Source organism: Pseudomonas sp. P1.31 (assembly GCF_001269815.1).
Lineage (GTDB): Bacteria > Pseudomonadota > Gammaproteobacteria > Pseudomonadales > Pseudomonadaceae > Aquipseudomonas > Aquipseudomonas rustica.
This window is the reverse complement of record NZ_LHVN01000003.1, coordinates 170543-228213: the sequence shown is the minus strand read 5'-3', so window position 1 is coordinate 228213 and position 57671 is coordinate 170543. Positions and strand designations below refer to the sequence as shown.

Below are 57671 nucleotides of genomic sequence, written 5' to 3'. Positions count from 1 at the left end.
GAATTGGTGGATGTTGTACACCGGCCTGATCTCCTACGGATTGATCGGCCTGATGTTTGCCATTGAATGGCTGATACGACAACGGGTAAGAGGCCGTACATGAACTGGATAAAACTTGAGCAGTTGCTGCTCAAGGCCCTGCCGGGGCGGGCGATTTGCGCTGCGCCGGCACTCGATCACGCGCAACTGTGCGAACAGGCGCTGAGCGTTGCCGCCGGCCTGCAAGCGCAGGGCGTGAAGCGCCTCGCCGTGCACCTGGAAGACGCCGCCGATCTCGCCATCGCCCTGCTCGGAGCGTGGCGCGCCGGCGTCAGCGTGTTGTTGCCATCGGATCTGCAACCGCAAACTCGCCAGCGCTGGTCGAGCGAAGTCGATCTGTGGCTGACCGATCACGCCGAAGACGCGCACCTGACTGACTTTCAGCAGCGGGCATTGCCCGCTGGGGCGCTGGATCTCGATCAATGTCAGCTGAGCCTGTGCACCTCCGGCTCCAGCGGCGAACCCAAGCGCATCGACAAAACCCTGCGCCAACTGGCCAACGAGGTCGAAGCGCTGGAGCAACTGTGGGGCGCGGATCTTGCTGAAGCCTGCATCGTCGGCAGCGTCGCTACTCAACACATCTATGGTTTGCTGTTTCGCGTGTTGTGGCCGCTGTGCGCCGGGCGCCCGTTTGTGCGCAAGCAACTGGCCTTCCCGGAAGACATGCAGCGCGCCAGCCGCGAACATCCGACCTTCGCCTGGGTCGCGAGCCCGGCGCTGCTCAAACGCATGGGCGACAACCTTGATTGGCCTGCATTGAGCGCGGTGCGGCGGGTATTTTCCTCGGGTGGCGCGTTGCCGCTTGAGGCTGCGCAAAGTCTGCAACAACGCTTGCAGCAATGGCCGACGGAAATCCTCGGCAGCTCGGAAACCGGCGGCATTGCCTGGCGTCAGGGTGAACAACTGTGGCAACCGTTCGCCGGTGTCCAATTGAGCCAGGACAGCGAGGGCGCGCTGTTGATCGCTTCGCCTTATCTGCCAGGCGGCCATGTTGAACACACCGCCGACGCGGCGCGCATTGCTGCCGATGGTCGTTTCGAGTTGTTGGGACGGCTGGATCGCATCGTCAAACTCGAAGAAAAACGTATTTCTTTGCCGATGCTGGAACAGGCCTTGGTCGCTCACGACTGGGTTGCCGAAGCGCGGCTTGGCGTGGTGCAGGAAAACCGCGCGTCCCTTGGCGCCCTGCTGGTGCTCAGCGATTCGGGGTTGTTTGCGTTGCGTGAACATGGCCGCCGCAGTCTCACCGAAACTTTGCGCCAGCATTTGCGCCAACACTGTGAAGCTCTGGCCCTGCCACGACGCTGGCGGTTGGTGCGGCAATTGCCGCTGAACAGCCAGGGCAAACTGCCCCAGGCCGAGGTTGAAGCACTGTTGATGGCGCCGCGTCCGAAAGCGCCGGAAGTGCTGTCGCAGGTCGAGACTGAGGGTGAATGGAGTTTGCAACTGAGCGTGCCGGCGGATCTGGCTTATTTCAGTGGTCACTTCCCCAAGGCACCGGTGTTGCCGGGCGTGGTGCAGGTGGAATGGGCGCTGAATCTTGGGCGGCAGTTGCTGAGTCTGAGCGGGCCGTTTGCCGGGATGGAAGTGCTGAAGTTCCAGCAACTGGTGCGGCCGGGGGATGAAATTCAGCTGCACCTGCGTTTTGATCCGGAGCGCAGCAAGGTGTATTTCGCTTATCGCAATGACACGGCGACGTGCTCCAGTGGGCGCATCCTGCTAGGAACTGCCAATGCATAACCTGTGGCGAGGGAGCTTGCTCCCGCTGGGCTGCGAAGCAGCCCCAAAAATTGTTGGCAGCCAATCGAAGGCGAGCGCTGCGCACTCGAGCGGGAGCAAGCTCCCTCGCCACAAAGGGGATGTGATTCATGCATAACCCTTGCGCCGTGATCCCGGTTTATAACCACGAATCTGCGATAGGCACCGTGGTCGATGCTCTGCTTGCGCAAGATCTGCCATGCATTCTGGTCGACGACGCCAGCAAGCCCTCCTGCGCAAAAGTCCTCGATGCTCTGGCCGAACGCGACAACGTGCATCTGGTGCGCCTGACCGCCAACCAAGGCAAGGGCGGTGCGGTGATGACCGGTCTGCGTGAAGCCGCGCTGCTGGGTTTCACCCATGCCTTGCAGGTCGACGCCGACGGCCAGCACGACTTACACGACGTTGCCCGCTTCGTTGAAGAATCCCGCGCACATCCCAACGCCATGATCTGCGGCTATCCGCTGTTCGACGACAGCGTGCCCAAGGGCCGGTTGTACGCGCGCTACCTGACCCACGTCATGGTGTGGATCAATACGCTGTCGCTGCAAATCCGCGACTCGATGTGCGGCTTTCGCGTCTATCCGCTGACCCCGACGCTGGCGGTGATCGACTCAAGAAAAGTCGGCAAACGCATGGATTTCGACTCGGATATTCTCGTCCGCCTGGCGTGGCGGAATCAGCCGATGCGCTGGCTGCAAACCAGCGTGCATTACCCGCTCGACGGCGTGTCGCACTTCCGCCTGTTCCACGACAACGCGCTGATTTCGAGCATGCACACACGGCTGTTCTTCGGCATGTTGCTGCGTTTCCCGGTGATCCTCTGGCGACGGTGGCGCGCATGACCGGCGAAACCGACAAGAAGCACTGGGCCGACCGCGAAGAACGCGGCAGCTTCCTGCTGATGAAATTCACCGCGTTCGCCGCCAAAGTCCTCGGTCGACGCCTGCTCAGCCCGTTGCTCTACGGCATCGTTTTGTACTTTTTCCTGTTCGGTCGCACCGCGCGGCGCAGTGCCTGGCAATTCCAGCAACGTCTGGCCGAGTGGAGCCAGCGCGATGACTTGCGCCCAAGCCACTGGCGCGTGTTCAGTCAGTTCATGGCGTTCGCCGACTCCATGCTCGACAAACTCGACGTGTGGAACGGCAAGCTCAGCATTGAACAGATCGAAATCATCGACCCGGCCCTGCTGCGTAATCAGTTGCGCGGCACACGCGGGCAACTGCTGGTCGGCGCGCATCTGGGCAATCTCGAAGTCTGCCGCGCACTGGCGGAGATCGGCGAAAAGGTCACCATGAACGTGCTGGTGCACACCAAGCACGCCGAGCAATTCAACCGTTTGCTGGGCGAGGCTGGAGCGACCAATCTGCGCCTGATTCAGGTCAGCGAACTCGACCCGGTGATCATGCTGCAACTGCACGAACGTCTTGAGCGCGGCGAGTGGCTGGCGATTGCCGGCGACCGCGTGCCGCTGCACGGAGGGCGCAGTGTGACCGTGGATTTTCTCGGTCACCCGGCGCCGTTTCCGCAAGGCCCGTGGCTGCTGGCCGGCCTGCTGAAATGCCCGGTCAATCTGCTGATGTGCCTGAAACAAGCGGACGGTCACTATCGCCTGACCCTCGAACCGTTCGCCGACGCGGTAACCTGGAAGCGCAGCGAGCGCGAGCAGGTCATTCATCAGTGGGCCACCCGCTATGCCCAGCGCCTGAGTCACTATTGCCTCGAAGCACCGCGCCAATGGTTCAACTTTTACCCTTTCTGGAAGACCGATGACGACGCCAACCCATGAGCCGGTAACCTTCGGCGAACGCCCTTTGCGCATCGAAGACGTGCTGGCCCTGGCCAATCGTCAGGCGCCCGTGCAGTTGCAGAGCGACCCTGAGTATCGCGAGCGCATCGCCAAAGGCGCGCGATTCCTCGATTCGCTGCTGGACAAGGAAGGCGTGATCTACGGCGTGACCACCGGTTACGGCGATTCCTGCGTGGTCGCGGTGCCGCTGCATCACGTCGAAGCGTTGCCGCGTCATCTCTACACGTTCCACGGTTGCGGCCTCGGCAAACTGCTCGACGCGCAAGCAACCCGCGCGGTGTTGGCGGCGCGTTTGCAGTCGTTGTGTCACGGCGTTTCCGGGGTGCGCGTGGAACTGCTCGAGCGTCTGCACGCGTTTCTCGAATACGACATTTTGCCGCTGATTCCTGAAGAAGGTTCGGTCGGCGCCAGCGGCGATCTGACGCCGCTGTCCTACGTTGCCGCGACACTTTCCGGCGAGCGTGAAGTGATGTTCCGTGGCGAGCGCCGTCAGGCCGCCGATGTGCATCGCGAACTCGGCTGGACACCTTTGGTGCTGCGCCCGAAAGAAGCCTTGGCGCTGATGAACGGCACCGCCGTGATGACCGGCCTCGCCTGCCTCGCCTTCGCCCGCGCCGATTATCTGCTGCAACTGGCCACACGGATCACCGCGCTCAACGTCGTCGCGCTGCAAGGCAATCCGGAGCATTTCGACGAACGTCTGTTCGCCGCCAAACCGCATCCGGGACAAATGCAGGTTGCCGCGTGGCTGCGCAAGGATCTGGCGATCGACGCACCGACGGCGCCACTGCATCGCTTGCAGGATCGCTACTCGCTGCGCTGCGCCCCGCACGTGCTCGGCGTGTTGGCCGACAGCCTGAACTGGCTGCGTTCGTTCATTGAAATCGAACTGAACAGCGCTAACGACAACCCGATCATCGACGCCGAAGCCGAGCGCGTTTTGCACGGCGGGCACTTCTACGGCGGCCACATCGCGTTCGCCATGGACAGCCTGAAAAACCTCGTGGCCAACGTCGCCGATCTGCTCGACCGGCAACTCGCCTTGTTGGTCGACGAACGTTACAACCACGGTTTGCCGAGCAACCTGTCCGGCGCCCCGGCAGATCGGGCGATGATCAACCACGGCTTCAAAGCCGTGCAGATCGGCACCAGCGCCTGGACCGCCGAAGCGCTGAAAAACACCATGCCGGCCAGCGTGTTCTCACGTTCCACTGAGTGCCATAACCAAGACAAAGTGAGCATGGGCACCATCGCCGCCCGCGATGCGATTCGCGTGCTGGAGCTGACCGAACAAGTCGCCGCCGCGACTCTGCTCGCCGCCAATCAAGGTGTATGGCTGCGCGGTCAGGCCGAAGACGCACGACCGCTGCCACCGTCGTTGGCGGCAATGCACGAAGAGTTGGCCAAAGACTTCCCGCCGGTCATTGAAGACCGCGCACTGGAAGGCGAACTGCGCCTGTGCCTGCAACGCATCGCCGCTCAACACTGGAGGCTGCATGCGTAGCGCCGGAGTGCTTCACGCCGACACTGAAATCCTTGTGCCGTTTTTTGACGTCGACACCATGCACGTGGTTTGGCACGGGCATTACGTCAAGTATCTGGAAGTCGCGCGTTGTGCGCTGCTGGACAAAATCGGCCATAACTACACGCACATGGTCGAGTCCGGTTTCGCCTGGCCGATCATCGACCTGCAACTGCGCTACGTCCGTGGCGCGGTGTTTGGTCAGCGCCTGAATGTGCGCGCCAGTCTGGTCGAGTGGGAAAACCGTCTGAAGATCAATTACCTGATCACCGACCTGCACAGCGGCGAACGCCTGACCCGCGCCAGCTCGGTGCAGGTCGCCGTCGAAGTCAGCAGCCGCGAAATGCAGCTGGCTTCACCGAAAGTCTTCACCGACGCCGTGGAAAGGATGCTGCGATGAATGTTTTTGTGAAAAGCCTGAGCGTAGTGGCGCTGCTGACCATGTCAGCGCTGGCCAACGCCTTCGACCTGCAACAACTCAGCGAACAACTGGCGAAACCGGACGTGATCCACGGCCAGTTCATTCAGGAAAAACACCTGCGCGCCCTGCCGCAACCGCTGCTCAGCAAGGGCAGTTTTGTGCTGGCGAAGAATCACGGCCTGCTCTGGCTACTGAAAACCCCGCTGCAGCAGGACTACCGCATCACCGCCAACGGCATCGCCCGCCGCGACGATAATGGCTGGCAAATGCTGCCAAACAAGAGCGCCGGCGCCGATCAGAACCGGCTGTTTCTCGCGGTGCTGCAAGGTGACAGCAGCGGCCTGCAACGGGATTTCGAACTGGCCCTGAGCGGCGATGCGCAGCAGTGGAAACTGTCACTGACCCCGCGTTCGCTGCTGCTCAAGCAAGTGTTCAAACAAATCAATATCGACGGTGGCGCCTTGGTGCAAACCATCGAACTGCTGGAAACCCAGGGCGACAGCACCGTGCTGCGCATGCAGGACAGCAGCGCCGCCCAACCGCTGAGCGACACGGAGCAACATGACTTTGCCGAGTGAACGCAGGCTGCCCTGGCTGTTTCTGATGCTGCTGCTCGCTGTTGTTGCGCTGGCCGGTTGGCAGTGGCGCGACGGTGCGCCGCTGTCGGCGAACCTGATGGAGCTGGTGCCCGGCACTAACCCGGACGCCCTCGAACTGCGCGCCGAACAGCGTATGCAGGAACCGTTGAATCGCGAAATGCTGGTGCTGGTCGGCCACGCCGATCGCCAGCAAGCGGTCAACATGGCGCAGAAGCTCGGCGAGCAATGGCAGGCCAGCGGTCTGTTCGAGAAAGTGCAGTGGAACCTGCAAGCGGATCTGCCGGCGCTGCGCACGCAGTTGTTGCAAGGACGCCTGGCGATGCTCTCGGCGGACGATCAGCAACTGCTCACCGAACATCCCGATGTGTTTATTCATCAGCGAGTGCAGGCGCTGTTCGATCCGTTCAGCGGTTTCAGCCTGGTGCCGAGTCCGGACGATTGGCTGGGCCTGACCGGGCGTATCCAGAACAGCCAGCCGCAACACGGTTCGGTGCAACTCGACATCGGCAGCGGCGCGTTGATTGCCGATGCCGACGGCAAGAGCTGGGTGCTGCTGCGCGCGCGCACCACTGGCGATGCGTTTGACATGAACCTGCCGCTGAAAGTCGCGGATCTGCTGCAGCACAGCCGTGAACAAGCGGCGACAAATGACGTGCAATTGCTGGCCGCCAGCGGTCTGCTTTACGCGGCCAACGGTCAGCAGCAAGCGACGCGCGAAATGACCTGGGTAGGCGGCGGTGCAACGGTCGGCATTCTGCTGTTGCTGCTGCTGGCGTTTCGGCGCTGGCGTGTGCTGCTGGCATTTGTGCCGGTGTTGATCGGCATGCTTTTCGGTGCCGTCGCGTGCGTGGCGCTGTTCGGTCATATGCATGTGATGACGCTGGTGCTCGGCTCCAGTCTGATCGGCGTGGCGGTGGATTATCCGCTGCACTACCTGTCGAAGAGCTGGAGTCTGAAGCCGTGGCGCAGTTGGCCAGCCTTGCGCCTGACCTTGTCCGGGCTGACCTTGAGCCTGATCACCAGCGCCATCGGTTATCTGGCGCTGGCGTGGACACCGTTCCCGGCGCTGACGCAAATCGCCGTGTTCTCTGCGGCCGGGTTGCTCGGTGCTTATCTGTCAGCGGTGTGCCTGCTGCCGGCGCTGCTCAACAACCTCGAATTGCGTCCAGCGCAGTGGCCGCTGACGCTCGCTGAGCGCTTGATCACACTGCGTGAAAAACTCCTCGAACGCGTGCGCACGCCAGTGCTGTTGGCGCTGTTGATCGCCTTCTGTGTTGGCGGTCTGGTGCAGCTGCAAAGCAAGAACGACATACGCCAATGGGTTGGCGCGCCGCAGCGTCTGACCGATGAGGCGCAGACCATCGCGCGCATCACCGGTTATCAGCCGACCAGCCAGTTTTTCCTCGTACGCGCCGCCAATCAGCAGCAATTGCTCGAGCGTCAGGCAGCGCTGAGCGAGCGTCTCGAGCAACTGGTCAACCTCGACAAGCTGCAAGGCTATCTGGCCCTCGATCAACTGGTCAGCCCGCCGAGCGAGCAGGAAAAAGTCCGCCAGGCGCTGAACCAACTGCCGCAATACTGGCAGCCGCTGCTCGACCTCGGCGTGCCGCTCGCTGCGCTGCAAAGCGAGCTGCAACAGCTGCAAACCGTGCCAGCGGAAGATATCGACACCGCCCTTGCCGGCCCGCTCGGCGAACCTTATCGCACGCTCTGGCTCGGCCCGACCGAAGACGGCGTGGCGGCGATGACCAGCCTGCAAGGCCTGAACAATCCGGCGCTGTTGCGCGTGCAGGCGCTGGATCTGCCGGGGGTGCAACTGGTCGATCGCCTCGGTGAATTGAACGACGTTTTCGCCGCCACGCAGATCAGCGCCGCGGAGCTGAAACTCGCCTCCTGCGCATTGATCGTGCTGGTGCTAATGCTGCCGTTCGGCCTCGGCGGTGCGCTGCGCATCGTTGCCCTGCCCTTGCTCGCGGCGCTGTGCAGTCTGGCCAGTCTTGGCTGGCTTGGTCAGCCGCTGACCCTGTTCAGCCTGTTCGGCCTGCTGCTGGTGACGGCGATCAGCGTCGACTACGCGATCCTTATGCGTGAACAGGTTGGCGGCGCCGCGGTGAGCCTGCTCGGCACCTTGCTGGCGGCGCTGACGACGTGGCTGTCGTTCGGTTTGCTCGCGGTCTCCAGCACCCCGGCGGTGAGCAATTTCGGTTTGTCGGTCAGCCTTGGGCTGGCCTTCAGTTTCATGCTCGCACCGTGGGCCGGGCGTCACGCCCACACGGCAACGGTCGCGGAGTCGGCAGCGTGATGGTCGCCGGCTTTTGGCTGCTGGCCTTGGCGCTGTTCGCCGTCGCGACCCGTGTCGGTCGATATTTCGGCCTGATCCCGATTGTCAGCCAGTTGCTGCTGGCGAGCTTCGGCCTGCCGCTGCTGATGTACTTCTGGATCGAACCGGGCTGGCAATTGAGCGGTGCGGAACTGATCGCGCCGGAGTGGCTGAAAAACCTCTACAGCCTGAGTTTTGCCTTGCTGCTCGGGCATATCCTCAGCGATGTGATCGATCTGAAACTCGATCGCCAGAGCGTGAAAATCGCCCTGCCGAGTTTCCTCGTGCCATTCGTCTGCGGGCTGGCAGCGGCTTACTGGCTGCTGCCGGCGCAACCGTGGCTCAACTCGCTGGCGATCGGCCTGGTGTTCGCAATTACTGCGATTCCGGTGCTGTACCTGTACTTGCGCCACATCGATTACCCGCCCGCCGCCACCCGGCGTCTGGTGCAAACCGCGATCCTCATCGATCTGACTTGCTGGACGCTGTTCGGCCTCGCCCAAGGCAGTCTGCATCTGAGCAGTCTGTTACTACCGCTGGCGCTCGCTGGTGTGCCGTTGGTGCTGCGCCTGTTCGGCGTGCGCCGACCGTTGACCTACAGCCTCGGTTTCTTCGCCCTGCTGGTGATGGCCGAGCATTACAAACTCAACGCGCTGATTTTCGGCATCGGTTATTTGCTGTGCATGGCCGCGCTGGAAATCCCGTTGGTGCTGCCGTTGCCGGCGCGCTGGATGAACCGTTTGCAGACGTGGATCGCGATCCCGCTGATCCTCACCTTTGGCATTGTGCAGATCGACGTGCACAGCGCCCTCGCCAGCCTCGGCCCGCTGCAATGGGCGGCGCTGCTGCTGTTGCCGATTGCCAGTAAACTGCTCGGCAACTGGCTCGGCCTCGGCTGGGCCGGCGCCTCGTTTGAAGGCGCCAGCCGCTGGCGTGAAAGCGTACTGCTGAACATTCGCGGCCTGAGCGAGATCGTCTTTCTCAATTTGCTCTTGCAACAACAGCTCATCACCCCGGCGCTGTACTTCGCGCTGATGCTGATGGGCCTGATGGCGACGCTGCTGCCGGCGCTGATCGGCCTGCACCGTGCACCGCTGGACATCAAAAACCACCTGCCCCGGAGTTCACGTGCCAATCGTTGAAATGGAATCCCGTCAGGTCGTGATCATCGGCGCCGGCCCGTCCGGCGCCATCGCTGCTGCCCTGCTCAAACGCCAGGGCCACGATGTGCTGGTGATCGAACGCCAGCACTTTCCGCGCTTCTCCATCGGCGAAAGCCTGCTGTGCCACTGCCTCGATTTTGTCGAAGAGGCCGGCATGCTGGACGCAGTGAATGCCGCTGGATTCCAGCGTAAAACCGGCGCTGCTTTCGCCTGGGGCGAGCGCTACAGCGCTTTCGACTTTGGCGACACCTTTACCAACGGCAAGCCCACCACGTTCCAGGTGCAGCGCGCCGACTTCGACAAGTTGCTGGCCGACCAAGCCGCGCTGCAAGGTGTGGAAATCCGTTACGGCGATGCCATCGTCAGCGTCGATTTTGACCGGCCGAAACCGCAACTCGACGTGCGTCGCGAGGACGGCCGTGAATACCGCGTCGAAGCGGATTTCGTCCTAGATGCCAGCGGCTACGGCCGTGTGCTGTCGCGACTGCTGGATCTGGAAGCACCGTCGAATTTTCCGGTGCGCCAAGCGGTGTTTACCCACGTCGAAGATCACATCGACAACCCGGCCTTCGACCGCGAAAAAATCCTCGTCACCACCCATCCCGAACATCGCGATGTGTGGTTCTGGACGATCCCGTTCAGCAACGGCCGCTGCTCGGTGGGTGTGGTCGCGGCCGAAGCACACTTCAAGGGCCGTGACAGCGATCTCGACGCCTGCCTGCGCAGCTTCATCGCTGAGACCCCAAGCCTTGCCGGCGTGCTGAACAATGCGGTGTGGGACACCCCGGCGCGCACCCTCGGCGGCTACGCGGCGAATGTGAAAACCCTGCACGGGCCGGGTTTTGCCTTGCTCGGCAATGCCGCCGAATTTCTCGACCCGGTGTTCTCATCCGGCGTGACCATCGCCATGCGTTCGGCGAGCATGGCCGCAGCCGTGCTGCACCGTCAGTTGCAAGGCGAGGCGGTCGACTGGCAACGCGAGTTCGCCGAACCGCTGAAACGCGGCGTCGACACGTTCCGCTGCTACGTCGAGGGCTGGTACGCCGGCACCTTTCAGGACGTGATTTTTTATGAAGACAGCCAGGCCGACATCCGCCGCATGATCAGCTCGATCCTCGCCGGTTACGCCTGGGACGAACGCAACCCGTTCGTCAGCGAAGCCCGCCGCCGCTTGAAGATGATTTCCGAACTCTGTGCAAAGGACGCCACATGAATTACTTGAGCGACAGCTACGTCGAGGAAACCCGCTTCGGTTTCTGGTTCCTGCGCAGCCACACCTGGCAGCACCATGTGTTGCGCGTGGCGATCAATGATTTGCGCGGACTGTTCAGCGAAGCGCTGCCGGAGCATCCGGTGCTGCTCGACGCCGGTTGCGGTCAGGGCAAGTCGTTCGGCCACCTGCGCCAGACCTTCGCGCCGCAGCGTTTGATCGGTGTTGACGCCGATCCGCACAGCCTGGAGTTGAGCGGCGAAGAGGCGGCGCGTCTGGGCCTCGATGTTGAGCTGATCGGCAGCGACTGCGCGACGCTGAATGTGCCGGACGCGAGTGTTGATCTGCTGTTCTGCCATCAGACGTTCCATCATCTGGTTGAACAGGAAAAAGCGCTGGCCGAGTTTTATCGCGTGTTGAAACCGGGCGGTTATCTGCTATTTGCCGAATCGACCGAGGCTTACATTGATACGTGGGTGATTCGCTGGTTGTTCCGCCATCCGATGCATGTGCAGAAGAGTGCGGCGCAGTATTTAGAGATGATTCGCGGGCAAGGGTTTGAGTTTGCCGAGCGCAATGTGTCGTACCCGTATTTGTGGTGGAGCCGGTCGAAGGATTTTGGCTTGCTGGAGCGGTTTGGGGTGCGCAAACCGAAACCGTTTGGGCAGCGAGAGGAAACGCTGGTGAACTGTGTCGCGCGTAAGCCATTGGCAGAGGCTTCCTGATGCTACCAATAACCTGTGGGAGCGAGCTTGCTCGCGAAGGCGATGTGTCAGTCACCAGAACTGTTGAATGTGAGACCGCATTCGCGAGCAAGCTCGCTCCCACAGTGACCGCAGCGCTGCGACTGGTGATGATCGGCGTTGTATTGCTGTTAAGTGCCTGCGCCAGCCAGGCGCCGCTGCCGGCGGGCAACCCGACGTTGCCGCTGCCGTTGCAACTGCACATCGAACGCCAACAAGCCGAGCAACGCCAGGACTGGCTGCTGGTGATCCAGCGCGAAGGCCCCGGTATTCGCTGGTCGATGATGGATCCGCTGGGTATTCCTCAGGCGCGTCAGCAATTGATCGACGGTCGCTGGCAGGCCGATGGTCTGCTGCCGCCGAACCCGGAGGCCCGCGAGCTGTTCGCCGCGCTATTGTTCGCCCTGACCCCGTCCGCCGAGCTGTTGCGCAATTACCCTTCTGCCCAACAGCAGACCGGGCAACGTTCCCTGCCTGCGCGCTGGGACATCCGTTATTCACAACCGTTGAGCTTCGAATTGAACCTGCCCCAAGGCCCGCACTATCGCGTTTCTCCGCTCGGTGAATCGACGCCATGACCGCTTACCTGAATGCCCTCGGCGTGATTTGCGCGCTGGGTCGCGACAAGGCCGAAGTCGCGCGCAACCTGTTCGCCGGCGACTGCTCGGGCATGCGCCGCGAATCCGGCTGGGTGGCGGAGCGTGAATTGCCGGTGGCCGCCGTACACGGTGAACTGGCGCCGATCCCGCCAGCACTCGCCGATCAAAGCAGCCGCAACAATCAGTTGTTGCTGGAAGCGGCACTGCAGATTCGCGATGACATCGATCAAGCGATCCAGACCTACGGCCGCGACCGCATCGGTGTGGTGCTCGGCACCAGCACCTCGGGCATCGACGAGGCCAGCCGTGGCCTGGCGCACTACATTCGTGAGCAGCAGTTCCCGGCCGAATACGATTACCGTCAGCAGGAACTCGGCGCGCCAGCAAATTTTCTCGCCGACTGGCTGCAACTGAGCGGCCCGGCTTACGTGATTTCCACCGCTTGCACCTCCAGTGCCCGCGCCTTGATGAGCGCCCAGCGTCTGCTTGATCTGGGCTTGTGCGACGCGGTGTTGTGCGGCGGCGTCGACAGTTTGTGCAAGCTGACGTTGAACGGTTTTTCGTCGCTGGAAGCGGTGTCGGACGAACGCTGCAATCCGTTTTCGGCCAACCGCAACGGCATCAACATCGGCGAAGCGGCGGTGTTGTTCGTCATGAGCAAACAGGCTCACGACGGCCCGTCGATCGCCCTGCTCGGCGCCGGCGCCAGCTCGGACGCGTACCATATTTCCGCGCCGGAGCCGAGCGGTCGCGGCGCCCTGCAAGCGATGCGCAAAGCCCTGAGCCGCGCGCATTTGCAAACCTCGCAAATCAGCTATCTGAACCTGCACGGCACCGCCACCCAACACAACGACGCCATGGAAAGTCTGGCCGTCGCCACGCTTTTTCCCGAAGGCGTCGCCTGTTCGTCGACCAAACCGATGACCGGCCACACCCTCGGCGCAGCCGGTGCGCTGGAAGCGGCGTTTTGCTGGCTGAGCCTGAGCGCCGACAACCCTGATCACGCGTTGCCGCCGCACGTCTGGGACGATCATGCCGATCCCGCGCTGCCAGCGCTGAAGTGGGTGACCGCCCGCGAACGCCTGACGTCCATTGCTCCCCGCTACCTGATGAGCAACTCGTTTGCCTTCGGCGGCAACAACGTCAGCCTGATTCTCGGAGACGCCCCATGACCGACTGGCCGCTCGCCGAACTGCTGCCCCATGCCGGCGATATGATTCTGATCGACAGCATCGAGCGCTTCGACGATGAACAGATTTTTACCCGCCTGACGGTCAAGTCCGAAGGCCTGTTCAACCTGCCCGACGGCAGCCTGCCGGCGTGGGTCGGCGTCGAACTGATGGCGCAAAGCGTCGCCGCGTTTGCCGGTTGCCACGCGCGACAAAAAGGTAATCCGGTGGAGCTGGGTTTTCTGCTCGGCACACGCAAATTCGAGTGCAATGTCGAAGCGTTTCCTGCCGGCACCGAGCTGACTATTCATGGCCTGCGCTCGCTGGAAGACGACAACGGCATGGGCGTCTTCGAATGCCACATCCACGGCGACGGCATTCATGCCAGCGCCCGGCTCAACGTGTTTCGCCCGCCCGAAGCCACTCAATATCTGCAACAGACAAAGGAGTCGAACGATGACTGAATCCGTACTGGTCACCGGCTCCAGCCGTGGCATCGGCCGCGCCATTGCCTTGCGCCTCGCGCAGGCCGGGCACGACATCGTCTTGCATTGCCGCAGCGGCGTGATCGAGGCGCAAGGCGTTCAGGCTGAAATCGAAGCGCTGGGGCGTAAGGCGCGCATCCTGCAATTCGACGTCGCCGACCGCGAAACCTGCAAAGCCATTCTCGAAGCCGACGTCGAAACCCACGGCGCCTATTACGGCGTGGTGCTGAATGCCGGGCTGACCCGCGACGGCGCGTTCCCGGCGCTGAGCGATGATGATTGGGACGTGGTGCTGCGCACCAACCTCGACGGTTTCTACAATGTTCTGCACCCGGTGATGATGCCGATGATCCGCCGCCGCGCCGCCGGTCGCATTGTCTGCATCACCTCGGTGTCGGGGCTGATCGGCAACCGTGGCCAGGTCAATTACAGTGCCTCCAAGGCTGGCGTGATCGGCGCTGCAAAGGCGTTGGCGATCGAGCTGGGCAAGCGCAAAATCACCGTTAACTGTGTCGCGCCGGGCCTGATCGATACGGCGATGCTCGACGAAAACGTGCCGCTGGAAGAACTGATGAAAATGATCCCCGCGCAACGCATGGGCACCCCGGAAGAGGTGGCCAGTGCGGTGAATTTCCTGATGTCGGCGGAAGCCTCGTACATCACCCGCCAGGTCTTGGCGGTCAACGGAGGCTTGTGCTGATGAAGCGCGTCGTCGTCACCGGCATGGCCGGCATCACTTCGCTGGGCAGCGACTGGCAGACCATCGCCGGTAATTTCGCGGCCAACCGCAGCGGCATTCGCCGGATGGACGAGTGGGATCGCTTCAGCGAACTCAACACGCGTCTGGCCGGGCCAATCGATGATTTCGTCGTGCCGGCGCACTGGACGCGCAAGCAGCTGCGCAGCATGGGCCGGGTTTCGCGACTGGCGGTCGGCGCGGCGGAAAAAGCCTTGGCCGATGCTGGCTTGCTCGGCGACGCAATCATCAAGGACGGCCGGATGGGCGTCGCTTGCGGCTCGTCGACCGGCAGCACCGACGAGATCAAAGCGTTCGGCAACATGCTGCTCAACTCGGTGGCCGAGGGGCTCAATGCCAACTCTTACGTGCGGATGATGCCGCACACCACCGCCGCGAATATCAGCATCTTCTTCGGCCTCACCGGGCGCCTGATCCCGACGTCCAGCGCCTGCACCAGCGGCAGTCAGGGCATCGGTTATGCCTACGAGGCGATCAAGTTCGGACGCCTGCCGCTGATGCTCGCCGGCGGTGCCGAAGAACTTTGCCCGACCGAAGCGATGGTCTTCGACGCGCTCTACGCCACCAGCCTGAAAAACGATGCACCGCAGACCAGTCCGCGCCCGTATGACAAGGGCCGCGACGGTCTGGTGATCGGTGAGGGCGGCGGCATGCTGGTGCTTGAGGAACTGGAACACGCCCTCGCACGCGGTGCGCACATCCACGCCGAGATCGTCGGTTTCGGCAGCAACGCCGACGGCCAGCACACCACCCGCCCCGAGCAAGTGACCATGCGCCGCGCCATGGAGCTGGCGCTGGAAGACGCCGGGCTGACGCCGGACGCCATCGGTTATGTAAATGGTCACGGTACCGCTACAGAACAGGGCGATATTGCCGAAACACTGGCGACCAGCAGTTTGTTCGGCGAACGCATGCCGATCAGCTCGCAGAAAAGTTTCCTCGGTCACACGCTGGGGGCCTGCGGGGCGCTGGAGTCGTGGTTCAGCATCGAAATGCTCAACCGCGATCAGTACGTGCACACGCTCAACCTCGACGAGGTCGATCCGCACTGCGGCAAGCTCGATTACCTGCGCGGCGAATTCCGCCAGATGCACCACGAGTTCGTGATGAACAACAATTTCGCTTTTGGTGGCGTCAACACCTCGTTGATTTTCCGCCGCTGGCACTGACCGCAACACGTTTGGAGTAGAAGGAATGACTCAGTTTCACCGCATCGCCGCACTGCTGGCCCTGGCCTTTGTGCTCGGCGGTTGCACCAGCAAACCGGTGTACAACGCTAAAGAAGAGTTTTCGCCGAACCTCGGTTTCACTCAGCAACAGATGAGCCGCGCCATCGTCACCGCGCTGAACGATCGTCAATGGGTGGTGCAATCGGTGCGCCCGGGCATGATCAAAGCGGCGATCACCGTACGCGGTCGCCATCACGCCGAAGTCGATATCCCGTTTACCCCGACCTCGTTCGAAATCGACTACCGCAGCAGCTACGGCCTCGACGCCAAGGAAGGCAAGATCCACGGCAACTACAACCGCTGGGTCAACCGGCTGCGCGACAACGTGCTCAAAGAGCTGTCGATCAACCCGGACATCGAAGCGGTCAACAACCTTGGCATCATCAAACAAGGCGCTGACGAACCGACTTACCTGAGCTTCCGTGAAGGCGTCAAACGCGCCACCGACGCCGGCCTGCTCGACGGCAGCGTGAAGTTCTACCTGGCCGGCGAAACCCTGCCCAAGCAAGTGCGAAAACTCGACACCGTGAGCAGCAGCCGCAAAACCAACGGCTCAAACAAATCCGACGAAGACGCCTGCTTCTGGGCCCTGCAATCGGCACTGGCCACCCTGCAGAACGCCGCGAAAAAAGCCGACGCCAATGCGGTGATCAACATCGCCAGCGTGGATCAGCGGGATCTGTACAAAGACACCGAGAAGTTTCAGTGCCGTGCGGGGATAGTGGTGTCGAGCGTGGCGTTGAGGGGTGACCTTGCTCACGTCGACTAGCTGACTGAGTGACTGAATGGCTGAATGAATGCAGTCCTGTGGCGAGGGGATTTAGCGAAACGTCGCACCGTCCCGATGGGTCGCGTAGCGGCCCCAAAACCTGAGAACTCGGAGCATCAGACGTACCGAGTTCTCTGGTTTTACGACGGCTGCGCCGCCGGACGGGGATAAATCCCCTCGCCACAGGGGACTGGGTGCATTGGGAATTTCGTGTCATTGCGAATTACGGATATCGTAAAAGCGTCTAAAAAACTGTTAGTTCTTACAGGTTTCAAGTTGTACCACCAGGCGGACGATGCTGGAGCAGCATACTTCGTCCACAACTTGGTGATCATCATGACAACTTATACTGACGAACAACTTTTAAAGCTGACTCCAGAACAAGCTAAGGCTCTTACTCCTGAGCAAATCACACGGCGAGATCAACTACGTGCTGAATACGCGTTCACGGCTGCTAACCGAGGCAGTCCTATTGATAGGTAACCCCCTGATCCGACAATAATCGCAGTTCTCTTTCCTAGTCAAAGAGGATAATCATGCAACTGAACGCCATGATCGCCGCCGCACTATTCACATGGCGACCTCGCTGGCGTTGATTGATGTATCCGTAGAAACGACAAAGGGCGTCTTTCGGCGCCCTTCCACAAACAGGTTGGCTTGTCATGGCCTGTTACCTGTCTGGCTCTGCGATGGCTGGATACCCAGGATCCTCAGAGTCTCACAAGCCCCTTGCGGGAAATACTGACTGAACCGTTCAAGTTTGAACCCCGACCAGCAATGCACACAAGATATCTGATTCCGAAACTGTTGAAGGCAACGCACTGACATCGTGTAGTCCGAAATCGATATCGAGTATTACTCGACTGTGGCGAGGGCGCTTGCTCCCGCTCGGCTGCGCAGCAGTCGCAAAACCTGCTGACGCGGACTAACTGAAGAACCGCGAGCGCAGGATTCAGGGCCACTTCGTACCCCAGCGGGAGCAAGCTCCCTCGCCACAGGGGGCACAGCGCTCCTTCAGCATCTACACTCGTTCTCGCAGGCCGATACATCGCGCCTGCCAGAACGGCGGGCCCGGTTGATCGAGCACTCGCGGTTCTCTTTCATCGTCAAGGAGATGACCATGCAAGTGAAAGCCATGATCGCCGCCGCGCTTTTCGGCCTGCTGCCCAGCGCCAGCCATGCCACCAACCTCATGTACATGCCGTTCGAAACCGTGCTTTCGGATGCGATTCGCGCCGGGCGGCTGGATGGCAGTGTGAAGTTTTATCTGGTCGGTAATGGGCCGCAGGGCACTCAGCAGTTGCTGCGCCGGGGTGTGGTCAGTGATTTGAGCACCAACGGTTTCAACAAGAGTGATCATGATTCCTGCGAGTGGGTGTTGCAGTCGAATCTGATCAAGCTGCAGGCCGATGCCAAGCGGGTCGGGGCGAACGCGGTGACCAATATCGTCAGTTATTACGACCAGCATGTGCGCAAGGATTTGAATACTTATGAGTGTCGGGCGGGGATTTTTGTGACACGGGTGGCGTTGAAGGGGGATTTGGTGCGGTTGCCTTAACGGCAAGATCAAAAGATCGCAGCCTGCGGCAGCTCCTACAGGGCTGCGATCTTTTAAGCGGACTCAACCTTACGCGTCAGCAGTTCAACAAACGCTTTGGCCATCGGCGACTTCTGATCCTTGCGCTGCACCAGCCACACCGCCGTCACCGCTTCCGGGTCGAGCAACGGCCGATAGACCACACCGTCAATGCGCATGCGCTGGTACGACGCTGGCATCACCGACACGCCCAACCCCGCCGCCACCAGGCCAATGATGGTCATCGCCTCCCCCGCCTCTTGCGCAAAGTGCGGGCTGAACCCCGCGTCACGCGCCAGGCTCAATAACTGCGCATATAGACCACTGCCGTAACTGCGCGGAAAGAACACGAATGGCTCGTGCGCCAATGCGGCCAAAAACAAACCCTCCTCCGAGCCCTGCGCCAGTGGATGCTTTGAACTGAGCACCGCGACCAATGGTTCGCGCATCAACTCGACCACGCTCAGCGAATCCGGCAATCCGAGCGGGCGCATGATGCCGACTTCAATCGACTCATCGACCAACGCATCGGCAACCATCGTGCTGCTCATCTCGCGCAGGTTCAGGTGCACTGCCGGAAAACGCTGACGAAAGGAAAAAATCGCCTGCGGAATCGTCGAGTTGAACGGTGCCGACGAGGTGAAGCCAATCTTCAATTCGCCCAGTTCACCGAGTTGTGCACGTCGGGCAACATCCGCAGCCTTATCGACCTGCGCCAGCACCAGCCGCGCCTCTTCGAGAAACAATCTCCCGGCCTCGCTCAGTTCGACCCGACGATTGGTACGTTCGAACAGCCGCGCGCCGACTTCCTGTTCCAGCGCCTGAATCTGCTGACTCAGCGGCGGCTGCGAGATGCCCAACACCTGTGCGGCGCGGCCAAAGTGCAGTTCTTCGGCGACGGCGATGAAGTAGCGCAGATGACGCAATTCCATGAAAACCCCATTAGGTCGTAAAAGCTATCAAACAGGTCGAACAATATATTGGATAGAAACATTAGCCAGCTATATGATTTTTTCATTGCCTGCCTGGCTGTGCCCTCCGAGGTCTGAAGTGAAAACTGCTGTCGCGCCCCTAGCCCATGAAGTTCCGCCTGCCGCAGCGGACGATGTCGTCGCAGAGCTGCAAGAGATCTACATCGAGAAAGGCACGCCGATGTTCATGCGCACGGTGCTGGCGCTGTTCAGCGGCGGCTTCGCGACCTTTGCGCTGTTGTATTGCGTGCAGCCGATGATGCCGCTGCTGTCCCACGAATATTCGATCAACGCCGCGCAGAGCAGCCTGATCCTCTCGGTCGCCACCGGCATGCTCGCCATCGGTCTGCTGATCACCGGGCCGATTTCTGATCGGGTCGGGCGCAAACCGGTGATGGTGACTGCGCTTTTCGCCGCCGCGATTTGCACCATGGCCAGTGCAATGATGCCGAGTTGGGAAGGCGTGTTGATCATGCGCGCACTGATCGGCCTGTCGCTGAGCGGTTTGGCCGCCGTTGCGATGACTTATCTGAGCGAAGAGATTCACCCGCAGCACATCGGCCTGGCGATGGGTTTGTACATCGGCGGCAACGCGATAGGCGGGATGAGCGGGCGCTTGATCACCGGCGTGTTGATCGACTTCGTCAGCTGGCACACGGCGATGCTGGTGATCGGCGGTCTGGCGATGATTGCCGCAGCGGTGTTCTGGAAGATTCTTCCGGAGTCGCGCAATTTCCGTTCACGTTCGCTGCACCCGCGCAGCCTGCTCGACGGCTTTACCATGCACTTTCGCGATGCCGGTTTGCCGCTGCTGTTTCTCGAAGCGTTCGTGTTGATGGGCGCGTTTGTCACGCTGTTCAACTACATCGGTTATCGCTTGCTGGCGGCGCCGTACAACCTTGATCAAGTCTTTGTGGGTTTGCTCTCGGTGGTGTACCTGTCGGGCATCTACAGCTCGGCGAAAATCGGTTCGCTGGCCGACAAACTTGGCCGTCGCAAAGTGCTCTGGGCGACCATTGCGCTGATGTTCGTCGGCCTCGCACTGACGTTGTTCACGCCGTTGCCGCTGGTGATTGTCGGCATGCTGATTTTCACTTTCGGTTTCTTCGGTGCGCACTCGGTGGCCAGCAGCTGGATCGGCCGCCGCGCGCTCAAAGCCAAAGGCCAGGCGTCGTCGCTGTACCTGTTCAGCTACTACGCCGGCTCGAGTATCGCCGGCACCGCAGGCGGGGTGTTCTGGCACCTTGGTGGCTGGAACGGCATCGGTTTATTCATCGGCGCGTTGTTGCTGGTCGCACTGTTGGTGGCATTGAAACTGGCGAAACTACCGCCCCTGAATGGCGCGACTATCTGAGCTGTAGCCGCGCTTCCAGCAGATTGTCGCGCGGCTCCAGGCTCAGCGATTGCAGCACCACGCCGTCACGTTCAAGCCTGTCCAGCCAGAGCAACAATGGCTCGGGCGGGCCACTGAGGGTCAGACGGATCTGCTCGTTATCGCTGTCCATTTGCTGCACCTCAAGCCCGGTCGAGGCGAGGCTTTCGCTGATCCTTAACGACAACGGCTGAGTCGCGTCGAACGCCGAACTGCTTGGTGGCTGAGTGCGATCCAGTTGAATTGCAAAAGCCTGTTGCTGACGATGTTGGCGCTCGAGCGCTTCCAGCCGTTGCACGCTTGGTTGCCAGATCCAGGTAAACACCGCACCACCGAGCAACCCCGCCATCAGCAGCAGAATCAACCCACGCTCACGGCGCGACAAACGCCGCCAACGCTGAACGTAATCATCAGACTTCATACGCCCGCCTCCCACGTCAGTGTCGCCGTCACCCGATCGCCTATCTTGCTTGCGCCCTCGACTTTTATCGCCAGACCTTGCTGATGCCCGCGTTCACGCAACTGCTCAAGCTCGGCAAAACTGTTGGCCGTCAGTTGCACTTTCCAGCCATCGACCTCGGCAAAATCGATGCGTTTGACCTCAACCTGACTCGCGCCAATCACCTGCTCGATCAACCTGACCAGCGCCGCAACCTGAGTGTCGCGAGACTGCGCTGGCAAACTCTGAATCGCCCGCATCTGCGCGGTCAGATCGACGATTTGCCCATGCTGTGGATACAGCGTTTTGAAGCGCTGTTCATTGTGCTCGGCGAGACGCCGGTTTTCGCCGTCAAGGAAACGGAACCGCGTTTCGCTGGCGCCTACGCCCAGCAACAAAAAGGTCAGCAGCACCGCCGCCAGCGAACGCCAAGACAACGGCGAATGCCGTGGCGCAAACTCGCCATGACGCAGATTGATCGCTTGTCGAAAACCTTCCGCCAGCAATGCCTGTTCATCCGGCTCATCGACCCAAACCATGTCCTCGGGCAACACGCCGTTCAGCGCGACCAAACCTTCCTCCGTCACTGCGAGCCGCGCCGGCAACCCCCCGCCCAGCAACCAGCGTCCGAACCAGCGGGTGCCGATCGGCTGATGCGTGGGCAACAAGTCGGCATCGACAAACACCGAGCGCACTTGCAGACCACTTTCACCGAGCAGCGACAACACGGCGGCCAGGCGCTCACGAGCGATGACCATCAGCGGATACCGTCGCTCTCCGTCCGCTTTGCCAATGCTCAGATGCACAGTATCGAGCGCTTCGCCGAGCTGCTCTTCCACAGCAAATGCCAGCGCCTGCGCGGCGGGCGCACGGCGCCCGGGCCAGGGTTCGCTACGCAGCCAACTGCAGGATTCGATGGGCAGTAACAGGTCGATTTTTTGTCCGCGCAGTACTTGTGCGGCTTGATGCAGCGGCATCGATTGGCGTTGGCCGGTGTGCGACCACAGGCAACACGGCCAGTCAGTCGACAGGTCTGCAAGCCCTTCGGCGGTCAGGTAAAGCCAGTTTTTCATTGCGTTATCTCGAGGCCGCGGGAGGAAAGTAAACGACGTTGCAGGACTTTCAGCTGGGCGGATTTTTCGACGAACTCGACGTCAGTGCTCAGCGTCAACACATGCTGCTCTTGCACCACGCGCACGGTGATGCGATGCCAGCGACTGTCGACGCCGAGTCCATGGGTATTGATTCCGGTATCGGCGATTAACGGGTCGGCGCTGAAGGCTTGAACGCTGTGCCATGAGGTTGTCGAACGCTGGTGAACGAGGGCGTCAGCTATGTCCGGTTCGATCTCAAGCACGTGCAGCAACAGCGCCGGTACCGTGTTGATATTCAGCGTCGCATCCGTGGGCAGCAGCGCTACCCACGGTTCCAGACGCAGTAACGTTGCCGCATCGAAACCCGGCAGCAGTCGCAATTGGCTCACCTCGGATAACAATCCGACCCGATCAGGTCGCAGCGCGGGCAGCTCCAGCAATTCGAGTAATCGCGCCCAGCGCTCAAGCGTCACCGCATCGATCTGCCCTTGATGCAGCAATGCATTGAGATTGAAACGCGCCGACAGGTCTTCGATCTGCACCTCGACTTGCGCGTCTTCGCTGCCCGGTTCAGGAGTGATTTGCGGCCAGTCGCGGAGCATCTCGGCGTGGTTCTGCTGCTCCACAAAAGACTTATGCAAACGCCGTAGCGCCCAGATTTCCCCTTCCATCGCCCACTGACGCAAATGCAAGGTTTGCAGCTGTTGCGCGCTGCTCTGCAAGGCCAGTCGATGACTGCGCAATAGGCCGCTGGTGATCAGCAAAGCGAGGCTCAACACCAGCATCACACTGATCAGCGCCAATCCCTGTTGCCGGTGTTTCATGGCAAGGCTCCCGGCAACAGCAGCACCCGGCGAATGCCCTCATAACGTCGGGTCGAGAGCTGAAACTCCATCGCAGAATCATCAAGCAGCCGCCAGCGCAGATCGACCACATCCTCCAACAACTTCTTCCGCTGCACGGTCAGCGAGCCCTCGGCACGGCTCTCGCGCCACAACACGTCGCCGAGCAAGTGATACGTCAGCTCCTGACGTTCGCTGCGCGGTTGATCCAGCGGATTGCGCCAGTTACTGCGTTGCACGCTCAGTTGCCCGGCATTCAACACCACCGGCTGTTCGGTGATGTGCAGCAGATCGCGCTCGATCACCGCCACCGCGCGTTGCAGACTTCTGAAAGCGCGCTCATGACTCGCCGTCGTCTGTTGCACGCGCACCACGCTGTCGAACAGGCGCCAACTGGCGAGACCGAGTACGGCAAAAATCGCCATCGCGATCACCAGTTCCAGCAGGGTGAAACCACGCTGGCTATTCATGGCGGCCCTGCAACCGTGCAGTTGTGCGATACAACGGTTGATTGCTGTCGGCGAGACTGACTTCCAGCTCCACCGTGAACAGCCCCGATACATCGACCTCGCGCAGATGCTGACGTAACCGCCATTCGCGGCGATCCATGTGCACGATCTGCTGCTGTTGTCCGGCGACCCACGTGTGTTGCAGGCGCAGTTCGTTCAAATGGTTATCCGCCAGCCACGCGGCAAACAACCGTTGCTCAGCCGCACCACTCTGCTGCACCACGTAGCGGCTCGCGGACAATATCGCCGCTGCGAGTACGGCAAAAACCGCCAGCGCAACCATGACTTCCAGCAACGTGAAACCTCGCATGCGCTTGATCAGCAGTCGTTCACTCATCAAGCGAGACCTCGCTCAAACCGTCCGAAGACAAACCCGCCCAAACTCGCTCGCGGCTTGCCAACTGCAAAGTAAAAGCGCTGATTTCATCGCTGCTGAGAATCAGCAATTGCGGCATTTCTGCGCTGCTCGCCAAGCGTACCGGCAGGCCTTCCACGGCAAGTCGCGGCTGCAGCTCCGGCGGCCATGTTTGCAAAGCCACCAACGGCAACCAACCTTGCTCGCCAAGCTGCAGAACGCGATAACCCTCCAGGCTGAAACCCACACCAAACTCCCGCCCTTCCAGCACCGCCCGTTCGCGAAACTGCTCGATCACCCGCGCAATCCGGCTCGCCTCCTGCCGCGCCACTTGCGCCGGATTGCTCCCGCCCACCACGCTGACCAAACCCAGCAGCACGCCGATCAGCACCATGACCACCATCAACTCCAGCAAGGTGAAACCCCGGCAGCGTTGGCGCATCAATCGATGGCCCAGTTGCCGATATCCGCTGCGTGACCTTCACCGCCGCTGACGCCATCGGAGCCCAGCGAATACAAGTCATAACCGCCACCCACCGCACGGGTGCCGGGGTTGAGGTATTGATAAGGCGTGCCCCACGGATCGCGCGCCAGACTTTTCAGATATCCCGCAGGATTCCAGTTGCGCGCCGCCGGGGTGCCGCTCGGGCGTTTCACCAACGCTTCCAGCCCCTGCTGCGTGGTCGGATACCGCGCGTTGTCGAGGCGATACATCTCCAGCGCCGTGGCGATCGCCTGAATGTCGATCTTCGCCGCGGTGGTTTTCGCCTGATCCGGCCGGCTCATGAATTGCGGAACGACAATCGCGCCGAGGATGCCGATGATCACCACCACGACCATGATTTCGATCAGGGTAAAACCGCGCTGCGCGGTCGCTGTTTTTCTGTGCAAAAGAGTCATGGATCAATTCACCAATTGGTTGAGACTGAGGATCGGAAGGAGGATGGCGAGGACAATCAGCAACACCACCGCGCCCATCACCAGCAGCATCGCCGGCTCGAACAAACTCACCATCAAGGCGATGCGCGCAGCGAGGCTGGCTTCCTGTTGTTCGGCGGCGCGGGCGAGCATGGCGTCGAGCTCGCCGGCGCGTTCACCGCTGGCGATCATGTGCAGCATCATCGGCGGGATATCGCCACTGCGTTCCAGGCTGCGGGTCAGCGTCGAGCCTTCGCGCACCGAGCGGGCGACCTCACTCATGCGTGCGCGGATGGTCTGATTGCCGATGACGGCGGCGGCGATTTCCAGCGCATCGACCAAGGGCACGGCGCTCTTGCCGAGGATCGCCAGAGTGCTGGCGAATCGCGCTGCTTCCATGGCGCGCAGTAGCGTGCCGATCAGCGGAATGTTCAATGCCAGAGCATGCCAGCGCAGTCGCCAGAGCGGTTGCCGCAAACTCCAGCGCCAGCCACTAAACAGCGCCAATGCGCCGCCAAGAAACACCAGACCGAACTGACGTACACCGTCGCTGAGGCTGATCAATGCGCGGGTCAGCCAAGGCAACGGCTGGCCGCTGTCGACGAAAATGTTCACCACGTCCGGCACCACGTAGCCGAGCAGAAAACCAACGATGGCCACGCTGGCGAACATCAGAATCGACGGATAGATCAGCGCCATCTGAATCTTTTGTCGCGATGCCTGCCGCGCCTGGGTGTAAGCGGCCAGTTGCTCCAGCACATGACCGAGATGGCCCGAGCGCTCACCCGCCGCCACCGTGGCGCGGAACAATTCGGGAAATGCCGCAGGAAACTGGCTTAACGCGACGGCCAGCGCATGGCCTTCCATGACTCGGCCACGCACCGCCCACAACAATCCGGCAACGCGCCGTTTGCTGGTTTGTCGGGCGACCACTTCCAGCGCTTCTTCCAGCGGCAAACCGGCCTGCACCAGCGTCGACAGCTGCAACGTCAGCAACGCCAGATCGGCAGCGTTCAAGCGACCGGAGCGCCTCGCACCCTGTTCACCGCGCAGCTCCTTGAGTTGAAACGGCCACAGTCCTCGCTCCCGCAACAGCTGCCGCGCGTGCCTTGGATTTTCGGCTTCGAGTCGGCCTCGGCAGCGGTGGCCTTGCGCGTTGTCAGCGCGGTAATCGAAAGTCGGCATCGCTCAGTTCTCCTGCGTCACGCGCAGCCACTCATCGACGCTGGTGACGCCGTCGAGCACGCGTTGCCGACCCGCCTCAAACAGACTGCGCGAATCCTTGCGCGTGGCGTCGATCAGTTCGCGCTCGCTGGCACCTCGATGAATCAGCGCTGCCACCGGTTCGCTGATGCTGATCAATTCATAGATGCCAATGCGTCCGCGATAACCGTGCTGGCAATGCTCACAGCCCTGCGGCCGAAACAACGCCACGGTCTGCGTGGGTTGCAAATCCAGACGCAGGCGAGTCTCGGCGTCAGCGAAGTACGGCGTCTTGCAATGCACACACAACGTGCGCAACAAGCGTTGCGCAAGCACACCAACCAACGACGAGGCCAGCAAGTACGCATCCACGCCCATGTCGACCAGCCGCGTCACCGCGCCGACCGCGCTGTTGGTGTGCAACGTCGACAGCACCAGATGCCCGGTCAACGACGCCTGCACAGCGATTTGCGCGGTCTCGCGATCACGGATTTCACCGACCATCACCACGTCCGGATCCTGCCGCAGAATGGCGCGCAAGCCCCGCGCGAAAGTCATCTCGACTTTCGGATTGACCGGCATTTGGCCGATCCCCGGCAGGTGATATTCGATCGGATCCTCGACCGTAAGAATGTTGCGCGACGGATCGTTCAGGCTGCTCAACGCCGCATACAAACTGGTGGTTTTGCCCGATCCGGTCGGCCCGGTCACCAGTAAAATCCCGTGAGGTTTGGCGAGCAGGTTTTGCAGGCTGGCGAGGGTGTCGTCCGGCATGCCCAGACGTTGCAGTTCCAGACGTCCGGCCTGCTTGTCGAGCAAGCGCAGCACCACCCGCTCGCCGTGAGCCGACGGCAGTGTCGAGACGCGCACATCGACTTCGTGCCCGGCCAGACGCAAGGCAATCCGGCCGTCCTGCGGCACACGTTTTTCGGCGATGTCGAGCCGCGCCATGACTTTGATCCGCGACACCAGCAACGTCGCCAGTTCGCGTTTGGGCCTGAGCATCTCGCGCAACTGACCGTCGACGCGCATGCGCACCGACAGGTAGTGCTCGAAGGTTTCCAGATGAACATCCGAAGCCTGCGCGCGCACCGCTTCGCTGAGCAGCGCGTTGATTAGGCGGATCACCGGCGCATCACCTTGTTGTTCGAGTAGGTCGGCGGTTTGCGGCACCTGCTCGGCGAGGCTGAGCAGGTCCAGCTCATCGTCCAGCCCTTGCGCGACCTGTTGCGCAGCACTCTGGCCTTCGCGATAGGTGGCCGCCAGACGCGTGGCAAAAGGCTCTGGCTCAAGCACCTCGATTGACAGTTCGCGAGCACATAAGCGACGCACTTCGGCCAGTGCGGTCAGCGACGTGTCGGCGCGTATGAGCAGACGCGAGCCCGCAGCGTCCAGCAGCACGCCAAAGCGCCGGGCGAAACCGAACGGCAGGATTTCCAGTGGAGCACTCATGGCGCCACCGTTCCGGGCTCAAACAAATGCCGCGCCTCGGCCGGCAGCAACAGCGAGTTGCTCTCCCCGGCCTTGGGCTGACTCAGATCACGCAAGGTGTCGTAACGCTGCTGACTGATCCCGGAGAGATCTTCGCGGCTGCGCACGATGGTCGGGCGCAGAAACACCATCAGATTGCTTTTGGTCTGGGTGTCGCGACTCCAGCGAAACAGCGCGCCAACATAGGGAATATCGCGCAGCAACGGCACACCGCTTTTCTGCGTGCGCACGCTGTCGCGGATCAGCCCGCCAATCACAATGATTTCGCCGTCGTCGGCGAGAATCGTGCTTTTCAGCGCGCGCTTGTTGGTGATCAGATCCGAGGAATCGATGCCCGACACTGAAGGCGCGATGTCCGAGACTTCCTGCTCGACTTCCAGACGCAGGGTCGAGCCTTCGTTGATGTAGGGTTTGATCTTCAGGCTGATGCCGACGTCTTTGCGTTCGACCGTGGTGAACGGGTTATCCGCGCCGCTGCTGTTGGTCGAGTAGGAGCCGGTCTTGAACGGCACGTTCTGCCCGACGATGATTTCCGCTTGCTGATTGTCCAGCGTCAGCAGGCTCGGCGTGGACAGCAGATTGCTCCGCGTATTGCTCGCCAGCGCCGAAATCAACGCGCCGAAACGGTCGCCGCCCAACTGCAGAATCGCGCCGTCGGGCGCCGATTTTTTCTCGTCGAACTTCAAGCCGCCGACGATGGGAATGTCGGTGCCGGGAAAGTTGATAAAGCCCTTCGCGTCGCCCGTACTCAAGCCCCACTGCACGCCCACGGCATCAGCGATGTCGCCGGAGATTTCGACAATGGCGGCGTGGATCAGCACTTGCGCGCGGGGCTGATCGAGCTCACGGACGATGTTCTCGATGGTTCTGACCTGAGCCGGTTCAGCGATCAGCACCAGCGCATTCTGGCTTTCGTCAGCCTTGAGCATGAACGGCGTCGCGGCGGACGCTTCTTTGCCGCTGCCAGCTGTGGGTTGTTTGCGATTCTGGCCCATGCTTTCCAGCACCTGCGCGAGTTGCTTGGCATCGCTGTGGCGCAAACGGATGACCCGCGCGGTGTCGAGGCTGGCGGTGGCCGGCACGTCGAGTTGGCGAATCAGCTCGGTCAAACGCTGGCGCACGGCGAGCGGGCCGATGACGATCAAGCGATTGGTTCTGACGTCGGCCAGCACTTGAATCAGCGAGTCGACATTGCGCTTGCCCAGCGAGGATTCGATCACCGTGGCGACGTCGCTGGCCTGGGCAAAACGCAGCGCTACCACAGCGTGCTGATCTTGCTGGCCGCCGTCGAGTTGGCGCACCACCTGGGCGATGCGTTTGACGTTGGCGCCGGTGTCGGTGATCACCAAGGCATTGGCCGAAACGGACGGGCCGAGGTAGCCGTTGGCCGACACCAACGGGCGAATCAGCGCAGACAGATCGGCAGCGCTGCTGGTGTTCAATTCGATGACTTGGGTGATGAATTGCGCGGGGGTGGCCCGCTCGCTGGCCGATTGGCCGGCGCGGGTTTTCACGTCTGCCACGGGAGTGATGAGGATGCGGTCGCCCTCATCGATCACCGTGAAGTTGTGCGCGTCCAGCACCGAGTAAAACAAGCGCCGCACGCCCTCACGATCCAGCGCCTGACGGGACATGACGGTGACGCGTCCCGACACACGCGGGTCGAGCACCACGGTGGTGCCGAGGATCGCCGAGATCTCTTCGACGATGTCGCGCAGTTCGGCCTGATTCATCGCCAACTGCCAGCGCTGTTCTTCGGCGTGCACCGGGCGATTGAGGAGCGGCGTCGCCAGCACGGCGCAAACCAACAAGGTGCGCAGGGCCTGCGCGCCAATCAAGCTGTTCATCGATGAGATCACTCTGACTGCCCGTTCAGCGGGCGAAGAAAACGTGCGGAAATGTCTGCGGCGGGTGCATCGACGGACGCAGGCGAGCGCTTGAGGAATGCGCTGGCAGAGGGCGCGAGAGGCAATGCTTCCTCCCGCCCCTTGTTCCACAGCACAACGTGTTGTGCCTCGACTCGACGCAATACGCTGCCGCCCGGCAAGTCGTCGCCGACCCGATATAACCGCGCGCCTTGGGCAGCGCTTATCAGGGCTTTCGACAGGCCACTGTCGACGGCGAACGTCGCTTGCAGAGTCAACGATTCGGCGCTTGGTCGAAGTGCGCTGGGCGCGGCGAGCCCGAACACCGTTGCCACTGCGGCGGTGTTCAAAGGTGCAGGTGCCGTGGGCATCGGCACAGCGACCGGCGCTGGAAGACGTTGCGCGTTGCGAAATGCCCACTCTTGCCAAGCGAGAAACGCAGCACAGGCGAACGGCAGCGCCCACAGTCCCAACAGCAAAAAAAATCTCACCGGCGGTTCATCCGATACGCCCACAGGCCTGGCGAACGCGCGAGCGCCACGACATGCGTCGCAGCACGCGGTAACCGCGCAGCTCGTGCAGAATCACCGCGCCAATGTGCATCGCTACCAGCACTGCCAACGCGGTGCAGGCCCAGATGTGCAGCACGAAAAAGCCGTCCGTCAGCGCCACATCGCTCAGCGGCTGCGGGAATTCGAACAGGCCGAACACAGGGATCGGTCGATCCATCATTAGCACCCCGCTCACCAGCACCACTGCCACCAGCAAATAGATCAGCCGATGGACAAACATCGCGAGCATTTTTGCCGAGGAAAACTGCGCCATGCGCTCATGTCGCAGGTGGCTGACAAACACCACCAGCCGCCAGCAGAACACAGGGATGAACAGCGTGGTCAGCGACACATTGACGCCGGCCACCCACTGTTTGGTGTCATTGGCCACATTGACGTTGGCCACATAAAACCCGGTGACCAGCGTCCACAGAATCACCGCCGCCGACACCCAGTGCAGCAGCATTTGTTGCTTGGAATAAATTGAAAGCATCATCTCGAATCGCCCCTGAAAATCACCAGCGGTCAGACGACCTCGGTGGTCGTCTGACGCAATTACTCGGGACGAGCCTTAGAGCTTGTTCCACGCCGCATGCGAGTGCTCGCCGACGCCCGGTTCGAAACCGTTCGCCTCAGGCTTGTATTGCTTGCAATAGCCGGATGCCGGGAACGGCTTGCACTCGAAGACCTCGTTGGTTTTCGGTTGCAGTACCTTGGTGCCGGCGGTGTAGTCGCTGAGACCTTCCGGGAACAGGAAGTCGTAATCGGCACCGGCGCCTTCACCGGTGACGTTGACAGGCTGGGTGTCTTGACGGGTGGTGCGGCCATCCAGCGTGGTGCCAACCAGGGTCAGCGTGTGTGGGCCGGGGTTGCTGCGGATGTCCATGGCCAGCCAGGTTGCACCGCTGTCCGCTTGCGCGGTGGTGGTGCCGACCAGCTTGTTCTGCTCGTTGAACAGGTTGGCTTCGACGTTCATTTTGCGGTTGGACATCAGGCTGAAGTCGACTTTGGTTTTACCTTTGTCGAGCACGTATTCGGCTTGTTGCGAGGCCACCGACAAACGCGCGGCGGCGTCTTCTTTCATCAGCAGTTGCACTTCGTAGCGGACAACGCCGCTGTCTTTTTGTGCGTACAGCGTGTTGCTGCCGCGAATCGCTTCGATGTTGCCGTTTTCATCACGAACGCCGGCGCGGATCAGGGTCTGCGACTGGTTGATCTGCTCGGCGAGTTTGAACGACCAGTTTTGCGGCTCGGCGTCTTCGGCGTTGTCGATCGAGATTTCGACGCTGTAGGAAGCACTTTCGCCCGTCGCGGTGAAGGCGCGTGCCTTGACCTTGTCGCCGGTCAGCAGCGGAGTCGATGGTGCGATGGCGCCAACAGCAGACCAACCGCCCGGTAGAACGGCTTCAGCCACGATATTCACGTCAGCGACGCTGTGGAACGCCATTTTGGTATCGCCCACGGCCCAGATTGCGAGGATCACGTGGTGACCGTTTTTGTCCTCGGGGATGCTGCAGCGGTGCTGGGTGCCGGGAACCGGCATCTGAAAATCACCCGCGACCTCGCAAAAAGGCGTGCTCTCGAAAGAAGCTCGCTTCAGCGACTCATTCGGGTTCCAGCCATTACGGGTAATGAAATATTGGTGGTATTCAACCGGGTGTGGCGCCTTGTAATGCCACTGGAAATCCAGATTACGTTCATTGATGTCGGTGAGCTGCCAGCGTGTGGCGGACTGCACGTCCACGGCAGAAAACAACTCGTGACCGCCACTGGCAATTTTGCCGTCGATCGGGCCTTGCCCTTCCGCGCCGCCGACGCCTGCCGGGAAGCCCTTGAAGGTTTCACCGACACTTTGCGGTTCATTCGAAGCACCACCGCAACCGGTGTTCACACCCTTCTGGCAGAGCAGCGCGCGCGAGGGCGGAAACTCCACATAACCATGGGCCGCAGCCCCTGAAGAACCCAGCATGGCCGACAGTAAAATCAACGAAGAAGTGCACGTTGCCAACGCACTCCTTTTAAAAATTGGTGTTTTCATTGTTATTCCAGGCTCATATCAAATAAGCGAGCCTGGCATCGCGCCAGGCTCTAATACGGTGCTCGACGCCATGCCGAACACACGCCTGAAACCTTACGTGGATAGGGAAAACTTCTATGTAGGAGTAATCACCGGGTGTAGCAGGAATAGTCGCCACGGAAACTAATCCGACAACTAAGGAAAGAATTCTTACAACAAGAAACTATTCATCTAAACGTTTTTAAACGGCATAAAAAAACCTGCCCCGCATGACACGGGACAGGTTTTTTTGTACAGACGTTGCAGCGTTATTCGTGGTACTGCGCCGACAACTCATGCACCGCACGCAGGAAAGCGCCGGCGTGTTCCGGATCGACTTCCGGGGTGATGCCATGGCCGAGGTTGAACACGTGACCGCTGCCCTTGCCGTAGCTGGCCAGAATACGTCCGACTTCGGTGCGGATCGCTTCCGGTTTTGCGTAAAGCACGGTCGGATCCATGTTGCCTTGCAGCGCAACCTTGTCGCCAACGCGGGCGCGGGCGTTGCCGATGTCGCACGTCCAGTCCAGACCCAGTGCATCGGCGCCAGCGTCAGCAATGCTTTCCAGCCACAGGCCGCCGTTTTTGGTGAAGAGGATCACCGGCACTTTGCGACCGTCGTTTTCGCGGATCAGACCGCTGACGATTTTCTTCATGTAGGCCAGCGAGAATTCCTGATACGCCGCCGCCGACAGGTTGCCGCCCCAAGTATCGAAGATCTGTACCGCTTGCGCGCCGGCCATGATCTGGCCGTTGAGGTACGAGGTCACCGATTGCGCCAGTTTATCCAGCAGCAGGTGCATGGCTTGCGGGTTGTCGTAGAGCATCGCTTTGGTCTTGCGGAAGTCTTTCGACGAGCCGCCTTCAACCATGTAGGTCGCGAGTGTCCAAGGGCTGCCGGAGAAACCGATCAGCGGCACACGGCCGTTCAACTCACGACGGATGGTGCTGACCGCGTCCATGACGTAGCCGAGGTCTTTGTGCGGATCAGGGATCGGCAGCGCTTCGATGTCAGCGAGGGTGCTGACGACTTTTTTGAAGCGCGGACCTTCACCGGTCTCGAAGTACAGGCCTTGGCCCATGGCATCGGGGATGGTGAGGATGTCGGAAAACAGGATCGCCGCGTCCAGTTGTGGATAGCGGTCGAGCGGTTGCATGGTGACTTCGCAGGCGAATTCCGGATTCATGCACAGGCTCATGAAATCACCGGCCTGGGCGCGGCTGGCGCGGTATTCCGGCAAGTAGCGACCGGCCTGACGCATCATCCACACAGGGGTGACGTCTACGGGTTGCTTGAGCAGGGCGCGGAGGAAACGGTCGTTCTTCAGGGCAGTCATGTCGGCATCCGGAAAAAAAGTGCGGGCATTTTCTCAGAGCGCGACGCAAAAGGCACGGATGCAGGTCAGCCTTTTGTCTATCGGGTCAATTTATTGCGCAATGATCGTTCCCACGCTCTGCGTGGTAATGCCTCCTGTGACGCTCTGCGCCACGCTTTTGGGGACGCAGAGCGCCCCCGGCTGCATTCCCACGCAGAGCGTGGGAACGATCAAATTTGCAGCACCCAAAAACAACTGTAGGAGTGAGCCTGCTCGCGATGGCGGAGTATCAGCCAATGCATCAGGTGACTGATCTACCGCCATCGCGAGCAGGCTCACTCCTACAAGAGATTGCGTTGTTTTTTAGACACCCAGGTAATCAAGGATCCCTTCGGCGGCGTTGCGGCCTTCGAAGATCGCCGTTACCACCAGGTCGGAACCGCGCACCATGTCGCCACCGGCAAAGATTTTCGGGTTGCTGGTCTGGTGCTTGTACTGACCTTGCTCAGGCGCAACGACGCGGCCCTGGCTGTCGGTCTGGATCTCGAACTGTTCGAACCACGGTGCCGGGCTCGGGCGGAAACCGAACGCGATGACCACGGCATCAGCCGGGATGATCTCTTCGGAACCCGGGATCGGTTCAGGGCTGCGACGGCCACGGGCGTCCGGTTCGCCGAGACGGGTCTCGACCACTTTAACGCCTTCGACCTTGTCTTCACCGACGATAGCGATCGGCTGGCGGTTGTAGAGGAATTTCACGCCTTCTTCCTTGGCGTTCTTCACCTCTTTGCGCGAGCCGGGCATGTTCGCTTCGTCACGACGATAAGCGCAGGTCACCGATTTGGCGCCCTGACGGATCGACGTGCGGTTGCAGTCCATCGCCGTGTCGCCGCCGCCGAGTACCACGACCTTTTTGCCTTTCATGTCGACGAAATCTTCCGGCGACTTTTCAAAGCCCAGGTTGCGGTTGACGTTGGCGATCAGGAAGTCCAGTGCGTCATAAACGCCCGGCAGATCCTCACCGGCAAAACCGCCCTTCATGTAGGTGTAGGTGCCCATGCCCATGAACACTGCATCGTATTCGGCGAGCAGTTGTTCCATGGTCACGTCTTTGCCGACTTCGGTATTCAGACGGAACTCGATGCCCATGCCGGTGAAGACTTCGCGACGATTGCTCAGCACGGTCTTTTCCAGCTTGAACTCGGGAATGCCGAAGGTCAGCAAACCACCGATTTCCGGGTTCTTGTCGAACACCACCGGGGTCACGCCACCGCGTACCAGCACGTCGGCACAACCCAGACCCGCCGGGCCTGCACCGATGATCGCGACACGTTTGCCGGTCGGTTTGACCTTGGACATGTCCGGGCGCCAGCCCATGGCGAACGCGGTGTCGGTGATGTACTTCTCGACCGAACCGATGGTCACCGCACCGAAGCCGTCGTTAAGGGTGCAGGCACCCTCGCACAGACGATCTTGCGGGCACACGCGGCCGCAGACTTCCGGCAGGGTGTTGGTCTGGTGCGACAGCTCGGCGGCCTGAAGGATGTTGCCCTCGGCCACCAGCTTCAGCCAGTTGGGAATGAAGTTGTGCACCGGGCACTTCCATTCGCAATACGGGTTGCCGCAACCCAGGCAGCGGTGGGCCTGATCGGCCGACTGCTGGGGTTTGAACGGTTCGTAGATTTCGACGAACTCTTTCTTGCGTTGACGCAACAGTTTCTTCTTCGGATCTTTGCGCCCGACATCGATGAACTGGAAGTCGTTATTCAGACGTTCAGCCATTGTTAAAACCTCATCAAACTCTTCAGGCGCATATCACTGCGGGTTGGCACGAGTGCTGGAAAGCAACGATTTCAGGTTGGCAGCCTTAGGCTTGACCAGCCAGAAACGGCGCAGGTAGTCATCGAGGTTTTCGGCGAGTTCACGACCCCACTCGCTGTCGGTTTCCGCGACGTACTCGTTCAGCACGTTTTGCAGGTGGCTGCGATAGGCTTCCATCGCCTCGCCGCTGATCCGCTGGATTTCCACCAGTTCGTGGTTGACCCGGTCAACGAAGGCGTTGTCCTGATCGAGCACGTAGGCGAAACCACCGGTCATGCCAGAGCCGAAGTTGTAACCGGTCTTGCCCAGAACGCAGACAAAACCACCGGTCATGTACTCACAGCAGTGATCGCCAGTGCCTTCCACAACCGTATGGGCACCGGAGTTACGCACGGCAAAACGCTCGCCTGCGGTGCCGGCGGCGAACAGCTTGCCGCCAGTCGCGCCGTACAGGCAGGTGTTGCCGATGATGGCGCTGTCCTGAGTCTTATAAACGCTGCCCTTCGGCGGCACGATGGTCAGTTTGCCACCGGTCATGCCTTTGCCGACGTAGTCGTTGGCATCGCCTTCGAGGTACATGTTCAGACCGCCGGCGTTCCACACACCGAAGCTCTGACCGGCAGTACCTTTGAAGCGGAAGGTGATCGGCGCTTTCGCCATGCCTTGGTTGCCGTGTTTACGGGCGATTTCGCCGGAGATCCGCGCGCCGATCGAACGGTCGCAGTTGCAGATATCCAGATCAAATTCGGCGCCGCTCATGTCGTTGATCGCCGACGAGGCCATCTCGACCATTTTCTCGGCCAGCAGGCCTTTGTCGAACGGCGGGTTGCGCTCAACGCCGCAGAACTGAGGTTTGTCTGCCGGGATGTGATCGCTGCCCAACAGCGGCGTCAGATCCAGGTGGTTCTGCTTGGCGGTCTGGCCTTCGAGGATTTCCAGCAGATCGGTACGACCGATCAGCTCTTCGAGGGAGCGCACGCCGAGCTTGGCCAGCCACTCACGGGTTTCTTCGGCGACGTAGGTGAAGAAATTCACCACCATGTCGACGGTGCCAATGTAGTGATCCTTGCGCAGCTTCTCGTTCTGCGTCGCAACGCCGGTGGCGCAGTTGTTCAGGTGGCAGATACGCAGGTATTTGCAGCCCAGCGCGATCATTGGCGCAGTACCGAAGCCGAAGCTTTCTGCGCCGAGGATTGCAGCCTTGATCACGTCGAGGCCGGTTTTCAGACCACCGTCGGTCTGCACCCGGACTTTGCCGCGCAGGTCGTTGCCGCGCAGAGTCTGGTGGGTTTCGGCGAGGCCGAGTTCCCACGGTGCGCCGGCGTATTTGATCGAGGTCAGCGGCGAAGCACCGGTGCCGCCGTCGTAGCCGGAGATGGTGATCAAGTCCGCATAGGCCTTGGCCACACCGGCGGCGATGGTGCCGACGCCTGCTTCCGCTACCAGTTTTACCGAAACCAGTGCCTTCGGGTTGACTTGCTTGAGGTCGAAAATCAGCTGCGACAAGTCTTCGATCGAGTAGATGTCGTGGTGCGGCGGCGGCGAAATCAGGGTCACGCCCGGCACTGCGTAACGCAGCTTGGCGATCAAACCGTTCACTTTACCGCCCGGCAGTTGCCCGCCCTCGCCCGGCTTGGCGCCTTGGGCGACCTTGATCTGCAGCACTTCGGCGTTGACCAGGTATTCCGGGGTCACGCCGAAACGGCCAGTCGCAACCTGCTTGATTTTCGAGCTCTTGATGGTGCCGTAACGCGCCGGATCTTCACCACCTTCGCCGGAGTTGGAACGCGCACCGAGGCGGTTCATGGCTTCGGCCAAGGCTTCGTGAGCTTCCGGCGACAAGGCGCCCAGCGAGATACCGGCGGAGTCGAAGCGCTTGAGCACCGATTCCAGCGGTTCGATTTCACTGATGTCCAGCGGCTTGTCGAGCGTCTTGACCTTGAACAGGTCGCGAATCATCGACACCGGACGGTTGTCCACCAGCGAGGTGTATTCCTTGAACTTGGCGTAGTCGCCCTGCTGCACGGCGGCTTGCAGGGTGTTGACCACGTCCGGGTTGTACGCGTGATATTCGCCACCGTGGACGAACTTCAGCAGACCGCCCTGCTGGATCGGCTTGCGCGGACTCCAGGCTTCGCTGGCGAGCGCTTTCTGCTCGGCTTCGATGTCGACGAAACGCGCACCCTTGATGCGGCTCGGCACGCCACGGAAGCTCAGGTCGCAAACTTCTTCGGACAGGCCGATCGCTTCGAACAATTGTGCTCCGCGGTAGGAGGCGATGGTCGAGATACCCATCTTCGAGAGGATCTTCAGCAGACCTTTGGTGATGCCTTTGCGGTAGTTCTTGAACACCTCATAGAGGTCACCCAGCACTTCACCGGTACGGATCAGGTCGCCCAGCACTTCGTACGCGAGGAACGGATAGACCGCCGAGGCGCCGAAACCGATCAGCACCGCAAAGTGATGCGGGTCACGGGCGGTCGCGGTTTCAACAAGGATGTTGGAATCGCAACGCAGGCCTTTTTCGGTCAGGCGGTGGTGCACGGCACCGGTCGCCAGCGAGGCGTGGATCGGCAGCTTGCCCGGGGCGATATGGCGGTCGCTCAGGACGATCTGGGTACGACCGGCGCGCACGGCTTCTTCAGCCTGATCGGCAACGTTGCGGATCGCCGCTTCGAGGCCGACGCTTTCGTCGTAATTGAGGTCGATGATCTGGCGCTCGAAACCCGGACGGTCGAGGTTCATCAGCGAGCGCCACTTGGCCGGCGAGATCACCGGCGAGCTGAGGATCACGCGCGAGGCGTGTTCCGGCGACTCCTGGAAAATGTTGCGCTCGGCACCGAGGCAGATTTCCAGCGACATCACGATCGCTTCACGCAGCGGGTCGATCGGCGGGTTGGTAACCTGCGCGAACTGCTGACGGAAATAGTCGTACGGCGTGCGCACGCGCTGCGAGAGCACGGCCATCGGCGTGTCGTCGCCCATCGAGCCCACGGCTTCGTAGCCTTGCTCGCCGAGCGGACGCAGGACCTGATCGCGCTCTTCGAACGTGACCTGATACATCTTCATGTATTGCTTGAGCTGATCGACGTCGTAAAACGCCGAACCGTGGTCGTTGTCTTCCATGGTCGCCTGGATGCGCAGAGCGTTCTTGCGCAGCCATTGCTTGTACGGATGACGGGACTTCAGACGGTTATCGATCGCGTCGGTGTCGAGGATCTGCCCGGTTTCGGTGTCCACGGCGAAGATCTGGCCAGGGCCGACACGACCTTTGGCAATCACGTCTTCAGGCTTGTAGTCCCACACGCCGATTTCCGACGCGAGGGTGATGAAACCGTTGGTGGTGGTGACCCAACGCGCCGGGCGCAGACCGTTACGGTCGAGCAGGCACACCGCGTAACGACCGTCGGTCATTACCACGCCGGCCGGGCCGTCCCACGGCTCCATGTGCATCGAGTTGTACTCGTAGAACGCACGCAGATCCGGGTCCATGGTTTCAACGTTCTGCCACGCTGGCGGAATGATCATCCGCACGCCACGGAACAGGTCGATGCCACCGGTGACCATCAGTTCGAGCATGTTGTCCATGCTCGAGGAGTCAGAACCGACACGGTTAACCAGCGGGCCGAGTTCTTCCAGATCCATCAGATCGTTGGTGAACTTGGTGCGCCGGGCCTGCGCCCAGTTGCGGTTACCGGTGATGGTGTTGATCTCGCCGTTGTGGGCGAGGAAGCGGAATGGCTGAGCCAGCGGCCATTTCGGCAAGGTGTTGGTGGAGAAGCGCTGGTGGAAAACGCAGATCGCGGTTTGCAGGCGCTCGTCACTCAGGTCTGGATAAAACGCGGCCAGATCGGCCGGCATCATCAGGCCTTTATAGATGATGGTTTTGTGCGAAAAGCTGCAGATGTAGTGGTCGGAGTCGACGGCGTTGGACACCGACGAACGACGACGCGCACTGAACAGCTTCACGGCCATGTCCTGATCGCTCAGGCCTTCGCCGCCGATGTACACCTGCTCGATTTGCGGCAGGCGCTCAAGGGCCAGGCGGCCGAGGACGCTGGTGTCGATGGGCACTTTGCGCCAGCCGATCAACTGCAGGCCTTCAGCGAGGATCTCGCGGTTCATGTTTTCGCGAGCGGCTTCGGCCTTGGCCGGATCCTGGTTGAAGAAGACCATGCCCACCGCATATTGCTTGGGCAGCTCGACGCTGAAGGTTTCCTGGGCAATGGCTCGCAGGAAGGCGTCAGGCTTCTGAATCAGCAGACCGCAACCGTCACCGGTCTTGCCGTCGGCATTAATCCCACCGCGGTGGGTCATGCAGGTCAGGGCCTCAATGGCCGTTTGCAAAAGGGTATGACTGGGCTCGCCCTGCATATGGGCTATCAGGCCGAAACCGCAGTTATCCTTGAATTCATCTGGTTGGTACAGACCTGCTTTCATAGACACTTTCTCACCAGGCTGCCTCTTGTCGAGGCAAATTTCTTTTCAATTCAACCACTTGCGATCCGCGCCGAACGTACGCCGGCTTAGCGGGGGCAAAAGGGTGGTCATTGTACACAGCGACACAGAGGCTCACAAATTTGACGACGAAATGTCGCAAATTCATGTCGCATTTGTGAAAGGTTTAAAGCGATCTGCTGTGCTAGTCAAAACTTTTTTAATTCTGACTGCAACGACTCAAAGACTACTATGACGCAGACACCACAAGGCACGCGACCTGGAAGGAAGCGCGCACTTGCAGAAATTTTGAGGTGCTTGGAGAGGCGGCCTGGGTAAGGCCGCCGAATCTTCAGCGAGTTGTTGCCAGTTCTTGTTGGACGCTGGCGACAGTGCGAGGCCAAGGTTTACCAGCCTGAACCTTCGCTGGCAAGGCCTTGATGGCAGAAACGGCCGCGTCACGATTGGCGAAGTTGCCATAAGTGATCACGTAAAGCGGCTTGCCGTTGAGGACTTTCTTGAAATAACGGTACTCGCCGCCCTGCTCCTTGACGAAGTTTTGCGCAGCAGTTTCCGAGCTGGTGCCGAGGATCTGCACCACGTAGTTACCGGTCGGCTGACCGGCGTACCAGCTGCCACCGGCGGCTTTGGCCACGGTAACCGGCTTCTCGGCAGGCTTGGCAGCAGCGGCTGGCTTGGCCGGCGCTGGAGCCGGTTTCGCTGCAGGCGCTGCCGGAGCAGGCTTGGCGGTAGCAATTTGGGTTGGCGCTGGCGTCGGCTTCGCGGCCGGGGCTGGAGCCGGTGTTGGCGCAGGGCCAGCCGGAACGCCTGCCGGAGGTGCGGAAGTGGTGACGGTCGGCGGTGTGGCGTTGGAGCCTTCGACCGGCACGCCATCGTCGCCTTCGGTGATGCCTCCGGCCGCTTCAGCCAACGGGCCACGCATGACCGGTTGCGAGTTGCCGACCAGCGGCAGCGGCATCGGTTGGGTATTGCCGGCGAACTCGACGGAAGGATTAGCCCCGTTCGCCCCGCCCTGACCCAATGGCAACTGCGCCTGTTCATTGGCAGGAGCGCCGGTAGTTGGTGTCTTGTTGCGACCCGGCATCAGCCAGGCGGCGGCGACCGCAACCACAACGACGGCAGAAATCGCCAATACGTGTTTCTTCGGCATGTTGAACCCCATACTTGGACGCTTGACCGCAGAGCGGCTGGCAATCATGACTTCGATCAGTGCATCGCGAGCGACCTGGTTGATGTTGCCCGGCCAACCCTCGGCGCTTTCGTGAATATCAGAGATCTGATCCGCGGTGAAAAGTTCGACACCACGGCCTGCACCTTCGAGCCGTTGGTCGAGATACTCGCGGGTCTCTTCTTCGGTGTACGGCTGCAGTTCGATGACGTGGAAACGCTCTTCCTCAAGGTGCAACGCCTCGAGTTGCGCGATCAGCGACGACTCACCAAACAGGAATACGTGCGGGCGACCTTCCGGTGCGCCGGCACCCAGCGCCATCAGCGCTTCGAGGGCGGATTCGTCGAGCTGCTCGGCGTCATCCACCAGCAGATAGACTTCCTGACCGGTCAGCGCGAGTTGCACCACCTGATCCAGAATCGCGCCCACTTCGGCCTGAGCGACGTTCAGCGCCTGTGCAACCTGACGCAGCACACCGGCCGCATCGCCGGCGCCACGGGCGGAAACCACCACGCTCTGTACCGATTGCTTGTTGGTGCTGGCGACCAGCGCCTGACGCAGCAAGGTCTTGCCGCTGCCTTGCGGGCCAGTGACGACCAGCAGCAACTGGCTGTAACGCGCCAGATGATGCAACTGACCCAGCACCGGTTTGCGCTGGGCCGGGAAGAATTTAAAACCCGGCACTCGTGGCGCGAAGGGGTCGTGGCTTAACTGGAAATGGCCGAGGAACGCCTCGTCGGCATGCAAACTAGTCATTGGAATCTTTTCAACCTTTAAGCTGAGCCAGGGCGCGGTAATCCGCTCCCAGCGTGGCCTGTAGAACCTCTTTCGGATAATCGGCGGTCACTACCGCTTCGCCCATCCGGCGCAGCAGCACCAGGCGCAGACGACCGTCGATCACTTTTTTGTCGATTGCCATGTGTTCAAGAAAATCGGCTTCAGTCATTTCTGTCGGCGGCACCACCGGCAGACCGGCGCGCTGGAACAGACGAATGCCGCGATCACGTTCCGCTTCGCTGATCCAGCCCAGACGCGCGGACATTTCCAGCGCCATCACCGTGCCAGCCGCGACGGCCTCACCATGCAACCAGACACCATAGCCCATGTGGGTCTCGATGGCGTGACCGAAGGTGTGGCCGAGATTGAGGGTGGCGCGCACGCCGGTTTCTTTCTCGTCGGCGCCGACCACCGCAGCCTTTGCCGCGCAGGAACGCTCGATGGCGTAAGTCAGGGCTTTTTGATCCAGCGCACGCAGGGCGTCGACGTTGTCTTCGAGCCAGCCGAGGAACGGTTCGTCGCAGATCAGACCGTACTTGATGACCTCTGCCAGACCGGCGGACAGTTCACGCTCGGGCAGGGTTTTCAGCGAGGCGGTATCGATCAGCACCACGTTCGGCTGATAGAACGCGCCGACCATGTTCTTGCCCAGCGGATGGTTGATACCGGTTTTGCCGCCCACCGACGAATCGACCTGGGACAGCAACGTCGTCGGGATCTGAATGAAGTCGACGCCGCGCTGATAGCAGGCGGCGGCGAAACCGGCCATGTCGCCGATCACACCGCCGCCGAGGGCGATCACGGTGGTGCGGCGGTCATGACGCGCGGTCAGCAGACCGTCGAAGATCAGTTGCAGGGTTTCCCAGTTCTTGAAGGCTTCGCCGTCCGGCAGCACCACGGAGATCACCGAGAACTGCGCGAGGCTGCGGGTCAGACGTTCGAGATAGAGCGGCGCAACGGTCTCGTTGGAGATGATTGCCACCTGCCGCCCATGGATATGCGGCGCCAGCAACTCGGGCTGATCCAACAAACCTTCGCCAATATGAATCGGGTAGCTGCGCTCGCCTAGATCGACCTTGAGTGTCTGCATGTGTCCCCACAGTGAAGATGGAAGCAGGCATCCTGCCCTGAATTATTGGTTATCTGCGGCCTATAGCGGGTATGACGCCGCCCGCCCGCCAGCCGCCACAACCGCGACGGGTTGTGACAGGACGCCGAGGATAGCGCATTTCGAGCGATGCTTTAACGGGGAGGAAGCTGCGCCAGACGTTCGAGAATGTCGAGCACTACCATGCGCGGCGGCCGTTCGTCGGTTTCCACCACCAGATCGGCGATTTCCCGATACAGCGGATCACGGATCGCCAGCAAATCGCGCAGGGTTTTCTCGGGATTGGCGGTGCGCAGCAACGGCCGATTGCGATCGCGCGAGGTGCGGCCGACCTGCTGTTCGACGGAGGCGTGCAAATAGACCACGCGCCCGCCCTCATGCAGAGCCTTGCGATTGGCATCACGCATCACCGCGCCGCCGCCGGTCGCCAGCACCACGCCATCGAACTCGCACAGCTCGGCGATCATCGCCTGCTCACGATCACGAAAGCCGGGCTCGCCTTCCTTATCGAAGATCCACGGGATATTGGCGCCCGTGCGCAGTTCAATTTCCTTGTCGGAATCTTTGAACGGCAGGCGCAGCTCTTTGGCCAGCAACCGGCCGATGGTGCTTTTACCAGCGCCCATCGGTCCTACAAGAATCAAATTTCGCACAGAATCAACGACTCACAGCAATCGCCTGGTTATTCATGATACGCGGAGTGAGAAATACCAGCAGCTCGGATTTTTTCTCCGAAACCACATCACGCCGGAAAAGGCGGCCAAGATACGGCACATCGCCAAGAAATGGCACCTTATCTACGACCTTGCTTTGAGTATTTGAGAAAACACCACCAATCACGATGGTTTCGCCGTCATTGACCAGCACCTTGGCGTTGACCTCGTTTTTCTTGATCGGCGGCACATCCTGCACTTTGTTCAGGTAATCCGGCTCATCCTTGGTGACCTTGACCTCCATGATGATGCGGTTGTCCGGGGTGATCTGCGGCGTCACTTCCAGCGACAAAGACGCCTCTTTGAACGACACCGAAGTCGCGCCGCTGGAGCTGGCTTCCTGATACGGAATCTCGGTGCCCTTGAGGATCTTCGCGGTCTCCTTGTCGGAGGTGACCACTTTCGGTTGCGAAACGATTTCACCGTTGCCGGTCTTTTCCATCGCCGTCAGTTCGAGATCGAGCAAGACGTTGTCAGTAATAAAGGCGATGCCAATCCCAGAGGTGTTGCCGACCGTGCCCATATCGACGAACGGCGAGTTGGTGCTGGTGCTGCCCGGCGTGCCGATGGTGGTCGATGAGCCATTGACCCCGGAGGCGTTCCAGTTGCCCTTGTTCTGAATCGAGCCGCCCCAGCGCACGCCGAGGCTTTTGTCGTAATCGACGTTGGCCTCAACGATTCGGGCTTCGATCATCACCTGACGCACAGGAATATCCAGTTGCGCCACGATCCGTCGCAGCTCATCGAGGCGATCCTGGGTCTGGTAGGCAATGATGTTGTTGGTACGCTCATCGACGGTAATCGAACCGCGCTCATCGATTTTCGCCTCGGCGCTGGTCACCGACTGGAACAGCTTGGCGATGTCTGCTGCCTTGGCGTAATTCACTTGCAGCAACTCACGACGCAGCGGCGCCAGTTCGGCGATCTGCTTCTGCGACTCCAGCTCCTGGCGTTCCCGGGCGGCAATTTCATCGGCGGGCGCGACCAGCAGCACGTTGCCGATTTTGCGTTTATCCAGCCCTTTGGTTTTCAGCACCAGATCCAGCGCCTGATCCCACGGCACGTTTTGCAGGCGCAAGGTAATGCCGCCCTGCACCGTGTCACTGGCGACCAGATTGAGGTTGGTGAAATCGGCAATCAGTTGCAGCACCGAGCGCACATCGATGTCCTGGAAATTCAGCGAGAGCTTTTCACCGACGTAAGCCTGGCGATCAGCGTTGCGCTTTTGCAGATCGTCGACGGTCATCGGCCGGACGCTGACGGTCAGTTTGTTGTCGGTCTGGAAAGTTGAATAGTCGTAAGTGCCGCCGGGCTCGACGGTGATGATCGCGCGATCGCCGCTGACGCTGGAATTGACGAACTGCACCGGGGTGGCGAAATCCTTGACGTCGAGGCGTACGCGCAGCTTTTCCGGCAGTTGCGTGCGGGCGAAGCTGAGGATGATTTTGCCGTCATGCTCCTGAATATCCGGGGCGATGGTCGGGTCGGACAGATCGATGACCACATTGCCTTCGCCCGCCGTACCACGTTGAAAGTCGACGCCGCGAATGGCTTTGGTTTTTGCGACATAAGGTTTTATCGGTACAGCAACAGGCGTAATGCGCGGCGCGGCAACGGGACGCGGTGCTGCGGCCGGGACACCTTGCCCCACCACCACGAACAAATTATTGCCCTCGACCCGCGTGTCATACGGCGCCAGTTGCGTGAGGCTGACGATCAGTCGCGTGCGATCCTTGGCCTCAACCACCGTCGCCGTGCGCGCATTACCGCTGCCTAGATCGAGATTCTTGCTGGCCAACTGGCTGGCAACCCCGGGCAAGTCCAGAGCAATCCGCGCCGGCGACTCAGTGGTATAGCCCTTGGGCTGTGGGGGCGGGCCGTCGAACGACAGCTTCAGCTCGACGCGATCACCCGGCAAGGCCGCCACGTCCAGCGTCTTCAGATTGGCCGCAATAACCATCGGTGACAACAACGCTATCCATAGCGAAAAACCGAGGGTGGAGAAAATCCTGTTCATTGTTCGACTTCCACTATGAGTGCTCTTTCAAAGGAATGGTGCGCGGACGTTCCAGCCAGGCCCCTTCGCCATCGGGAACGATCTCGACCACATCGACCTGGGTCGCGCTGATCGAGACGATGCGTCCGTCATTGCGCCCCAGGTAGTCGCCGACCTTCATCCGGTGCACGCCGCCGGCTCCGCGCAACAGCGCGAAAGAGCCGCCGGCATTGGAGATGGTGCCGACCATTTCAAACTGCTCGATGTTGAAACCTTCGAGGTATTGCTTGACCCGATTGGGGTCGGGTTTGACGTTGCGCGAACCCTGTTTTTGCCCGGCCAGATCGATGCGCACCTGACGCGAGAACGGGCTGCGCAGGTTGGCGGCGCTGTAAGTGAATGTGGGGTAAGACCGGAATGTCGGGGTTGGTTCAATTTTCCCCGGCGGGCGCAGTCGCACTTCATTCATGTAGGCATCAAGGTCGCTGAAGTCATTGCTGCCACCACAACCATTGAGCGCGAGCAGTGCCATCGACAGGGCCAAATAGCGTGGCGGGCTCATTTTTGCAGCCCCTTGTCGTTATAGCGGTACGTCTTGGCGAGGATGTTCATGCGCAGCTTCGTCCCGCCTTCGGGATTGGCTGGCGCCAGTTCGAAATCATGCAGGGTGACGATGCGCGGCAAACCGGCGACGCCGCTGACGAAAGTCGCGAGGTCGTGATAGGCGCCAGTCACGGTGATCTGGATCGGCAGTTCGATGTAGAACTGCTGGGTGACCTCCGGCAGCAATTTGATCTCTTCGAATTCCAGACCGCTGCCCAGACCGGTGCGGGTGATGTCTTCGAGCAGGCCCGGCACTTCGGTGTCGCTGGGCAGCTGCCGCAACAGCACGCCGAACGAGTTTTCCATCTCCTTCATCTGTTGGGTGTACAGCTCGAGATTGGCCGAGACATGCGCCTTGCTGGCGAACTGCTCCTTTAGCGTGGCTTCCTCTTCGCGCTTGAGGGCGAGCTGGTCTTGCATGTCGCTGATAAAAAAGTTGTAGCCCAGCGCGAGCACCAGAATCATCAGCAATGCGCCGGCCATGGCTTTTACCGCAGCTGGCCACGAGCCGATGTTGCTGGTGTCGAGATCGTTGAAGTCGATGTTGCGCAGGCTGTCCAGCCATTCGGACGGCTTCATGGCTCGTCCTCCGTCGTCTTCGGCTGAGTCTGACGAACGGTTAACTGGAAGACGTTGGCCTGTTCCACTTGATCAGCGGAGGTGGCTTTGACTTCATTAAGGCTCGGCGCATCGAACCAGTCGGAGGCGTCAAGATTGCGCATCAACTCGGAGACACGGTTGTTCGACTCCGCCGCGCCACTGATCGACAGGGTTTTGCCGAGCATTTTCACTTGGGTGAAATACACGCCGTCGGGCAGTGTCCGCGCCAGTTGATCGAAGATCCGCCCGCTGACCTGCCGGTTGCCCTGCAAGTCCTGGATGATGCGCATGCGTTCGACCAGTTGCTGGCGATGGGCCTTGAGTTCACTGATCTGCTTGATCCGTTCGTCGACCACGGCAATTTGTTTGCCGATGTAATCGTTGCGCGCCACTTGTCGATCGATCGCCGCGCTGATCACCTGATCGGCGATAAACACTGCGCCCACCGAACCGACGATGACCCCGGTCAGCGCCAGCAGGAAGCGTTTGCGCCGCTCTTCACGGCGCTCCTCGCGCCACGGTAAAAGGTTGATCCGCGCCATCAGTCAAAACTCCTGAGCGCGAGCCCGCAGGCAATCATCAGGGCCGGCGCATCACTGGCCAGGGCGCCAGCGTTGACCTTGCTGCTCAGGGACATGTCGGAAAACGGATTGGCCACTTGCGTCGGCGTATTCAAGCGCTGTTCGATGAGGCGATCGAGCCCCGGCACCGACGCCGTGCCGCCGGCCAGCAGAATGTGATCGACGGCGTTGTACTGCCCGGAGGCGAAGAAAAACTGCAGCGAGCGCGAAACCTGCTGCACCAGCGCTTCGCGAAACGGCTGCAGGACTTCGCTGACATAGTCGTCGGGCAAGCCGCCCTGCTTTTTCGCCAGCCCCGCCTGTTCGACGGTCAGACCGTAACGGCGCTGGATTTCCTCAGTGAGCTGACGCCCGCCGAACAGTTGCTCGCGGGTATAAATGATTTTGCCGTTGTGCAAAACGCTGAGGGTGGTCATGGTCGCGCCGATGTCGACCACTGCCACGGTGAGGCGCTCTTGCGAGGCGGCGAGTTGCGTGGAGAGCAGGCCGAACGAGCGCTCCAGCGCATAGGCTTCGACGTCCACCACCCGCGCGGTGAGCCCGGCGAGGGCCAGCGCTGCTTCGCGGACTTCGACGTTTTCCTTGCGACAGGCGGCCAGCAGCACGTTGACCCGTTCTGGATTGCGCGGCGAAACGCCCTGGACTTCGAAATCGATGGCGACTTCATCCAAGGGATAGGGAATGTATTGGTCGGCTTCGATTTTGAGCTGGTTTTCCAGTTCGTCGTCGGAAAGTCCGGCGTCCATTTCGATGACTTTGGTGATCACCGCTGATCCGGCCACCGCCACCGCCACGCTCTTGAGCCCGGTGCGCGCCTTGACCAGCACCCGGCTGAGGGCTTGGCCCACGCCTTCGAGTTCGGCGATGTTTTTTTCGACCACGGCATTCGCCGGCAACGGCTCTACCGCGTACGCCTCGACCCGGTAGCGATCGCCCTGACGGCTCAGCTCCAGCAGTTTTACCGAGGTGGAGCTGATGTCGATCCCCAGTAACGTATTGGTCTTTTTATTGAAGAGTCCTAGCACTACCAATTCCCTATGACTTTCCGTGAGTTACGGACTCTGTAATACGCATTGCGTTCCCTGACCCCACCTTGACAGACGCGCCAATGACGCCTCCGGCGGAAAAGTGCTTATAATGCCCAGCGATTTTTTCCGCTTTTTACTGCCTGCGCGGGCGTTCTGTGTGTAGCCGGAACCCCGTCGCCAAATTCATTCTTTGCCCTGGATGTCCAAACGCCTTGATTCGTCTGCTGAAATTTTTCGGTTGGTCCATCGTCGCCGTTTTCTGCGGACTGCTTTTAGGTCTCAGCGGCGCCTATCTTTACCTTAGTCCGGGTTTGCCTTCTGTGGAGGCCCTGAGAAGCATTCAGTTGCAGATTCCATTGCGGGTCTACAGCAGCGATAACAAGTTGATCGCAGAATTTGGCGAAATGCGCCGTACTCCGATCCGTTTCGCCGACATTCCGCCCAATTTCATTAATGCGTTACTAAGTGCTGAAGACGACAACTTCGCCAATCACTACGGCGTCGATCCGAGCAGCCTGATGCGCGCCGCGACGCAATTGGTCAAAAGCGGCCACATTCAGTCCGGCGGCAGCACCATCACCATGCAGGTGGCGAAGAACTTCTTCCTGACCAGCGAACGCAGCTTCTCGCGCAAAACTACCGAAATCCTTCTGGCCCTGCAGATCGAGCGACAGCTGACCAAGGATGAAATCCTTGAGCTGTACGTGAACAAGATCTATCTGGGTAACCGCGCCTACGGCATCGAGGCGGCGGCGCAGGTGTATTACGGCAAGTCGATCCGCGATATCAGCCTGGCGCAGATGGCGATGATCGCCGGCCTGCCGAAAGCCCCGTCGCGCTTCAACCCACTGGCCAACCCGACGCGCAGTAAAGAACGCCGCGACTGGATCCTCGGGCGCATGTACAAGCTCGGCAAGATCACCGAAGCGGATTACACCGCTGCGATCAACGAGCCGCTGAACGCCAGTTATCACGTGCCGACCCCGGAAGTGAACGCACCGTACATCGCCGAAATGGCCCGTGCCGAAATGGTCGGCCGTTATGGCAGCGACGCCTACACCGAGGGTTTCCGCGTCACCACCACGGTGCCGAGCAACCTGCAGGAAATGGCCAACACCGCGCTGCACGAAGGTTTGATGACTTACGACCAGCGTCACGGCTACCGTGGCCCTGAGTCGCGCCTGCCGGGCAAGACCCGCGAAGCCTGGGCCAGCGAGCTGACCAAACAACGCACCATCAGCAGTCTCGAACCGGCGATCGTCACGCAAGTCGACAAGAACGGCCTGCAAGTGCTGACCCGCGCCGGTGAAGAACACGTGGCCTGGGACACCATGAAATGGGCGCGGCCGTTCCTCAATACCAACAGCATGGGCCCGAATCCGCGTCAGCCGTCGGATGTTGCGCAGGTTGGCGATCTGGTTCGTGTGCAGCGTCAGAAAGACAATTCGCTGAAATTCAGCCAGATCCCGCAGGCGCAAGGCGCGCTGGTCTCGCTGGATCCGCAGAACGGCGCAATCCGCTCGCTGGTCGGTGGTTTCGCTTTCGAGCAGAGCAACTACAACCGCGCCATGCAGGCCAAGCGTCAGCCGGGTTCGAGCTTCAAGCCATTCGTTTATAGCGCCGCGCTGGACAGCGGCTACACCGCCGCGACGCTGGTCAACGACGCGCCGATCGTGTTTGTCGACGAGTACCTGGACAAGGTCTGGCGTCCGAAGAACGACACCAATACCTTCCTCGGCCCGATCCGCTTGCGTGAAGGTTTGTACAAATCGCGCAACCTGGTGTCGATCCGTTTGCTGCAAGCGATGGGCGTGAGCAAGACCATCGACTACATCAGCCGCTTCGGCTTCAACAAGCAGGATCTGCCGCCGAACCTGTCGCTGGCACTGGGTACTGCGACGCTGACGCCAATGGAGATCGCGACCGGCTGGAGCACGTTCGCCAACGGTGGCTACAAGATCACGCCATATGTGATCGACAAGATCGAAAGCCGTAACGGCGACACGCTGTTCGTCGCCAACCCGCCGACCGTGCCGCAGGGCGCTGCGGCAACGGACGGCATTGCCGCGCCGCACACTGACGCGATCACGGTCAACGCTACGCCGGGTGAAGCACCGGGCACTGCGGCGGCACCGCAAACGCCAGCCGTCGCCGAGCGCATCGTTGATGGCCGCACCACGTACATCCTCAACAGCATGTTGCAGGACGTAATCAAGCTCGGCACCGGCCGTCGCGCACTGGCCATGGGTCGCAGCGACATCGCCGGCAAAACCGGTACCACCAACGAATCGAAGGATGCGTGGTTCTCCGGGTACAACGCCGATTACGTGACCACGGTGTGGACAGGCTTCGACCAGCCGGAAAGCCTTGGTCGTCGCGAGTTCGGTGGCACGGTGGCGCTGCCAATCTGGATGAATTACATGTCGGCGGCGCTGAAGGACAAGCCACCGCACGTGCAGCCTGAGCCGGAAGGCTTGTTGAGCCTGCGCGTGGATCCGGTGAGTGGCCGTGCGGCGACGCCGAGCACGCCGGGAGCGTACTTCGAGCTGTTCAAGGCTGAGGATACGCCGCCGTCGGTGAATGAGCTGGGTAACGGCGCAGTGCCGGGTAGCCCGCTGCCGGCGGATGAACAGGCGCCGATCGACTTGTTCTGATCCGGCGGCATTGAAAAGCCCCGCCTTCGCGAGAAGTGCGGGGCTTTTTATTGGTTGGAGCGAAGATCAAAAGATCGCAGCCTTCGGCAGCTCCTACAGGGGGAGTGCGATATTCATGTAGGAGCTGCCGAAGGCTGCGATCTTTTGATCTGCCCAAACAAAAAGCCCCGACTCTCACGAGTCAGGGCTTTCGGTTGAGGCGTTACAACGGCTTAGCCGTTGAACACGTCATCCACGCTTTTCAGCGGGTAGTTCTTCGGATACGGCAAGGTCGCCACACCAGTCTCGATAGCAGCCTTGGCCACAGCGTCGGAGATCAGGGTGATCAGGCGCTTGTCCATTGGCTTCGGAATGATGTACTCACGGCCGAATTCCAGCGGAGCACCGCCGTAGGCGTCGCACACGTCTTGTGGAACAGGCAGTTTGGCCAGTTCACGCAGGGCGTTGGCGGCAGCCACTTTCATTTCTTCGTTGATGCGCTTGGCGCGAACGTCCAGGGCACCACGGAAGATGAACGGGAAGCCCAGTACGTTGTTGACCTGGTTCGGGTAGTCCGAACGACCGGTCGCCATGATCACGTCGCTACGGGTGGCGTGTGCCAGTTCCGGGGAGATTTCCGGATCCGGGTTCGAGCACGCGAACACGATCGGGTTGGCCGCCATCGACAGCAGGCCTTCAGCACTCAGCAGGTTCGGGCCGGACAGGCCAACGAACACGTCAGCACCTTGCAGAGCGTCAGCCAGGCTGCGCTTCTCGGTGGCGTGAGCGAATACCGCTTTGTACTGGTTCAGGTCGTCACGGCCGGAGTGGATCACGCCGGTACGGTCAACCATGAAGATGTTTTCGATGCGAGCGCCCATGCTCACCAGCAACTTCATGCAGGAGATGGCGGCAGCGCCGGCGCCCAGGCAAACGATCTTGGCATCAGCCAGAGTTTTACCAGCGATTTCCAGGGCGTTGATCATGCCGGCAGCGGTCACGATCGCGGTGCCGTGCTGGTCATCGTGGAATACCGGAATGTCGCACTGCTCGATCAGAGCACGTTCGATCTCAAAGCACTCTGGTGCCTTGATGTCTTCCAGGTTGATGCCACCGAAAGTGATGGAGATGCGTTTTACGGTGTCGATGAAGGCTTGCGGGCTTTCGGAGTCGACTTCGATGTCGAATACGTCGATGCCGGCGAAGCGCTTGAACAGTACGCCTTTACCTTCCATCACTGGCTTGGACGCCAACGGGCCGAGGTTACCCAGGCCGAGAATCGCGGTGCCATCGGAAATGACTGCAACCAGGTTGCCCTTGCCGGTGTATTTGTAGGCCAGTTCAGGATCGCGAGCGATCTCACGCACTGGTTCAGCTACGCCGGGGCTATAAGCCAGCGACAAGTCGCGAGCGGTAGCAGTGGCCTTGGTGAGCTCGACACTCAGCTTCCCTGGACGAGGATTGGCATGATATTCGAGAGCGGCAGTTTTCAGATCAGACATTTTGGCATTCCGCTTTTTACTGTTGGACAGACTGGTCAGCGAGGATACGCGCCTCGCAAAGTCCCCACAAGACTGAGCGGTCACCCCTGTCAAGCGCCCTGCCCTACGACTTTGGGCCAAGAGCCACGGCGCACAAGGGCTGGACTGTTCACAATCGACAGAAAAAATGTCTACAATTTTATTTCAGCGAGCGCTTTGCAACATTGCAGGATCTGTCAGCGGAAGTAGCCAACGTGGCTGACCTTGTTTCAAACCGCCGCGCCGTGATCGATCGACAATCCAGCCGCGCGCCTCGATCTGCTTGCCCTTCAACGCCTGCAACCGGGCATTGTCGAATTGTCCGACCAGATTGGGTGCAACGCGCAATACAAGCGCACCCTGCAACTCGATCCAGGTTCCGCCACGATTGCGCTGAACCTTGCTCACACGGCCACTGACCACGGCGAAACCGGAACGCTGGATCTGCGCCGCTTTCAGCACCGGCGACTGCCGCCAGAGACCCCGGCCAGCCTGTCGCGCAGTGCGCTCGGCGGCTTGCTGACACGTAACCAAATCGATATTCGGCGCGACCGCGACCTGAAAGCCGAGGCCATCGGCGAGCATCTGCGTTTCAAGATTGGCGCCGCTGGCGCTGTAGAGGTGCGCGAGCGTGCGGCCGTAGTGGTCTTTCGTCTGCTTGCCGAGACGCAAACCGAGCCGTCCATTGCTGTCGGCCACCAATGATTCCAGACGTTTGCGCGCCGCCACCGCGAACGGTTCGTCACTGCGGCCCTGCTTGCCCAGCTCAGGTGTATTGAGGCCGATCATCCGCACACTGCGCCCGTCGCTCAGGCGCACGGTGTCGCCATCGACCACGCGTTGCACCGTGACGCGGGTCAGCCCTACGGGCGTGGGGCAGAAAGCCTGGGCGGCGGACAGCCAAATCGCAGACACAAAAAAGGCGCCCACAAGGGACGCCTTTTTCAGCAATGAGGAAAAGCCCATCGGGCCTTTCAACTTTACTCTGCAGCAGCAGGCTTCTTGCCGAAAGCACCGAAACGGTCTGCGAAGCGCTGAACGCGGCCGCCAGTGTCCAGAGTCTTTTGCTTACCGGTGTAGAACGGGTGGCATTCGTTGCAAACGTCGATCGCCAGAGGCTTGGCCAGGTTCGAACGAGTTTCGAACTTGTTGCCACAGCTGCAGGTAACTGCGGTGACTTCGTATGTTGGATGAATATCAGCTTTCATGATGTCTTCCTCAGGCTGCGTGCCGCCATCCAACACTATTGTTGAATACCGCACGTAATTAGGCCGCGGATTCTACCAGACCTTTTAAATCACGCAAGCTGTCACCGAGACCGACCGTCTGCTAGGCTCCCGACCCTGTGGGAGCGAGCCTGCTCGCGAAGACGATCCATCAGCCAGCATTTTTGTCGCCTGACACTCCGCCTTCGCGAGCAGGCTCGCTCCCACAGGTTATGCAGCCAGTCCTTTAATCGTCTGTTGATAGAGATCCCCCCGCGTGCCCGACGCCATTCTGCGCCTCGCTTTGCCTTCGCCCCTGCGCCGCCTGTTCGATTATCGAGCACCGGCCGGCGTGCTGCGCGAGCAATTGCAGCCGGGCATGCGTTTGCGCGTGCCGTTCGGTCGACGCGAAATGATCGGAATTCTGGTCGAGGTCACTGACACCAGCGAAGTGCCGGTGGAGAAACTCAAACCGGCGCTGGCCCTGCTCGACACGACGCCGCCGCTACCGCCAGCGCTGTTCAAGCTGTGCCTGTGGACGTCGCAGTATTATCAGCACAGCCTCGGCGACACCTTGAGTTGGGCACTGCCGGTGCTGTTGCGTCAGGGCGAACTGGCCGAGGCGCGTCAGGAGCGCTTCTGGTCAGCCGCCCCCGGTGCCAGCCTTGATGATCCGCGTATCGCCCGCGCGCCTCGTCAGCGTGAAGCGCTCGCCACATTGGCCCAGCACCCGCACGGCGTCGCCCATCAGTTGCTGAGCAAACTGATGCTGAGCAAAGACAGCCTCGACCTGCTGCTGGCCAAAGGTCTGGTGCAAGTCGAGATCCGCCGTCACGCACCGGGCTTGCGCCATGAACATTGGCTGGCGCAACCGGAGCTGCCGCTGAACAGCGAGCAACGCGCCGCGTACGAAGCGATTCGCGCCGGTTTCGACAGTTATCACGCCTTCCTGCTGGCCGGCGTCACCGGCAGCGGCAAGACCGAAGTCTATTTGCAGTTGATCCGCGAAACCCTCGAAGCCGGCAAGCAGGCACTGGTGCTGATCCCGGAGATCAACCTCGGCCCGCAGACCCTCGCGCGTTTCGAGCAACGTTTCAACGCGCGCATCGCCCTGTTGCACTCGGCGGTCAATGATCGCGAGCGCCTCGAAGCCTGGCTCGCCGCCCGTGATGGCGAGGCCGACATTATTATCGGCACCCGTTCGGCGCTGTTCACGCCGATGAAAAATCCCGGCCTGATCATCATCGACGAGGAGCACGACGGTTCTTATAAACAGCAGGAAGGTTTGCGCTACCACGCCCGCGATCTGGCGCTGGTGCGTGCGCGGCAGGAAAACATCCCGATCGTGCTCGGCTCCGCCACGCCTTCGCTGGAAAGTCTGCACAACGCCTACACCGGACGTTACGGCCTCCTACGCCTGAATGAGCGTGCCGGTGGCGCCAAGCAGCCACGCTTCCTACGCCTGGATGTAAAAAGCCGTCCACTCGACAGCGGGATTTCCGGGCCGATGCAACAAGCCATCGGCCAGACCCTCGCCAACGGCCAGCAGGTGCTGGTGTTTCTCAACCGTCGTGGTTTCGCGCCGACGTTGCTGTGCCACGATTGCGGCTGGATGTCCGAGTGTTCGCGTTGCGATGCGCGGATGACCGTGCATCAGCGTTATGGCGAGTTGCGCTGCCACCATTGCGGCTACGTCGAGCGCACGCCGCGCCAGTGCCCCAAGTGCAACAAGGTCGACTTGCGTCCGGTGGGCGCCGGCACCGAGCGCGCCGAGGAACGGCTGGCGATTCTGTTTCCCGACTATCCGGTGCTGCGCGTCGACCGCGACAGCACCTCGCGCAAGGACGCGATGAATCAGCTGTTCGCGACGATTCAGAAGGGCCAGCCGTGCATTCTGGTCGGCACACAGATGCTCGCCAAGGGTCACCACTTTCCACGGGTGACGCTGGTGTCGATTCTGGATGCCGACGGCGGGCTGTTCTCCGGCGACTTCCGCGCCAGCGAGCGCATGGCGCAGTTGATTGTGCAGGTGGCCGGGCGCGCCGGGCGAGCGGAAGAGCCGGGCAAGGTGATTATTCAGACGCATCTGGCCGACCATCCTTTATTGGTGCAACTCACCGAGCAGGGTTATTTCGCCTTTGCCGAGCAGGCTTTGAGCGAACGCCGGGCTGCCGGGCTGCCGCCATTTGCGCATCTGGCGCTGTTGCGCGCTGAGGCGCACAAACCGGGGCAGGCGGAAGGGTTTCTCGATGAGGCGTGCAGCGAGGCGGAGCGCTTGCTGGCGGAGCAGAATCTGAGCGGGATTGAATTGCTCGGGCCAGTGCCGGCGCCGATGGAGCGACGGGCCGGGCGTTATCGTGCGCAGCTTTTATTGCAGGCGTCGGCGCGGGCGCCATTGCACCGATTGTTGACCAGTTGGCTGTTGGCGCTGGAGCAGATGCCGAGCGGGCGGGCGGTGCGTTGGTCGCTGGATGTCGATCCCGTCGATTTGTATTGAAGATCAAAAGATCGCAGCCTTCGGCAGCTCCTACAGGAAAACCCAGATCCCCGTGTAGGAGCTGCCGCAGGCTGCGATCTTTTGCTTTTAATGTCACCACATATCCACATCCTGCCTGCTAAGGTTGGCAAGCCCGTCTTCGCAACGGATAATGCCCAGTTTTTCCACCCGCGCATCGATGCGCCGCCGCGCTTGCGGTCGAAAGAGAAGACCATGAAAGACACCATTCGCCAGCTGATCCAACAAGCCCTCACCCAACTCGTCAACGAAGGTGTGTTGCCTGAAGGCCTGTCGCCGGCGATTCAGGTGGAGAACGCCCGTGACAAGACCCACGGCGATTTCGCCAGCAACATCGCGATGATGCTGGCCAAGCCTGCGGGCATGAAGCCGCGCGATCTGGCGGAAAAAATCATCGCCGCGCTGCCGGCTGACGAGAATGTCACCAAAGCCGAAATCGCTGGCCCGGGCTTCATCAACTTCTTCCAGAACACCCAGGCTTTGGCCTCGCGCCTCGACGCCGCGCTGGCCGATGCCCACGTTGGCGTGCGCAAGGCCGGCCCGGCGCAACGCACCGTGGTCGACCTATCAGCACCGAACCTGGCCAAAGAGATGCACGTCGGCCACTTGCGTTCGACCATCATTGGCGACGGCGTGGCCCGCGTCCTCGAATTCCTCGGCGACGAAGTGATCCGTCAGAACCACGTCGGCGACTGGGGCACCCAGTTCGGCATGCTGATGGCGTATCTGCAGGAAAACCCGATCACCAGCGACGAGCTGTCGGATCTGGAAAACTTCTACCGCGCCGCCAAACAACGCTTCGATGAATCCGAAGAATTCGCCGACCGCGCCCGTGGCCTGGTGGTCAAGCTGCAGGCCGGCGATGCTGATTGCCTGGCGCTGTGGACGAAGTTCAAGGACATCTCGCTGTCGCACTGCCAGAAGATCTACGAACTGCTCAACGTCAAACTGACCATGGCCGACGTGATGGGCGAAAGCGCCTACAACGACGACCTGATCAACGTGGTCAACGACCTGAAAGCCGCTGGCATGCTGGTCGAGAGCAACGGCGCCCAGTGCGTGTTCCTCGACGAATTCAAAAATGCTGATGGCGACCCGCTGCCGGTGATCATCGTCAAGGCTGACGGCGGTTACCTCTATGCCACCACTGACTTGGCGGCCGTGCGCTATCGCAGCGGCAAACTGAAAGCCGATCGCGCGCTGTACTTCGTCGATCAGCGTCAGGCCCTGCACTTCCAGCAAGTGTTCGCCGTGGCGCGCAAGGCCGGTTTTGTGACCCATCCGATGGAGATGGAACACATGGGCTTCGGCACCATGAACGGCGCCGATGGCCGTCCGTTCAAGACCCGTGACGGCGGCACCGTGAAGCTGATCGACCTGCTGACCGAAGCGCAGGAACGTGCCTACAACCTGGTTAAAGAGAAGAACCCGACACTGGCCGAGGACGAACTGCGCAACATCGCCAAAGTCGTCGGCATCGGCGCGGTGAAATACGCCGACCTGTCGAAGCACCGCACCAGCGACTACAGCTTCAACTTCGACCTGATGCTGAACTTCGAAGGCAACACCGCGCCATACCTGCTTTACGCTTACACCCGCGTCGCCGGTGTGTTCCGCAAGCTGGGCAAGGACTTCAGCGAAGTCGACGGTCAGATCGTTCTTGAAGCCGAGCACGAACTCGAGCTAGCGGCGAAACTGGCGCAGTTCGGCGAAGTGCTGAACAACGTGTCCGACAAAGGCACGCCGCACATTCTCTGCACTTATCTGTATGACGTTGCCGGTCTGTTCTCCAGC

Annotated in this window: 51 protein-coding genes (2 of these 51 running past the window's edge); 23 read left to right on the top strand and 28 right to left on the bottom strand. The window is 60.8% G+C overall.

Annotated features, from left to right (window positions below; genetic code table 11):
- The 18 genes from AD669_RS01830 to AD669_RS01745 form a co-directional block, all read left to right on the top strand.
- On the top strand, nucleotides 1-103 hold the end of the coding sequence (locus AD669_RS01830) for a hypothetical protein (RefSeq protein ID WP_053116685.1). Its footprint begins 443 nt before the window's first position; 103 of the gene's 546 nt are visible here — the last part of the coding sequence; its start codon lies beyond the left edge, outside the window; the stop codon is at nucleotides 101-103.
- Entirely contained in the window at nucleotides 100-1779 is a 1680-nt protein-coding gene (locus AD669_RS01825; protein WP_053116684.1) for an acyl-CoA synthetase family protein, read from the top strand. Before AD669_RS01830 ends, AD669_RS01825 begins: the two co-directional genes overlap by 4 nt.
- 128 nt (nucleotides 1780-1907) lie before the next feature.
- The gene (locus AD669_RS01820; RefSeq protein WP_053116683.1) at nucleotides 1908-2642 is read left to right on the top strand and encodes a glycosyltransferase family 2 protein; all 735 of its coding nucleotides are present in this window, start codon (nucleotides 1908-1910) and stop codon (nucleotides 2640-2642) included.
- Nucleotides 2639-3586, top strand: a complete 948-nt coding sequence (locus tag AD669_RS01815) for a glycosyl transferase (protein WP_053116682.1) — start codon at nucleotides 2639-2641, stop codon at nucleotides 3584-3586. The genes AD669_RS01820 and AD669_RS01815 overlap by 4 nt, the downstream gene beginning before the upstream one ends.
- Nucleotides 3567-5111, top strand: a complete 1545-nt coding sequence (gene hutH / locus AD669_RS01810; protein ID WP_053116681.1) for a histidine ammonia-lyase — start codon at nucleotides 3567-3569, stop codon at nucleotides 5109-5111. The genes AD669_RS01815 and hutH overlap by 20 nt, the downstream gene beginning before the upstream one ends.
- Nucleotides 5104-5529 (top strand): thioesterase family protein, encoded by a 426-nt coding sequence (locus AD669_RS01805; RefSeq protein ID WP_016983876.1) that lies wholly within the window; start codon nucleotides 5104-5106, stop codon nucleotides 5527-5529. The genes hutH and AD669_RS01805 overlap by 8 nt, the downstream gene beginning before the upstream one ends.
- On the top strand, nucleotides 5526-6128 hold the full coding sequence (locus tag AD669_RS01800; RefSeq protein ID WP_053116680.1) for an outer membrane lipoprotein carrier protein LolA: 603 nt from the start codon (nucleotides 5526-5528) through the stop codon (nucleotides 6126-6128). Before AD669_RS01805 ends, AD669_RS01800 begins: the two co-directional genes overlap by 4 nt.
- Entirely contained in the window at nucleotides 6112-8451 is a 2340-nt protein-coding gene (locus AD669_RS01795) for an MMPL family transporter (protein WP_053116679.1), read from the top strand. The genes AD669_RS01800 and AD669_RS01795 overlap by 17 nt, the downstream gene beginning before the upstream one ends.
- Nucleotides 8448-9611 carry a hypothetical protein gene (locus AD669_RS01790; protein WP_053116678.1) on the top strand — a complete coding sequence of 388 codons (1164 nt, stop codon included), beginning with the start codon at nucleotides 8448-8450 and terminating at the stop codon, nucleotides 9609-9611. The genes AD669_RS01795 and AD669_RS01790 overlap by 4 nt, the downstream gene beginning before the upstream one ends.
- Nucleotides 9598-10845 (top strand): NAD(P)/FAD-dependent oxidoreductase, encoded by a 1248-nt coding sequence (locus AD669_RS01785; protein WP_053116677.1) that lies wholly within the window; start codon nucleotides 9598-9600, stop codon nucleotides 10843-10845. The genes AD669_RS01790 and AD669_RS01785 overlap by 14 nt, the downstream gene beginning before the upstream one ends.
- Nucleotides 10842-11567, top strand: a complete 726-nt coding sequence (locus tag AD669_RS01780; protein ID WP_053116676.1) for a class I SAM-dependent methyltransferase — start codon at nucleotides 10842-10844, stop codon at nucleotides 11565-11567. Before AD669_RS01785 ends, AD669_RS01780 begins: the two co-directional genes overlap by 4 nt.
- On the top strand, nucleotides 11567-12163 hold the full coding sequence (locus tag AD669_RS01775) for a hypothetical protein (RefSeq protein ID WP_172680064.1): 597 nt from the start codon (nucleotides 11567-11569) through the stop codon (nucleotides 12161-12163). Before AD669_RS01780 ends, AD669_RS01775 begins: the two co-directional genes overlap by 1 nt.
- The gene (locus AD669_RS01770; protein ID WP_053116675.1) at nucleotides 12160-13356 is read left to right on the top strand and encodes a beta-ketoacyl-[acyl-carrier-protein] synthase family protein; all 1197 of its coding nucleotides are present in this window, start codon (nucleotides 12160-12162) and stop codon (nucleotides 13354-13356) included. Before AD669_RS01775 ends, AD669_RS01770 begins: the two co-directional genes overlap by 4 nt.
- The gene (locus AD669_RS01765; RefSeq protein ID WP_053116674.1) at nucleotides 13353-13817 is read left to right on the top strand and encodes a hotdog family protein; all 465 of its coding nucleotides are present in this window, start codon (nucleotides 13353-13355) and stop codon (nucleotides 13815-13817) included. Before AD669_RS01770 ends, AD669_RS01765 begins: the two co-directional genes overlap by 4 nt.
- The gene (gene fabG, locus AD669_RS01760) at nucleotides 13810-14538 is read left to right on the top strand and encodes a 3-oxoacyl-ACP reductase FabG (protein WP_053116673.1); all 729 of its coding nucleotides are present in this window, start codon (nucleotides 13810-13812) and stop codon (nucleotides 14536-14538) included. Before AD669_RS01765 ends, fabG begins: the two co-directional genes overlap by 8 nt.
- On the top strand, nucleotides 14538-15764 hold the full coding sequence (locus AD669_RS01755) for a beta-ketoacyl-ACP synthase (protein ID WP_053116672.1): 1227 nt from the start codon (nucleotides 14538-14540) through the stop codon (nucleotides 15762-15764). The genes fabG and AD669_RS01755 overlap by 1 nt, the downstream gene beginning before the upstream one ends.
- 25 nt (nucleotides 15765-15789) lie before the next feature.
- Entirely contained in the window at nucleotides 15790-16593 is an 804-nt protein-coding gene (locus tag AD669_RS01750) for a hypothetical protein (protein WP_053116671.1), read from the top strand.
- Nucleotides 16594-17713: 1120 nt separating this feature from the next.
- Nucleotides 17714-18151: a hypothetical protein gene (locus tag AD669_RS01745; RefSeq protein ID WP_053116670.1), complete on the top strand. Its 438-nt coding sequence runs from the start codon at nucleotides 17714-17716 to the stop codon at nucleotides 18149-18151.
- 53 nt (nucleotides 18152-18204) lie between these two features.
- On the opposite strand, the gene AD669_RS01740 is transcribed toward AD669_RS01745, so the two are convergent.
- Entirely contained in the window at nucleotides 18205-19101 is an 897-nt protein-coding gene (locus AD669_RS01740; RefSeq protein ID WP_053116669.1) for a LysR family transcriptional regulator, read from the bottom strand.
- A 118-nt stretch (nucleotides 19102-19219) separates the two neighbouring features.
- Between AD669_RS01740 and AD669_RS01735 the strand changes: the two genes are divergently transcribed.
- Entirely contained in the window at nucleotides 19220-20494 is a 1275-nt protein-coding gene (locus tag AD669_RS01735) for an MFS transporter (protein ID WP_053116668.1), read from the top strand.
- Here the strand turns inward: AD669_RS01735 and gspM are convergent.
- The 13 genes from gspM to gbpA all read right to left on the bottom strand — a co-directional run bounded on the left by gspM (nucleotide 20487) and on the right by gbpA (nucleotide 31817).
- The gene (gene gspM / locus AD669_RS01730) at nucleotides 20487-20933 is read right to left on the bottom strand and encodes a type II secretion system protein GspM (protein ID WP_053116667.1); all 447 of its coding nucleotides are present in this window, start codon (nucleotides 20931-20933) and stop codon (nucleotides 20487-20489) included. The genes AD669_RS01735 and gspM overlap by 8 nt on opposite strands.
- Nucleotides 20930-22024 carry a type II secretion system protein GspL gene (gspL, locus tag AD669_RS01725; RefSeq protein WP_053116666.1) on the bottom strand — a complete coding sequence of 365 codons (1095 nt, stop codon included), beginning with the start codon at nucleotides 22022-22024 and terminating at the stop codon, nucleotides 20930-20932. Before gspL ends, gspM begins: the two co-directional genes overlap by 4 nt.
- Nucleotides 22021-22869, bottom strand: coding sequence for a type II secretion system protein GspK (locus AD669_RS01720; RefSeq protein WP_053116665.1), 849 nt, complete (start codon nucleotides 22867-22869; stop codon nucleotides 22021-22023). The genes gspL and AD669_RS01720 overlap by 4 nt, the downstream gene beginning before the upstream one ends.
- A complete protein-coding gene (locus AD669_RS01715) occupies nucleotides 22866-23357 on the bottom strand; it encodes a prepilin-type N-terminal cleavage/methylation domain-containing protein (protein WP_053116664.1) in 492 nt (163 codons plus the stop codon). The genes AD669_RS01720 and AD669_RS01715 overlap by 4 nt, the downstream gene beginning before the upstream one ends.
- Nucleotides 23350-23733, bottom strand: a complete 384-nt coding sequence (gspI, locus tag AD669_RS01710) for a type II secretion system minor pseudopilin GspI (RefSeq protein WP_082341377.1) — start codon at nucleotides 23731-23733, stop codon at nucleotides 23350-23352. The genes AD669_RS01715 and gspI overlap by 8 nt, the downstream gene beginning before the upstream one ends.
- Nucleotides 23726-24193, bottom strand: a complete 468-nt coding sequence (gene gspH / locus AD669_RS01705; protein WP_053116663.1) for a type II secretion system minor pseudopilin GspH — start codon at nucleotides 24191-24193, stop codon at nucleotides 23726-23728. Before gspH ends, gspI begins: the two co-directional genes overlap by 8 nt.
- On the bottom strand, nucleotides 24193-24651 hold the full coding sequence (gene gspG, locus AD669_RS01700; protein WP_053116662.1) for a type II secretion system major pseudopilin GspG: 459 nt from the start codon (nucleotides 24649-24651) through the stop codon (nucleotides 24193-24195). The genes gspH and gspG overlap by 1 nt, the downstream gene beginning before the upstream one ends.
- Before the next feature lie 3 nt (nucleotides 24652-24654).
- Entirely contained in the window at nucleotides 24655-25854 is a 1200-nt protein-coding gene (gene gspF / locus AD669_RS01695; protein ID WP_053116661.1) for a type II secretion system inner membrane protein GspF, read from the bottom strand.
- Between the two features lie 3 nt (nucleotides 25855-25857).
- On the bottom strand, nucleotides 25858-27324 hold the full coding sequence (gene gspE, locus AD669_RS01690; RefSeq protein ID WP_053116660.1) for a type II secretion system ATPase GspE: 1467 nt from the start codon (nucleotides 27322-27324) through the stop codon (nucleotides 25858-25860).
- Entirely contained in the window at nucleotides 27321-29210 is a 1890-nt protein-coding gene (gene gspD / locus AD669_RS01685) for a type II secretion system secretin GspD (protein WP_053116659.1), read from the bottom strand. Before gspD ends, gspE begins: the two co-directional genes overlap by 4 nt.
- An 8-nt stretch (nucleotides 29211-29218) precedes the next feature.
- On the bottom strand, nucleotides 29219-29719 hold the full coding sequence (locus AD669_RS01680) for a type II secretion system protein N (protein WP_256218796.1): 501 nt from the start codon (nucleotides 29717-29719) through the stop codon (nucleotides 29219-29221).
- A gap of 7 nt (nucleotides 29720-29726) precedes the next feature.
- Nucleotides 29727-30275, bottom strand: coding sequence for a cytochrome b/b6 domain-containing protein (locus AD669_RS01675; protein WP_053116658.1), 549 nt, complete (start codon nucleotides 30273-30275; stop codon nucleotides 29727-29729).
- Nucleotides 30276-30350: 75 nt separating this feature from the next.
- The gene (gene gbpA / locus AD669_RS01670) at nucleotides 30351-31817 is read right to left on the bottom strand and encodes an N-acetylglucosamine-binding protein GbpA (RefSeq protein ID WP_053116657.1); all 1467 of its coding nucleotides are present in this window, start codon (nucleotides 31815-31817) and stop codon (nucleotides 30351-30353) included.
- Here gbpA and AD669_RS28530 point away from each other — a divergent pair.
- The gene (locus AD669_RS28530) at nucleotides 31747-31983 is read left to right on the top strand and encodes a hypothetical protein (RefSeq protein ID WP_172680061.1); all 237 of its coding nucleotides are present in this window, start codon (nucleotides 31747-31749) and stop codon (nucleotides 31981-31983) included. The two genes, gbpA and AD669_RS28530, sit on opposite strands and share 71 nt — an antisense overlap.
- Nucleotides 31984-32104: 121 nt before the next feature.
- Here the strand turns inward: AD669_RS28530 and hemE are convergent, their stop codons facing one another.
- The 11 genes from hemE to AD669_RS01615 form a co-directional block, all read right to left on the bottom strand.
- A complete protein-coding gene (hemE, locus tag AD669_RS01665) occupies nucleotides 32105-33172 on the bottom strand; it encodes a uroporphyrinogen decarboxylase (RefSeq protein WP_053116656.1) in 1068 nt (355 codons plus the stop codon).
- A 342-nt stretch (nucleotides 33173-33514) separates the two neighbouring features.
- Nucleotides 33515-34933 carry an FAD-dependent oxidoreductase gene (locus tag AD669_RS01660; RefSeq protein ID WP_007909438.1) on the bottom strand — a complete coding sequence of 473 codons (1419 nt, stop codon included), beginning with the start codon at nucleotides 34931-34933 and terminating at the stop codon, nucleotides 33515-33517.
- A 33-nt stretch (nucleotides 34934-34966) separates the two neighbouring features.
- Entirely contained in the window at nucleotides 34967-39412 is a 4446-nt protein-coding gene (gene gltB, locus AD669_RS01655; protein ID WP_053116655.1) for a glutamate synthase large subunit, read from the bottom strand.
- 349 nt (nucleotides 39413-39761) lie between these two features.
- A complete protein-coding gene (locus AD669_RS01650) occupies nucleotides 39762-41354 on the bottom strand; it encodes an AAA family ATPase (protein WP_053116654.1) in 1593 nt (530 codons plus the stop codon).
- A gap of 10 nt (nucleotides 41355-41364) precedes the next feature.
- Nucleotides 41365-42465, bottom strand: a complete 1101-nt coding sequence (gene aroB / locus AD669_RS01645; protein ID WP_053116653.1) for a 3-dehydroquinate synthase — start codon at nucleotides 42463-42465, stop codon at nucleotides 41365-41367.
- A gap of 152 nt (nucleotides 42466-42617) precedes the next feature.
- Entirely contained in the window at nucleotides 42618-43136 is a 519-nt protein-coding gene (aroK, locus tag AD669_RS01640; RefSeq protein ID WP_053116652.1) for a shikimate kinase AroK, read from the bottom strand.
- A gap of 4 nt (nucleotides 43137-43140) precedes the next feature.
- Nucleotides 43141-45213, bottom strand: coding sequence for a type IV pilus secretin PilQ (gene pilQ / locus AD669_RS01635; protein ID WP_053116651.1), 2073 nt, complete (start codon nucleotides 45211-45213; stop codon nucleotides 43141-43143).
- A gap of 13 nt (nucleotides 45214-45226) precedes the next feature.
- Complete coding sequence (locus AD669_RS01630; protein ID WP_053116650.1) at nucleotides 45227-45754, bottom strand: pilus assembly protein PilP; 528 nt, start codon at nucleotides 45752-45754, stop codon at nucleotides 45227-45229.
- On the bottom strand, nucleotides 45751-46374 hold the full coding sequence (gene pilO / locus AD669_RS01625; protein WP_053116649.1) for a type 4a pilus biogenesis protein PilO: 624 nt from the start codon (nucleotides 46372-46374) through the stop codon (nucleotides 45751-45753). Before pilO ends, AD669_RS01630 begins: the two co-directional genes overlap by 4 nt.
- Entirely contained in the window at nucleotides 46371-46937 is a 567-nt protein-coding gene (locus AD669_RS01620; RefSeq protein ID WP_053116648.1) for a PilN domain-containing protein, read from the bottom strand. Before AD669_RS01620 ends, pilO begins: the two co-directional genes overlap by 4 nt.
- A complete protein-coding gene (locus AD669_RS01615; RefSeq protein WP_053116647.1) occupies nucleotides 46937-48001 on the bottom strand; it encodes a pilus assembly protein PilM in 1065 nt (354 codons plus the stop codon). The genes AD669_RS01620 and AD669_RS01615 overlap by 1 nt, the downstream gene beginning before the upstream one ends.
- A 218-nt stretch (nucleotides 48002-48219) precedes the next feature.
- Here AD669_RS01615 and AD669_RS01610 point away from each other — a divergent pair, with 218 nt between their 5' ends.
- Nucleotides 48220-50658 (top strand): penicillin-binding protein 1A, encoded by a 2439-nt coding sequence (locus AD669_RS01610; protein WP_371262352.1) that lies wholly within the window; start codon nucleotides 48220-48222, stop codon nucleotides 50656-50658.
- 212 nt (nucleotides 50659-50870) lie between these two features.
- On the opposite strand, the gene AD669_RS01605 is transcribed toward AD669_RS01610, so the two are convergent.
- The 3 genes from AD669_RS01605 to rpmE form a co-directional block, all read right to left on the bottom strand.
- Nucleotides 50871-52139 (bottom strand): malic enzyme-like NAD(P)-binding protein, encoded by a 1269-nt coding sequence (locus tag AD669_RS01605; protein ID WP_053116645.1) that lies wholly within the window; start codon nucleotides 52137-52139, stop codon nucleotides 50871-50873.
- Between the two features lie 183 nt (nucleotides 52140-52322).
- Complete coding sequence (locus AD669_RS01600) at nucleotides 52323-53123, bottom strand: thermonuclease family protein (protein WP_053116644.1); 801 nt, start codon at nucleotides 53121-53123, stop codon at nucleotides 52323-52325.
- A gap of 14 nt (nucleotides 53124-53137) precedes the next feature.
- Nucleotides 53138-53365 carry a 50S ribosomal protein L31 gene (rpmE, locus tag AD669_RS01595; RefSeq protein WP_053116643.1) on the bottom strand — a complete coding sequence of 76 codons (228 nt, stop codon included), beginning with the start codon at nucleotides 53363-53365 and terminating at the stop codon, nucleotides 53138-53140.
- A 274-nt stretch (nucleotides 53366-53639) separates the two neighbouring features.
- On the opposite strand from rpmE, the gene AD669_RS01590 reads away from it, so the two are divergent.
- Both AD669_RS01590 and argS read left to right on the top strand, forming a co-directional pair.
- Nucleotides 53640-55859, top strand: coding sequence for a primosomal protein N' (locus AD669_RS01590; protein WP_053116642.1), 2220 nt, complete (start codon nucleotides 53640-53642; stop codon nucleotides 55857-55859).
- Between the two features lie 213 nt (nucleotides 55860-56072).
- On the top strand, nucleotides 56073-57671 hold the 5' portion of the coding sequence (argS, locus tag AD669_RS01585; RefSeq protein WP_053116641.1) for an arginine--tRNA ligase. It continues 138 nt past the right edge of the window; only the first 1599 of its 1737 coding nucleotides appear in the window; its start codon is at nucleotides 56073-56075; its stop codon lies off the right edge, out of view.

Excerpts from the sequence above, each read along its gene's own strand:
- AD669_RS01720 (WP_053116665.1), bottom strand. The coding sequence starts at position 22,869 with ATGAAACACCGGCAACAGGGATTGGCGCTGATCAGTGTGATGCTGGTG.
- AD669_RS28530 (WP_172680061.1), top strand. The coding sequence starts at position 31,747 with ATGGCCGACAGTAAAATCAACGAAGAAGTGCACGTTGCCAACGCACTC.
- AD669_RS01675 (WP_053116658.1), bottom strand. The coding sequence starts at position 30,275 with ATGATGCTTTCAATTTATTCCAAGCAACAAATGCTGCTGCACTGGGTG.
- AD669_RS01770 (WP_053116675.1), top strand. The coding sequence starts at position 12,160 with ATGACCGCTTACCTGAATGCCCTCGGCGTGATTTGCGCGCTGGGTCGC.
- AD669_RS01745 (WP_053116670.1), top strand. The coding sequence starts at position 17,714 with ATGCAAGTGAAAGCCATGATCGCCGCCGCGCTTTTCGGCCTGCTGCCC.
- AD669_RS01620 (WP_053116648.1), bottom strand. The coding sequence starts at position 46,937 with ATGGCGCGGATCAACCTTTTACCGTGGCGCGAGGAGCGCCGTGAAGAG.
- pilQ (WP_053116651.1), bottom strand. The coding sequence starts at position 45,213 with ATGAACAGGATTTTCTCCACCCTCGGTTTTTCGCTATGGATAGCGTTG.
- gltB (WP_053116655.1), bottom strand. The coding sequence starts at position 39,412 with ATGAAAGCAGGTCTGTACCAACCAGATGAATTCAAGGATAACTGCGGT.
- gspG (WP_053116662.1), bottom strand. The coding sequence starts at position 24,651 with ATGACTCTTTTGCACAGAAAAACAGCGACCGCGCAGCGCGGTTTTACC.
- AD669_RS01805 (WP_016983876.1), top strand. The coding sequence starts at position 5,104 with ATGCGTAGCGCCGGAGTGCTTCACGCCGACACTGAAATCCTTGTGCCG.
- AD669_RS01795 (WP_053116679.1), top strand. The coding sequence starts at position 6,112 with ATGACTTTGCCGAGTGAACGCAGGCTGCCCTGGCTGTTTCTGATGCTG.
- AD669_RS01600 (WP_053116644.1), bottom strand. The coding sequence starts at position 53,123 with ATGGGCTTTTCCTCATTGCTGAAAAAGGCGTCCCTTGTGGGCGCCTTT.
- fabG (WP_053116673.1), top strand. The coding sequence starts at position 13,810 with ATGACTGAATCCGTACTGGTCACCGGCTCCAGCCGTGGCATCGGCCGC.
- gspH (WP_053116663.1), bottom strand. The coding sequence starts at position 24,193 with ATGCGCCAACGCTGCCGGGGTTTCACCTTGCTGGAGTTGATGGTGGTC.
- AD669_RS01750 (WP_053116671.1), top strand. The coding sequence starts at position 15,790 with ATGACTCAGTTTCACCGCATCGCCGCACTGCTGGCCCTGGCCTTTGTG.
- AD669_RS01650 (WP_053116654.1), bottom strand. The coding sequence starts at position 41,354 with ATGACTAGTTTGCATGCCGACGAGGCGTTCCTCGGCCATTTCCAGTTA.
- AD669_RS01775 (WP_172680064.1), top strand. The coding sequence starts at position 11,567 with ATGCTACCAATAACCTGTGGGAGCGAGCTTGCTCGCGAAGGCGATGTG.
- gspD (WP_053116659.1), bottom strand. The coding sequence starts at position 29,210 with ATGAACAGCTTGATTGGCGCGCAGGCCCTGCGCACCTTGTTGGTTTGC.
- hemE (WP_053116656.1), bottom strand. The coding sequence starts at position 33,172 with ATGACTGCCCTGAAGAACGACCGTTTCCTCCGCGCCCTGCTCAAGCAA.
- AD669_RS01800 (WP_053116680.1), top strand. The coding sequence starts at position 5,526 with ATGAATGTTTTTGTGAAAAGCCTGAGCGTAGTGGCGCTGCTGACCATG.
- pilO (WP_053116649.1), bottom strand. The coding sequence starts at position 46,374 with ATGAAGCCGTCCGAATGGCTGGACAGCCTGCGCAACATCGACTTCAAC.
- gspF (WP_053116661.1), bottom strand. The coding sequence starts at position 25,854 with ATGCCGACTTTCGATTACCGCGCTGACAACGCGCAAGGCCACCGCTGC.
- rpmE (WP_053116643.1), bottom strand. The coding sequence starts at position 53,365 with ATGAAAGCTGATATTCATCCAACATACGAAGTCACCGCAGTTACCTGC.
- aroB (WP_053116653.1), bottom strand. The coding sequence starts at position 42,465 with ATGCAGACACTCAAGGTCGATCTAGGCGAGCGCAGCTACCCGATTCAT.
- AD669_RS01780 (WP_053116676.1), top strand. The coding sequence starts at position 10,842 with ATGAATTACTTGAGCGACAGCTACGTCGAGGAAACCCGCTTCGGTTTC.
- AD669_RS01605 (WP_053116645.1), bottom strand. The coding sequence starts at position 52,139 with ATGTCTGATCTGAAAACTGCCGCTCTCGAATATCATGCCAATCCTCGT.
- AD669_RS01815 (WP_053116682.1), top strand. The coding sequence starts at position 2,639 with ATGACCGGCGAAACCGACAAGAAGCACTGGGCCGACCGCGAAGAACGC.
- AD669_RS01740 (WP_053116669.1), bottom strand. The coding sequence starts at position 19,101 with ATGGAATTGCGTCATCTGCGCTACTTCATCGCCGTCGCCGAAGAACTG.
- AD669_RS01825 (WP_053116684.1), top strand. The coding sequence starts at position 100 with ATGAACTGGATAAAACTTGAGCAGTTGCTGCTCAAGGCCCTGCCGGGG.
- gspM (WP_053116667.1), bottom strand. The coding sequence starts at position 20,933 with ATGAAGTCTGATGATTACGTTCAGCGTTGGCGGCGTTTGTCGCGCCGT.
- AD669_RS01820 (WP_053116683.1), top strand. The coding sequence starts at position 1,908 with ATGCATAACCCTTGCGCCGTGATCCCGGTTTATAACCACGAATCTGCG.
- AD669_RS01755 (WP_053116672.1), top strand. The coding sequence starts at position 14,538 with ATGAAGCGCGTCGTCGTCACCGGCATGGCCGGCATCACTTCGCTGGGC.
- gspI (WP_082341377.1), bottom strand. The coding sequence starts at position 23,733 with ATGAGTGAACGACTGCTGATCAAGCGCATGCGAGGTTTCACGTTGCTG.
- AD669_RS01660 (WP_007909438.1), bottom strand. The coding sequence starts at position 34,933 with ATGGCTGAACGTCTGAATAACGACTTCCAGTTCATCGATGTCGGGCGC.
- gbpA (WP_053116657.1), bottom strand. The coding sequence starts at position 31,817 with ATGAAAACACCAATTTTTAAAAGGAGTGCGTTGGCAACGTGCACTTCT.
- gspL (WP_053116666.1), bottom strand. The coding sequence starts at position 22,024 with ATGAAAAACTGGCTTTACCTGACCGCCGAAGGGCTTGCAGACCTGTCG.
- gspE (WP_053116660.1), bottom strand. The coding sequence starts at position 27,324 with ATGAGTGCTCCACTGGAAATCCTGCCGTTCGGTTTCGCCCGGCGCTTT.
- AD669_RS01765 (WP_053116674.1), top strand. The coding sequence starts at position 13,353 with ATGACCGACTGGCCGCTCGCCGAACTGCTGCCCCATGCCGGCGATATG.
- AD669_RS01715 (WP_053116664.1), bottom strand. The coding sequence starts at position 23,357 with ATGAATAGCCAGCGTGGTTTCACCCTGCTGGAACTGGTGATCGCGATG.
- hutH (WP_053116681.1), top strand. The coding sequence starts at position 3,567 with ATGACGACGCCAACCCATGAGCCGGTAACCTTCGGCGAACGCCCTTTG.
- AD669_RS01630 (WP_053116650.1), bottom strand. The coding sequence starts at position 45,754 with ATGAGCCCGCCACGCTATTTGGCCCTGTCGATGGCACTGCTCGCGCTC.